At 54.8% G+C, this 56,451-nt stretch carries 59 protein-coding genes, 3 tRNA genes and 1 pseudogene (2 of these 63 cut by a window edge); 15 read left to right on the top strand and 48 right to left on the bottom strand.

Features of this window, described 5'->3' with window-relative positions; genetic code table 11:
• The 6 genes from cydD to sohB all read right to left on the bottom strand — a co-directional run.
• Nucleotides 1–531 carry the start of a thiol reductant ABC exporter subunit CydD gene (gene cydD, locus ABIE61_RS01875; protein WP_354406235.1) on the bottom strand. 1,200 nt of this gene lie to the left of the window's left edge, so only the first 531 of its 1,731 coding nucleotides appear in the window; the start codon lies at nt 529–531; the stop codon falls past the left edge of the window.
• Nucleotides 528–1,679, bottom strand: a complete 1,152-nt coding sequence (locus ABIE61_RS01880; protein ID WP_354406237.1) for a mechanosensitive ion channel family protein — start codon at nt 1,677–1,679, stop codon at nt 528–530. The genes cydD and ABIE61_RS01880 overlap by 4 nt, the downstream gene beginning before the upstream one ends.
• Nucleotides 1,679–2,689, bottom strand: coding sequence for a beta-N-acetylhexosaminidase (nagZ, locus tag ABIE61_RS01885; protein ID WP_354406239.1), 1,011 nt, complete (start codon nt 2,687–2,689; stop codon nt 1,679–1,681). The genes ABIE61_RS01880 and nagZ overlap by 1 nt, the downstream gene beginning before the upstream one ends.
• A gap of 3 nt (nt 2,690–2,692) precedes the next feature.
• Complete coding sequence (locus ABIE61_RS01890) at nt 2,693–3,172, bottom strand: L,D-transpeptidase (protein WP_091824401.1); 480 nt, start codon at nt 3,170–3,172, stop codon at nt 2,693–2,695.
• Entirely contained in the window at nt 3,172–3,843 is a 672-nt protein-coding gene (locus ABIE61_RS01895) for a TetR/AcrR family transcriptional regulator (protein WP_354406241.1), read from the bottom strand. Before ABIE61_RS01895 ends, ABIE61_RS01890 begins: the two co-directional genes overlap by 1 nt.
• A gap of 66 nt (nt 3,844–3,909) precedes the next feature.
• The gene (gene sohB, locus ABIE61_RS01900; protein ID WP_354406243.1) at nt 3,910–4,974 is read right to left on the bottom strand and encodes a protease SohB; all 1,065 of its coding nucleotides are present in this window, start codon (nt 4,972–4,974) and stop codon (nt 3,910–3,912) included.
• Between the two features lie 106 nt (nt 4,975–5,080).
• Between sohB and ABIE61_RS01905 the strand changes: the two genes are divergently transcribed.
• A complete protein-coding gene (locus ABIE61_RS01905; protein ID WP_354406245.1) occupies nt 5,081–5,404 on the top strand; it encodes an SCP2 sterol-binding domain-containing protein in 324 nt (107 codons plus the stop codon).
• Here ABIE61_RS01905 and nudC read toward each other — a convergent pair.
• The 4 genes from nudC to ABIE61_RS01925 are packed head-to-tail and all read right to left on the bottom strand — an operon-like array spanning nt 5,390 to nt 8,079.
• Nucleotides 5,390–6,157: an NAD(+) diphosphatase gene (gene nudC / locus ABIE61_RS01910; protein WP_354406247.1), complete on the bottom strand. Its 768-nt coding sequence runs from the start codon at nt 6,155–6,157 to the stop codon at nt 5,390–5,392. The two genes, ABIE61_RS01905 and nudC, sit on opposite strands and share 15 nt — an antisense overlap.
• 10 nt (nt 6,158–6,167) lie before the next feature.
• A complete protein-coding gene (gene dnaQ, locus ABIE61_RS01915; protein ID WP_091824413.1) occupies nt 6,168–6,878 on the bottom strand; it encodes a DNA polymerase III subunit epsilon in 711 nt (236 codons plus the stop codon).
• Nucleotides 6,875–7,315, bottom strand: coding sequence for a ribonuclease HI (gene rnhA, locus ABIE61_RS01920; RefSeq protein ID WP_091824416.1), 441 nt, complete (start codon nt 7,313–7,315; stop codon nt 6,875–6,877). Before rnhA ends, dnaQ begins: the two co-directional genes overlap by 4 nt.
• Nucleotides 7,312–8,079: a class I SAM-dependent methyltransferase gene (locus ABIE61_RS01925; protein WP_091824419.1), complete on the bottom strand. Its 768-nt coding sequence runs from the start codon at nt 8,077–8,079 to the stop codon at nt 7,312–7,314. The genes rnhA and ABIE61_RS01925 overlap by 4 nt, the downstream gene beginning before the upstream one ends.
• Nucleotides 8,080–8,214: 135 nt before the next feature.
• On the opposite strand from ABIE61_RS01925, the gene gloB reads away from it, so the two are divergent.
• The 7 genes from gloB to ABIE61_RS01960 all read left to right on the top strand — a co-directional run bounded on the left by gloB (nt 8,215) and on the right by ABIE61_RS01960 (nt 16,136).
• Complete coding sequence (gene gloB / locus ABIE61_RS01930; protein ID WP_354406249.1) at nt 8,215–8,991, top strand: hydroxyacylglutathione hydrolase; 777 nt, start codon at nt 8,215–8,217, stop codon at nt 8,989–8,991.
• 63 nt (nt 8,992–9,054) lie between these two features.
• A complete protein-coding gene (locus ABIE61_RS01935) occupies nt 9,055–10,425 on the top strand; it encodes a LysM peptidoglycan-binding domain-containing protein (RefSeq protein WP_091824424.1) in 1,371 nt (456 codons plus the stop codon).
• A 2-nt stretch (nt 10,426–10,427) separates the two neighbouring features.
• Nucleotides 10,428–10,568: a hypothetical protein gene (locus ABIE61_RS01940; RefSeq protein ID WP_175527595.1), complete on the top strand. Its 141-nt coding sequence runs from the start codon at nt 10,428–10,430 to the stop codon at nt 10,566–10,568.
• 69 nt (nt 10,569–10,637) lie between these two features.
• Entirely contained in the window at nt 10,638–12,437 is a 1,800-nt protein-coding gene (locus ABIE61_RS01945) for an extracellular solute-binding protein (protein ID WP_354406252.1), read from the top strand.
• On the top strand, nt 12,437–13,522 hold the full coding sequence (locus ABIE61_RS01950; protein WP_354406253.1) for a microcin C ABC transporter permease YejB: 1,086 nt from the start codon (nt 12,437–12,439) through the stop codon (nt 13,520–13,522). Before ABIE61_RS01945 ends, ABIE61_RS01950 begins: the two co-directional genes overlap by 1 nt.
• A 4-nt stretch (nt 13,523–13,526) precedes the next feature.
• On the top strand, nt 13,527–14,549 hold the full coding sequence (locus ABIE61_RS01955) for an ABC transporter permease (protein ID WP_354406255.1): 1,023 nt from the start codon (nt 13,527–13,529) through the stop codon (nt 14,547–14,549).
• Entirely contained in the window at nt 14,550–16,136 is a 1,587-nt protein-coding gene (locus tag ABIE61_RS01960) for an ABC transporter ATP-binding protein (protein WP_354406257.1), read from the top strand.
• Between the two features lie 72 nt (nt 16,137–16,208).
• Here ABIE61_RS01960 and ABIE61_RS01965 read toward each other — a convergent pair whose 3' ends face one another.
• The 6 genes and pseudogenes from ABIE61_RS01965 to ABIE61_RS01990 all read right to left on the bottom strand — a co-directional run bounded on the left by ABIE61_RS01965 (nt 16,209) and on the right by ABIE61_RS01990 (nt 22,979).
• Nucleotides 16,209–18,077 carry a SurA N-terminal domain-containing protein gene (locus ABIE61_RS01965; protein ID WP_091824434.1) on the bottom strand — a complete coding sequence of 623 codons (1,869 nt, stop codon included), beginning with the start codon at nt 18,075–18,077 and terminating at the stop codon, nt 16,209–16,211.
• A 107-nt stretch (nt 18,078–18,184) separates the two neighbouring features.
• Nucleotides 18,185–18,261 (bottom strand) — tRNA-Asp (locus ABIE61_RS01970).
• A 23-nt stretch (nt 18,262–18,284) separates the two neighbouring features.
• Nucleotides 18,285–18,563 (bottom strand): annotated as a pseudogene (locus ABIE61_RS01975) (HU family DNA-binding protein); the annotation flags it as partial.
• Nucleotides 18,564–18,693: 130 nt separating this feature from the next.
• Complete coding sequence (gene lon, locus ABIE61_RS01980) at nt 18,694–21,120, bottom strand: endopeptidase La (protein WP_091824439.1); 2,427 nt, start codon at nt 21,118–21,120, stop codon at nt 18,694–18,696.
• 191 nt (nt 21,121–21,311) lie between these two features.
• Nucleotides 21,312–21,905, bottom strand: coding sequence for a Fe-S biogenesis protein NfuA (nfuA, locus tag ABIE61_RS01985; protein WP_206841376.1), 594 nt, complete (start codon nt 21,903–21,905; stop codon nt 21,312–21,314).
• An 81-nt stretch (nt 21,906–21,986) separates the two neighbouring features.
• The gene (locus ABIE61_RS01990) at nt 21,987–22,979 is read right to left on the bottom strand and encodes a glycosyl transferase family protein (protein WP_354406260.1); all 993 of its coding nucleotides are present in this window, start codon (nt 22,977–22,979) and stop codon (nt 21,987–21,989) included.
• Between the two features lie 85 nt (nt 22,980–23,064).
• On the opposite strand from ABIE61_RS01990, the gene rlmD reads away from it, so the two are divergent.
• Both rlmD and ABIE61_RS02000 read left to right on the top strand, forming a co-directional pair.
• Nucleotides 23,065–24,417 carry a 23S rRNA (uracil(1939)-C(5))-methyltransferase RlmD gene (rlmD, locus tag ABIE61_RS01995; protein ID WP_354406262.1) on the top strand — a complete coding sequence of 451 codons (1,353 nt, stop codon included), beginning with the start codon at nt 23,065–23,067 and terminating at the stop codon, nt 24,415–24,417.
• Entirely contained in the window at nt 24,414–25,034 is a 621-nt protein-coding gene (locus ABIE61_RS02000; protein ID WP_354406264.1) for a pseudouridine synthase, read from the top strand. The genes rlmD and ABIE61_RS02000 overlap by 4 nt, the downstream gene beginning before the upstream one ends.
• A 54-nt stretch (nt 25,035–25,088) precedes the next feature.
• On the opposite strand, the gene bamC is transcribed toward ABIE61_RS02000, so the two are convergent.
• Nucleotides 25,089–26,486, bottom strand: a complete 1,398-nt coding sequence (gene bamC, locus ABIE61_RS02005; protein WP_354406266.1) for an NlpB/DapX family lipoprotein — start codon at nt 26,484–26,486, stop codon at nt 25,089–25,091.
• A gap of 11 nt (nt 26,487–26,497) precedes the next feature.
• The gene (dapA, locus tag ABIE61_RS02010; RefSeq protein WP_354406268.1) at nt 26,498–27,373 is read right to left on the bottom strand and encodes a 4-hydroxy-tetrahydrodipicolinate synthase; all 876 of its coding nucleotides are present in this window, start codon (nt 27,371–27,373) and stop codon (nt 26,498–26,500) included.
• A 180-nt stretch (nt 27,374–27,553) separates the two neighbouring features.
• On the opposite strand from dapA, the gene ABIE61_RS02015 reads away from it, so the two are divergent.
• Nucleotides 27,554–28,021: a peroxiredoxin gene (locus ABIE61_RS02015; RefSeq protein WP_354406269.1), complete on the top strand. Its 468-nt coding sequence runs from the start codon at nt 27,554–27,556 to the stop codon at nt 28,019–28,021.
• A 6-nt stretch (nt 28,022–28,027) separates the two neighbouring features.
• Here ABIE61_RS02015 and ABIE61_RS02020 read toward each other — a convergent pair whose 3' ends face one another.
• Nucleotides 28,028–29,113: an AI-2E family transporter gene (locus ABIE61_RS02020; RefSeq protein ID WP_206841360.1), complete on the bottom strand. Its 1,086-nt coding sequence runs from the start codon at nt 29,111–29,113 to the stop codon at nt 28,028–28,030.
• A gap of 9 nt (nt 29,114–29,122) precedes the next feature.
• Nucleotides 29,123–29,368 (bottom strand): sulfurtransferase TusA family protein, encoded by a 246-nt coding sequence (locus tag ABIE61_RS02025; RefSeq protein WP_091824460.1) that lies wholly within the window; start codon nt 29,366–29,368, stop codon nt 29,123–29,125.
• A 100-nt stretch (nt 29,369–29,468) separates the two neighbouring features.
• On the opposite strand from ABIE61_RS02025, the gene ABIE61_RS02030 reads away from it, so the two are divergent.
• Nucleotides 29,469–30,905: a M48 family metalloprotease gene (locus ABIE61_RS02030; protein WP_354406271.1), complete on the top strand. Its 1,437-nt coding sequence runs from the start codon at nt 29,469–29,471 to the stop codon at nt 30,903–30,905.
• A 62-nt stretch (nt 30,906–30,967) separates the two neighbouring features.
• Here ABIE61_RS02030 and nadA read toward each other — a convergent pair whose 3' ends face one another.
• The 18 genes from nadA to ABIE61_RS02120 all read right to left on the bottom strand — a co-directional run bounded on the left by nadA (nt 30,968) and on the right by ABIE61_RS02120 (nt 44,266).
• Nucleotides 30,968–32,011 carry a quinolinate synthase NadA gene (gene nadA / locus ABIE61_RS02035; protein WP_354406273.1) on the bottom strand — a complete coding sequence of 348 codons (1,044 nt, stop codon included), beginning with the start codon at nt 32,009–32,011 and terminating at the stop codon, nt 30,968–30,970.
• Between the two features lie 167 nt (nt 32,012–32,178).
• Nucleotides 32,179–32,254, bottom strand: a tRNA-Lys gene (locus ABIE61_RS02040).
• A gap of 37 nt (nt 32,255–32,291) precedes the next feature.
• Nucleotides 32,292–32,367, bottom strand: a tRNA-Lys gene (locus ABIE61_RS02045).
• 63 nt (nt 32,368–32,430) lie between these two features.
• Complete coding sequence (queC, locus tag ABIE61_RS02050) at nt 32,431–33,111, bottom strand: 7-cyano-7-deazaguanine synthase QueC (RefSeq protein WP_354406275.1); 681 nt, start codon at nt 33,109–33,111, stop codon at nt 32,431–32,433.
• A 14-nt stretch (nt 33,112–33,125) separates the two neighbouring features.
• The gene (gene ybgF / locus ABIE61_RS02055; RefSeq protein WP_354406277.1) at nt 33,126–33,941 is read right to left on the bottom strand and encodes a tol-pal system protein YbgF; all 816 of its coding nucleotides are present in this window, start codon (nt 33,939–33,941) and stop codon (nt 33,126–33,128) included.
• Nucleotides 33,941–34,471 (bottom strand): peptidoglycan-associated lipoprotein Pal, encoded by a 531-nt coding sequence (gene pal, locus ABIE61_RS02060; RefSeq protein WP_091824473.1) that lies wholly within the window; start codon nt 34,469–34,471, stop codon nt 33,941–33,943. Before pal ends, ybgF begins: the two co-directional genes overlap by 1 nt.
• A gap of 69 nt (nt 34,472–34,540) precedes the next feature.
• Nucleotides 34,541–35,845 (bottom strand): Tol-Pal system beta propeller repeat protein TolB, encoded by a 1,305-nt coding sequence (gene tolB / locus ABIE61_RS02065; protein ID WP_354406279.1) that lies wholly within the window; start codon nt 35,843–35,845, stop codon nt 34,541–34,543.
• Nucleotides 35,839–36,738 carry a cell envelope integrity protein TolA gene (tolA, locus tag ABIE61_RS02070; RefSeq protein WP_354406281.1) on the bottom strand — a complete coding sequence of 300 codons (900 nt, stop codon included), beginning with the start codon at nt 36,736–36,738 and terminating at the stop codon, nt 35,839–35,841. Before tolA ends, tolB begins: the two co-directional genes overlap by 7 nt.
• A 10-nt stretch (nt 36,739–36,748) precedes the next feature.
• Complete coding sequence (gene tolR / locus ABIE61_RS02075; RefSeq protein WP_091824478.1) at nt 36,749–37,165, bottom strand: protein TolR; 417 nt, start codon at nt 37,163–37,165, stop codon at nt 36,749–36,751.
• A gap of 11 nt (nt 37,166–37,176) precedes the next feature.
• Nucleotides 37,177–37,854, bottom strand: coding sequence for a protein TolQ (gene tolQ / locus ABIE61_RS02080; protein ID WP_354406283.1), 678 nt, complete (start codon nt 37,852–37,854; stop codon nt 37,177–37,179).
• Entirely contained in the window at nt 37,854–38,285 is a 432-nt protein-coding gene (gene ybgC / locus ABIE61_RS02085; RefSeq protein WP_206842053.1) for a tol-pal system-associated acyl-CoA thioesterase, read from the bottom strand. The genes tolQ and ybgC overlap by 1 nt, the downstream gene beginning before the upstream one ends.
• Before the next feature lie 72 nt (nt 38,286–38,357).
• A complete protein-coding gene (locus ABIE61_RS02090; protein ID WP_354406285.1) occupies nt 38,358–38,765 on the bottom strand; it encodes a TraR/DksA family transcriptional regulator in 408 nt (135 codons plus the stop codon).
• A 63-nt stretch (nt 38,766–38,828) separates the two neighbouring features.
• Entirely contained in the window at nt 38,829–39,836 is a 1,008-nt protein-coding gene (gene ruvB / locus ABIE61_RS02095; protein ID WP_206841346.1) for a Holliday junction branch migration DNA helicase RuvB, read from the bottom strand.
• Between the two features lie 10 nt (nt 39,837–39,846).
• Entirely contained in the window at nt 39,847–40,476 is a 630-nt protein-coding gene (ruvA, locus tag ABIE61_RS02100) for a Holliday junction branch migration protein RuvA (protein WP_206841344.1), read from the bottom strand.
• Between the two features lie 23 nt (nt 40,477–40,499).
• Nucleotides 40,500–41,012 (bottom strand): crossover junction endodeoxyribonuclease RuvC, encoded by a 513-nt coding sequence (gene ruvC / locus ABIE61_RS02105; RefSeq protein ID WP_091824495.1) that lies wholly within the window; start codon nt 41,010–41,012, stop codon nt 40,500–40,502.
• A 129-nt stretch (nt 41,013–41,141) separates the two neighbouring features.
• Entirely contained in the window at nt 41,142–41,879 is a 738-nt protein-coding gene (locus tag ABIE61_RS02110; protein WP_206841340.1) for a YebC/PmpR family DNA-binding transcriptional regulator, read from the bottom strand.
• Between the two features lie 67 nt (nt 41,880–41,946).
• Complete coding sequence (gene aspS / locus ABIE61_RS02115) at nt 41,947–43,710, bottom strand: aspartate--tRNA ligase (RefSeq protein WP_354406288.1); 1,764 nt, start codon at nt 43,708–43,710, stop codon at nt 41,947–41,949.
• Between the two features lie 109 nt (nt 43,711–43,819).
• Nucleotides 43,820–44,266, bottom strand: coding sequence for an HIT domain-containing protein (locus ABIE61_RS02120; protein ID WP_206841337.1), 447 nt, complete (start codon nt 44,264–44,266; stop codon nt 43,820–43,822).
• Nucleotides 44,267–44,334: 68 nt separating this feature from the next.
• Here ABIE61_RS02120 and ABIE61_RS02125 point away from each other — a divergent pair, with 68 nt between their 5' ends.
• A complete protein-coding gene (locus ABIE61_RS02125; protein ID WP_354406289.1) occupies nt 44,335–45,480 on the top strand; it encodes a GNAT family N-acetyltransferase in 1,146 nt (381 codons plus the stop codon).
• Nucleotides 45,481–45,483: 3 nt separating this feature from the next.
• Here ABIE61_RS02125 and ABIE61_RS02130 read toward each other — a convergent pair whose 3' ends face one another.
• Both ABIE61_RS02130 and ABIE61_RS02135 read right to left on the bottom strand, forming a co-directional pair.
• Nucleotides 45,484–46,797, bottom strand: coding sequence for a Na+/H+ antiporter family protein (locus tag ABIE61_RS02130; RefSeq protein WP_206841331.1), 1,314 nt, complete (start codon nt 46,795–46,797; stop codon nt 45,484–45,486).
• A gap of 85 nt (nt 46,798–46,882) precedes the next feature.
• Nucleotides 46,883–47,500 carry a flavin reductase family protein gene (locus ABIE61_RS02135; protein WP_354406291.1) on the bottom strand — a complete coding sequence of 206 codons (618 nt, stop codon included), beginning with the start codon at nt 47,498–47,500 and terminating at the stop codon, nt 46,883–46,885.
• Between the two features lie 222 nt (nt 47,501–47,722).
• Between ABIE61_RS02135 and ABIE61_RS02140 the strand changes: the two genes are divergently transcribed.
• The gene (locus ABIE61_RS02140; RefSeq protein WP_091824514.1) at nt 47,723–48,007 is read left to right on the top strand and encodes a hypothetical protein; all 285 of its coding nucleotides are present in this window, start codon (nt 47,723–47,725) and stop codon (nt 48,005–48,007) included.
• A 59-nt stretch (nt 48,008–48,066) separates the two neighbouring features.
• Here ABIE61_RS02140 and ABIE61_RS02145 read toward each other — a convergent pair whose 3' ends face one another.
• The 4 genes from ABIE61_RS02145 to ABIE61_RS02160 form a co-directional block, all read right to left on the bottom strand.
• A complete protein-coding gene (locus ABIE61_RS02145) occupies nt 48,067–48,870 on the bottom strand; it encodes an ABC transporter permease (RefSeq protein WP_354406293.1) in 804 nt (267 codons plus the stop codon).
• Nucleotides 48,857–49,474, bottom strand: coding sequence for an ABC transporter ATP-binding protein (locus ABIE61_RS02150; protein WP_354406294.1), 618 nt, complete (start codon nt 49,472–49,474; stop codon nt 48,857–48,859). The genes ABIE61_RS02145 and ABIE61_RS02150 overlap by 14 nt, the downstream gene beginning before the upstream one ends.
• Nucleotides 49,475–49,558: 84 nt before the next feature.
• On the bottom strand, nt 49,559–50,488 hold the full coding sequence (locus ABIE61_RS02155) for an electron transfer flavoprotein subunit alpha/FixB family protein (protein WP_354406296.1): 930 nt from the start codon (nt 50,486–50,488) through the stop codon (nt 49,559–49,561).
• The gene (locus ABIE61_RS02160) at nt 50,488–51,237 is read right to left on the bottom strand and encodes an electron transfer flavoprotein subunit beta/FixA family protein (RefSeq protein ID WP_354406298.1); all 750 of its coding nucleotides are present in this window, start codon (nt 51,235–51,237) and stop codon (nt 50,488–50,490) included. The genes ABIE61_RS02155 and ABIE61_RS02160 overlap by 1 nt, the downstream gene beginning before the upstream one ends.
• A gap of 265 nt (nt 51,238–51,502) precedes the next feature.
• On the opposite strand from ABIE61_RS02160, the gene ABIE61_RS02165 reads away from it, so the two are divergent.
• The gene (locus ABIE61_RS02165; RefSeq protein WP_354406468.1) at nt 51,503–53,137 is read left to right on the top strand and encodes an electron transfer flavoprotein-ubiquinone oxidoreductase; all 1,635 of its coding nucleotides are present in this window, start codon (nt 51,503–51,505) and stop codon (nt 53,135–53,137) included.
• A gap of 108 nt (nt 53,138–53,245) precedes the next feature.
• Here the strand turns inward: ABIE61_RS02165 and ABIE61_RS02170 are convergent, their stop codons facing one another.
• The 4 genes from ABIE61_RS02170 to ABIE61_RS02185 form a co-directional block, all read right to left on the bottom strand.
• Nucleotides 53,246–54,082, bottom strand: coding sequence for an ion transporter (locus ABIE61_RS02170; RefSeq protein WP_206841312.1), 837 nt, complete (start codon nt 54,080–54,082; stop codon nt 53,246–53,248).
• 60 nt (nt 54,083–54,142) lie between these two features.
• On the bottom strand, nt 54,143–56,083 hold the full coding sequence (locus ABIE61_RS02175) for an alkaline phosphatase D family protein (RefSeq protein WP_354406300.1): 1,941 nt from the start codon (nt 56,081–56,083) through the stop codon (nt 54,143–54,145).
• A gap of 59 nt (nt 56,084–56,142) precedes the next feature.
• Entirely contained in the window at nt 56,143–56,328 is a 186-nt protein-coding gene (locus ABIE61_RS02180) for a hypothetical protein (protein ID WP_354406301.1), read from the bottom strand.
• Nucleotides 56,329–56,445: 117 nt separating this feature from the next.
• On the bottom strand, nt 56,446–56,451 hold the 3' portion of the coding sequence (locus tag ABIE61_RS02185) for a malate dehydrogenase (protein ID WP_354406303.1). Its footprint extends 1,095 nt past the window's final position; the window shows 6 of its 1,101 coding nt (coding positions 1,096–1,101); its start codon lies off the right edge, out of view; it ends in the stop codon at nt 56,446–56,448.

The following is a 56,451-nucleotide window of genomic DNA, read 5'->3' on the forward strand; positions in this document are numbered from 1 at the left end:
CGGCACCAAGGGTGCCGTAATCAGGAAAATCAGCCCTGCCGCCCAGTTTACCGGGAATATGAAGGCAAGTATGACCAGCGGCAACATTGCCGCCAACGCCATTTGTGGCAAATAGCGGGCAAAAAAACCATCCAGCGCTTCAACCTGCTCAAGCAGAATGCTGCTCAGTTCGCCGCTGCGCTGATCACCCGTATAGGCGGGTCCCAGCCGATTGATATGATTAAGCAGCAATCCTCGCAGGCTTCGCCTGATCCGAATCGATGCCTGCTGTCCAGCCCACTCCTTTACAACACCCAGCAGAGCTCTCAGCAACAGTGCCGCCAACAACATCAACAGCAATGGCGTGTGTTGTGCCAGAGACTGCCCGCTGAACAGGGTGCCATCGACAACTCTGGCCAGCAGGTGGGCCTGAACAACCAGCATCAGACCGATACCAATCCCTGCTGCCACACTCAGCCAGACCCAGCGTTTTTCCTGTTTGCCAAGCTGCTGTAACCAGCGCTTTTGCTCCCGCTCCTGCAAGCGGCTCATGCCTGCTGCCCCGCTTCGGTCGGCCGTTGAGATACAGGTTCCGGCAACTCCGGCTCGCCTGCCGCGAGATGGATGGTCTGAGTCGGGAAGGCAAACTCAGCTCCGTGACTGAAAATAATATCCGCTATTTTCAACATCACATCCTGTTTGATTTCGTGATACTTAACCCATTGTGTGGTTTTGGTGAAGGTATACACCATAAAGTCGAGAGAGGATGGCCCAAAGCGATTCAACTGAACAATGATCGTCTGACGCGTATCGATTTCCGGATGATTGCGAATCATCTCGCGTACGTCATCAATGATTGCCCTGACCTTGTCTGCATCATCATAGCGGACCCCCACATGCTCAAAAATACGTCTGTTGCGCATCCGTGAGGGGTTTTCTACCGAGATGCTGGTAAAGGTTGCGTTTGGGACGTACAGGGGCCTTTGATCAAAGGTCCGGATGCGAGTCAGGCGCCAGCCGATGTACTCGACGGTCCCTTCTATCTCCTTATCGGGGGAGCGCACCCAGTCACCTACTCGAAACGGGCGATCCATATAAATCATCAGGCCACCGAAAAAGTTGGCCAGTAGATCCTTGGCAGCGAAGCCTACCGCGATACCGCCGATACCGCCAAATGCCAGGATGCCGGAAATACTGACACCTGAAGATTGCAGTACCGTTAGCCCAGCAAGAATGAACACAACCAGTCGCAGCAGCTTGGCAACAGCATCGGCGGTTGTGCGATCCACCTGTTTACGGCCGGCAACGGGCGTTGTCAGGTACTTTTCCCCTGCCTTGATAAAACGAATCACTCCCCAGGCCAGGAGAATGATAACCCCAAGTCGACGCAGGTCACCGCCTACTTCGGTGCTGACCGGCAGACCGTTTCGGCTGAAAATTTCCAGCAACAGGGATACACCAATGACCCAAATCAGAATACGCAGCGGTGTTCTGATCGACTTCAAGAGCAAATCATCCCAGGCAGGGGCTTTCTGACTCAAATGGTGAATCAAGCGCCCCATCACCCAGTTGAATACGATGGTTAACAGCCAGACCAGAACCACAACTGTTGCAGCAGCCACCTGCCAGCCGTAGTCCTCCAGTACGGGCCACTGTTTGAACAGAGGAGCCAGCAGCGGTTTCAGCAGCTGTTCAAGCATCAGATCTCCTTGAGTAACTCTGCCGCCAACTGGCGGCTTTCATTCAGCCGATCAGAATCTGGAATCCGCGCAGGGCGTGCGCGCATCCTGGCCAGGCGATGTGAAGCAGCAACCGAACCAGCCTGCAGATGTTCCAGAACCTGTCCTGCACCGTCAGGATGATTACAGACCAGTACCATGTCACAACCGGCTGCCAGTGCACGATCACAGCGTTCTGCATAGCTGCCGGCTTGGCTGGCCCCCTCCATACTAAGATCGTCACTGAAAATCACACCATCAAAGTGCAACCGCTGGCGCAGAACCTGCTGCAGCCAATAACTGGAAAAGCCCGCCGGAGCCGAGCAAACCTGACTGTACACAACGTGTGCCGGCATTACGCCATCAAGCCCGCGTCGGATCAATGCGTCAAATGGCCGCAGATCCTGCTCTTCGATTTCGGCCATGCTGCGTTCATCAATCGGCAGCTCAAGGTGCGAGTCGGCCTGTACCCAGCCATGGCCCGGAAAATGCTTGCCGGTCGCGGCCATCCCGGCTTCATGCATACCGGCCATAACACCACCGGCCAGCTGGATAACCACCTCAGGATCAGCACCGAAGGCGCGGTCTCCAATAACACTGCTCTGACCCCAGTCCAGATCCAGCACCGGGGCAAAGCTGATATCGATATCAAACCGGCGAAGCTCTGTCGCCATCAACCAGCCAAGTTCATGGGCACAGGCGATCGCATGATGCGGGTTCTGTAGCCAGCGACGGCCCAAGGCAGCCATGGGCGGCAAACGAGTAAAGCCTTCACGGAAACGCTGGACACGCCCCCCCTCCTGATCAACCGCCACCAGCAGGTCTGCCCGCAAGGCACGAATGGATGTCATCAGTGATTTGAGCTGGTCGGGATTTTCATAGTTGCGGCTGAACAGAATCAGTCCGCCTACCTGGGGACTCTTGATCTGTTCGGTTTCAACTGCATTCAGTGCAGTCCCCTCAATATCAAGCATCAGAACGCCAGTGGTCATGATCTACTCTTCTATCAGAATATCAGTGCCGGGAGAGACCTGTTCAAACAGCTCCAGCAGGTCCGTGTTTCGCATCCGTATACAACCATGAGACAAGGGCGTGCCCATGGGTTCCGTATCCGGGGTGCCATGAATATAGATATACCGCCGCTGGGTATCGACCTCTCCCCCTCTGTTAAAGCCGGGTTCACGGCCACAAAGCCAAAGAATTCGGGTCAATATCCAATCGCGTTCGGGATGAGAAGCTGCCAGATTGTCAGAATAGATCTCGCCCGTTGGTCGGCGACCGACAAATACAGCCCCCAGGGGTTGGTCAGAGCCGATGCAGGCACGAATGAAGTGCCTGCCACGCGGCGTACAGCCACTGCCGTTGCGCTCACCGGCTCCGGCTTTCGCCGTTGACACCGGGTAGCTGTACTCACCCTTTTCGGTAAGCACAAACAGCTGCTGCCGCTTCAGTGAAACCCGCAGCCTAACCTGCATCAGTGGGTTCCGTTGCGGACAGGCGCCTTCATTCCGGCTGAAATTACCGGAATCATTCGAGCCAGAATCTGCTCCAGCTTCACTTCAGTGGCTTCCCCCTGCTGCTCAAGCGCACTCAGTGTGTGCATGTTGGACAGGGTAAAAATCACCGAACCAAGCAGAAAATGGAGACGCCAGAAGAATTCACGCTCGTCCAGCGGCGCTGCGTCCGCCTTGAAATACTGCAGATAACGATCAAAACGCGCCCCGTAGCGCTCACGCAGGAAAGCCTGAAGATCATGTTGACTGGGCAGATAGGCCTGATCCAGCAATCGCATCAGTACCGAAAGGGCATTCTGGTTTTGACCATGCACATGCACCAGAGCCTGAGCCATCAACTGAAGCAACTGATCAAGACCTGGGGTGGCATCTGCCACATTAAGCTGCACCAGCCCTTTATCGACTTGTTCGCACAATGGTGACAGCGAGCGTTCGGCAACAGAGCGAATCAGTCCGAACTTGGAGCCAAAGTGATAATTGACCGCTGCAAGATTGACTTCAGCAAGCCCCGTAATCTGACGCATGGTGGTTTCCTTGAAGCCCTGTTCGGAGAACAGTTTCTCTGCGGCCTGAATGATCCGCCCAGCCGTATCAGAGGTGTCATACATTTGCAGATCCTCCGGCCGATCCATTAACGATCTCCATCTCATCTCAACTCACGATCCCATACAACATCAAGTATTCAAAAATCGATTCTGTCAGCGTGACAGCAGACGGCTGGTATTCAGGCGTTGCCACCAGCGCAGCAATAGGCTGTCAGATGTCGATACCGCCAGTTGCCCTAGCCGTTCCTGTAAACCACGCCTGACCTCATAGTGCAACTCATACACGTCGCAATCCTGACACAGTTTAAACAGATAGTCGTCGCTTGTGCTGATTGCGTCAACGAGCTTTTCATCCAGTGCCCTGCGACCAAACCACACTTCACCCGTCGCAACCTTGTCCAGATCCAGCTGCGGACGGTATTCACGAACAAATGACTTGAACAGAGAGTGGGTATCTTCCAGCTCCTCGATGAATTTCTCACGACCTTTTTCGGTGTTTTCGCCGAAAACAGTGAGCGTCCGCTTGTACTCACCCGCGGTCAGCACTTCATAGTCCACTTCATGTTTTTTCAGCAGGCGATGGAAGTTGGGCAGCTGCGCAACCACCCCAATTGAGCCAATAACCGCAAAAGGCGCAGCCACAAGATGGTCGGCAATACAGGCCATCATATAGCCACCACTGGCCGCCACACGGTCAACGCATACCGTCAGACGAATATTGCCAGCCCGGAACCGCTCCAACTGTGAGCTGGCCAGACCATAAGCATGTACAAGCCCGCCCGGGCTCTCAAGCCGGACGACCACTTCGTCATCAGCATCGGCGATTGTCAGGACAGCCGTCACCTCTTCCCTCAAACGATCGACATCAGAGGCATGCATGTCACCATCGAAATCAAGCACAAACACACGGTTACGCGGTTTTTCGGGCTCTTCACCCTTTTTCAGGGCTTTCTTCAGCGCCTTGGCTTCAGCCTTTTCCTGCTTGCGGCGCGCTTTCTCATGCTGGCGCGCCAGGGCTTCGTCTACCACTGCCGCTTCGATATCGGTTTTCATGTCTTCGAGATGATCATTCAGGCTTTTGATCTCGATATGACCTTCACGCTGTTCCTTTCTTCGCTCAACCAATGCGGCAAGGCCGCCCAGAAACAACAGAAGCCCGATAATCAGGGTCAGGGTTTTGGCCAGAAACAGGCCATACTCGGCTAAAAACGCTGTCAATCTATCTCTCCGGTCAGGGCTAACGGGTTCACTTCAAAGCCGGGGCTACTGTACCATAAACAAAGCTTTTATCATGCCCGTATCACCGCCAAGGACAACCCTAAACATGACCCAGCCACTCACGCTTGAACGCATTGTCAACAAGTTGCCTCAGAAATTTAATCCCGATCAGGCAACAGGCCTCAATGCCATATTTCAGTTCCGGCTTACCGATGCCAAGCCTTTCTATATTGATATCCGTGACGGTGAGTGCGCCAGCGAATATGGCCTGCATGAAGACCCCAACCTGGTACTGCATCTCGATGAGGCAACCTTGATCCGCATCATCAGCGGCGAACAGGATGGCATGGGGGCATTCATGAAAGGGCAATTGAGGGCTGAAGGCAACGTAATGCTCGCCACTCGACTGGGCAAATTATTCAGTCGATGAGTCATGTTTGACAGCGAAGAAATGGTCGATCAACTGGCGCGCGATACTGAATGGCGGCGGCAGGTCCGGCAGGTCGTCTACTCCAAACCAGCCAGCTTCCAGAATCTCTTCACCATCCGGCACCAGCTCACCACTTAGATGGTCCGCAAAAAAACCAAGCATCAACTGATGGGGGAAAGGCCATGACTGGCTGGCAAAAAAGCGGATGTTATGTACCTTGATCCCCACCTCTTCATACACTTCTCGCTTTAGCGCCGCTTCTGCGGTTTCGCCGGCCTCAATAAAACCGGCAAGAGTGCTGTAGCGGCCGGGAGGGAAACGTGCAGAATGAGCCAGCAGACAGCGATCACCCCGGGTGACCAGAACAATGATACAGGGCGAGATGCGCGGATACTGAACAAGACTACAGACTGGACACTGCCGGGCCATATCTTGCGGGTGTGCTTGAAGAGTGCCGCCACAGCGGCCACAGAAACGGTGCTGATCGTGCCATGTAGCCAGCTGGGATGCGCGCGCCAGACGTGCGTACTCTACCTCATCAACCGACCGCGCCAGCAATCCACGTAACCCGTCAACCGCCGTCAGGCCCACTGGACGCTGAGCCAGAACAGCAAGCCCGAAACCATCATCAACACCATAACGAACGTCCGTATCACCCACGTCTGCCGCCGTGAAAATAATCTGATCATCGCGTTGTAACAGCCGCCCCTCATGAGCAAGAAACCAGTGCTCGGCGGTTATGGAATCTGCCATTACGCCCCCCTCAGCTCAGATTGCGCCAGACAGCCCCATCACTTTTCTTGTCCAACAGATCAAGAAACGCTTCATGGAGTGCAATTTCATCGGTGTTGGCCCGGACAATGGGTAACACCAAGGCACTGGCATCAATACGCCGAATTGGCTCTTCACCCTCACCGTCCTCGCTGTCACCCTGCCCCAGTTGCAGGCTGGTTTGCCCACCCGTCAGGACCAGATAGACATCGGCCAAAATCTCGGAGTCAAGCAACGCCCCGTGCAGTTCACGGTGGGAGTTATCGATGCCATAGCGACGACAGAGTGCATCCAGACTGTTGCGCTGCCCAGGATGTTTCTTGCGCGCCAGCATAAGGGTATCGATAACGGTGCAGATCTCATCCACTCGCTCATTGATACCGTTTCTGGCCAATTCAGTATTCAAGAAGCCGATATCAAAGGCTGCATTATGGATGATCAATTCAGCCCCGCGCACAAACTCAAGGAACTCGTGCGCAAGCTCGGCAAACCGTGGCTTGTCAGCCAGAAATTCATTGGTTATGCCATGCACCTCAATCGCTTCGGCTTCCACCTCACGATCAGGTTTGATGTATTGGTGCCAGGTATTTCCGGTCAGCTTTCGTCGCACCATCTCGACACAGCCGATTTCGATAACGTTGTGCCCTGCCTCCGGGTCGATACCGGTTGTTTCGGTATCCAGAATGATCTGCCGTACGCTCACGCCCTGCCAACCTCCTCTACACCACGATTTGCCAGCTGGTCGGCTCTTTCATTTTCAGGATGACCACTGTGCCCTTTGACCCAGCGCCATTCAATATCATGACGCGCCACTTGCTCATCAAGTGCTTGCCAAAGGTCAATGTTTTTCACTGGCTGTTTCGACGCCGTTTTCCAGCCATTGCGCTTCCAACCGGCCATCCAGCTGGTAATGCCCTGGCGCACATACTGTGAGTCAGTAGTCAGCACCACCTTGCAGGGGCGTTTAAGGCTTGCCAGCGCTTCGATGGCAGCCTGCAGCTCCATTCTGTTGTTGGTGGTATCCCTGGCACCGCCAAACAACTCCTTTTCCTGCTCACCATAACGCAGCAGAGCGCCCCAGCCACCAGGACCAGGGTTGCCCTTGCAGGCACCATCTGTAAATACTTCTACTTCTTTCAAAAACTTTTTCCTCTGGCAGTCGGCTTGGGTTCAGCTACGGGCAGACTGAGCAAACGTCTGCGTTTCCAGCCCGGTCGGATCGGAGTCATACCTGCCACATCCTTGCGCGCCAGCACCATCAATACAGCACCACTGCACCCAGGTACACGCCGACTCAAGCGCTCGAACAGGCTGAGGCGACATCGCCACAGCCGATTTTCCAACGGCAGGTGGTGGCAGGCGGTTTGCGCCCTGACTTCAGTCATTTCAAGCAGACTAAGCCAATCATGCAGGCGACCATGACTGATTAGATGGCCACCCCATGGGGGCAGATTACGTCGTTTCAGCCTCGACCAAAGCCCCCAGTAGCTGGCCGGATTAAAACTGAAGCTGAGCATAAAACCACCGGGACGCAGTACACGAGCGGCTTCTCGCAGCACCTGGTGCGGGTTGGCGGCATAATCCAGTGCATGGTGCAAAATCACGACATCCAGCTCATTGCTGCACACCGGCAGCTCATCATGGTCGGCAATGATGGTGAGCGGTTGAGCGCCCAGTTGCATCTGTGGCATCAGCATCACCTTGCGCGATACCGGACTGGCATCAAATAACACTTGCCGATGATCCAACCCCACCTGCAGCAGGTGATAACCGAACAGGGTCGGCAACACCGATTCTGCCAAGGCCTGCTCTGCCTGAACCACCTCTTGCCCCAGCGGGGTGTCAAACCACTGGCACAGCGGGGGAATTAACTGCTCGACGGGTAGCTGCTCATTGAACTTCATACCGCTGGAGCCCCATGCCGGACTAAGATTTCATCGCATTCAAGTATACAGTACCCTAGTTGTCATCTATACCCTAAGTGCCCTGCACCCATTGGGCATTGTGTATCTTCACAACTAAAAGCAGGAATCCCTAACATGTTTGACGTTCATCCAATCCCTGCCTTCAATGACAACTATATTTGGGCGCTTCGCAGCCCTCAGCAGCCGGCCGAGGTTGCCGTGGTCGATCCCGGTGATGCCGCTCCGGTTCTTGCATGGCTTGAAGCGAACAATTACAGCCTTGCAGCAATCCTGATCACCCATCATCATGCCGATCACACCGGCGGGGTTGAGACACTGCTCAACCATGCTTCTGTACCGGTTTACGGCCCCCGAAATTCGCCTTTTGAAGGTATCACCCATCCACTACAGGATGGTGAGACGCTGAAACTGATGCAGCACTCTCTTCAGGTCAAGGGCGTACCCGCTCACACCAAGGACCACATCAGTTATTTTGTGGGCGGCGACCAGCCGCAGCTGTTCTGCGGTGACACCCTGTTTCTTGCCGGCTGCGGTCGGCTGTTTGAGGGCACTGCACGTCAGATGCTGGCCGCCATGCACTACTTTGCTTCACTGCCCGACAATACTGAGGTCTACTGCACCCATGAGTACTCACTGTCCAATCTTGCCTTTGCAGCCAGCGTAGAACCCGCCAACGCCGAGATTACCCGAGTGCATGAACGCTGCCACCATCTGCGCCACGAAGGACTGCCAACCCTGCCCTCCAGTATTGAACAGGAAAAACAGATAAACCCTTTCATGCGTACAGCTGAGCCCGATGTAATCAGCTCTGCTGAACATTACAGCGGCAACCCACTTAAAACCGAGGTAGAGGTTCTGGCAGCACTGCGAGAATGGAAGAACCGTTTCTGATTGACCGCAAACCTATTCCCCTCATAAAATCAGGCCTTTGCGATTTTTCGGGAACAGGGACTGATGCGACAACTGCCTGCTTTGCTTCTGGCAACCACCTTGGGTCTGGCGCTTACTGGCTGCCAGACCCAAACCGTACAAAAACAGCCACTCAAGGCATCCAGCCTGGTCAAACCCGTACAAACAGCAGCGCCCAGAGCGATCCAACCCGAGGAGAGCGACCTTTGGCAGCTTACCCGCCAGCATCTGCAGCTGCCGTTGGACTATCAGCACCCTCGGCTTGAAAGCCAGCTCAACTGGTATTTGCGCCACCCCAGCCATATGCCCCGCGTAACCGAACGCGCGAAACCCTACTACCATCACATCCTGCATGAAGTGCTCAAGCGCGACATGCCGGCCGAAATAGCTCTGCTACCCATCATCGAAAGTGCCTACGACCCCTTTGCCTACTCACACGGCAGTGCGGCTGGTCCCTGGCAATTCATTCCCGGCACGGCACGGCACTTTGGCCTTCGCTCCAGCTGGTGGTACGACGGCCGCCGCGACATTCTTGCATCCACTGATGCCGCTCTCACATACCTGGAACAGTTACATCGCCGTTTTGATGGTGACTGGTTGTTGGCACTGGCGGCCTACAATGCCGGAGGTGGAACCGTCAGTCGCGCCATGCGTCGCAACCGCGAGCAAAACAAACCGACCGATTTCTGGTCTCTGGACTTGCCTGCCGAAACCAAGGCCTATGTTCCCAAACTGCTGGCTGTGGCCCGGACAGTACGTGATGCCGACACCCTTGGAATCACATTAACTCACATCGACAACACCCCCTACTTTGAGGCTGTAGAAACCGGCGGCCAGATCGATCTGGCTCAGGCGGCTTCTATGGCCGGTCTTGATCTGGACACTCTGTACCAACTCAACCCCGGCTTTAATCGCTGGGCCACCGATCCTGATGGCCCTCACTTGTTGCTGGTACCAACTGAGAACGCCGCCCCCCTGCGCCAAGCTCTTCAAACACTGCCACCCGAAAAGCGGGTTAATTGGCACCGCTATACCGTACGTCCCGGTGACACCCTCAGCACCATCGCCCAGCGGTTTAGCAGCTCGGTCAGTGTGATAAGACAGGGCAACAAACTGAACAGCCACCTGATTCGTGCAGGCCAGGCATTACTGGTGCCAAAACCGAGTGCCTCGTCTGAAAGTTACAGCCTTAGTCTGGAACAGCGTATCCAGGCCGAACGCCAACAGCTTGAGCAACGTGCAAAGCGCAAGCACTACCACCGCGTCGATTCGGGCGAGAGCTTCTGGAGTATTGCACGCCGCTATGGTGTCGGCGTACGTGATCTGGCACGCTGGAATCAGATGGCGCCCAGCGATACGCTCAAGATTGGCCAGACGCTCCTGCTGCTCAACGTGGATATTGCCGATGCAAGCTGATCATGGATAACCTGAGTCTATTCATCATAGCGGTTTCAGTGTTGCTGGCCGTTCTATTCAAGTGGGTACTGTTTCGCAAGATTCGAGGCTGGATGGAGCGGGACCAGGAGCGAGAGCGTTCCAACGACTCCGAACCGGATTGACCCGGCGTTGTCACAGGACTACAGCACGGGTTAAATTCGCACAAAAACAATACTTCCAAGGAGAAAACAGTGCCTGTACAGCTGCGTTCAGTATGCCTTTATCTTTCTGCCGTTTTCTCGCTTCTGCTTTTCGGCCTTCCGTTGCATGCGGCCCCGGACAGCCAGCACGGCATTGCCATGCATGGCGACCTCAAATATCCGCCCGATTTCAGCCATTTCGACTATGTTAACCCGGACGCTCCCAAAGGCGGACATTTCAAGGAATCCTCCATTGGTACCTTCGACAGCCTCAACCCGTTCATAGTCAAGGGTACCGCCGCCGAAGGGACCGGGTTACTGTACGACTCTTTGATGGCTCGCGCACTGGATGAGCCCTTTTCCCAATACGGCCTCTTGGCCCAACAGCTGCGGGTTGCCGTGGATCGCAGCTGGATTGAGTTCGACCTTCATCCTGACGCTCGATTCAGTGATGGGCACAGCGTATCGGCAGACGATGTCGTGTTCACGTTCGACATACTGCGCGAGAAAGGTAGCCCCTTCTTCAAAAGCTACTATGCAGGGATTCAAAGCGTAACGGCACTGAGCCCTCAGACAGTACGTTTCGAGTTTGGTGACAGCACCAACCGAGAACTCCCACTGATAGTAGGCGAGGTTCCGATCCTGCCACAGCACTTCTGGGCCGAGCGTGATTTCGAAACACCATCACTGGAACCACCGCTTGGTTCGGGCCCCTACCTGATTGAAAAGATCGATCCAGGCAGAACCATCGTTTACACACGCAACCCCAACTACTGGGGGCGCGACTTGCCAGTAAACCGCGGCCGTCACAACTTTGATCAACGCCAGTATGACTATTATCGCGACAGTACGGTAGCACTGGAGGCCTTCAAGGCCGGTGAGTACGATTTCCGCAGTGAACATGCCTCCAAGGCCTGGGCAACCGGTTATACCGGCGCCCCCTTCGCTGATGGTCGTATCATCAAGGAAGAGATTGCACACGAAAACCCGCGTGGCATGCAAGGTTTCATCATGAACACCCGCCGGAGCATGTTCAGCCAGCCTGAAGTGCGCAAGGCACTTGCGCTTGCATTCGACTTTGAATGGACCAACAGCAACCTGTTTTATGGCGCTTACACCCGCAGCCACAGTTATTTTTCCAACTCTGAGATGGCTGCAGAAGAGCTGCCAACCCCAGCTGAACTGGAGATTCTCGAAGCCGTGCGTGACCAGGTACCACCTGAAGTATTTACTCAGGTTTACCGAGCCCCAACCACGGATGGCAGTGGTCGCAACCGTGCGCAGTTGCGTGAAGCTCTGGGGCTTCTCAAACAGGCTGGCTGGCAACTTGAGTCAGGCAAGCTGGTTGACGGCAACAGCTCTCCATTTACATTTGAAATATTGCTGGTGCAGAAGGAATTCGAGCGAGTGGTTTCTCCGTTCATTCGCAATCTGGAAAGGCTGGGTATCAGCGCCAGTATCCGCATCGTCGACGTATCCCAATATATAAACCGGTTGCGTCAGTTCGACTTTGACATGGTGGTGTATGGCTTTGGCCAGTCCAGCTCCCCTGGCAATGAGCAGCGTGACTATTGGCATTCCAGCTCAGCTGACATGCCCGGAAGTCGCAACCTGATTGGCATTAAGAATCCAGCCGTCGACTACCTGGTTGAACAGCTGATCGCCGCACCAGACCGGGAGCAACTGGTTTTGCGTGCCCGTGCGCTGGATCGAGTGCTGCAGTGGAATCATTATGTGATTCCCCACTACCATATCAGTGCCTATCGCATCGCGTACTGGAACAGGTTCGCCCACCCTGAGGTAAGTCCTGCCTATGACCTCGGCCTTGATACCTGGTGGACCAAGCCCTGATGGCCGCGTACATTGTCCGTCGCCTGTTGCTGATCATACCCACGCTGCTGGGGATACTGCTGCTCAACTTCATACTGGTTCAATTCGCTCCCGGCGGCCCGGTTGAACAGACTATTGCGAACCTTGAGGGGCTCGGGATTGATGCTGGCAACCGCATCGGCAGCGGCGCACAGTCCGACATCGCTGCTGGCAGTGAAAACAGCGGCTACCGCGGAGCCCAAGGGCTGGATCCTGCTTTGATAGCTGAAATAGAGCGCATGTATGGCTTTGACAAGCCAGCACACGAACGCTTCTTCCAGATGCTGCAGAACTATCTAATGTTCGATTTTGGCAAGAGCTTCTACAGCGACAAAAGCGTTATCGACCTGATCATCGAAAAACTCCCGGTTTCAATATCCCTGGGCCTTTGGACCACACTCATCACTTATTTAATCTCGGTCCCGCTTGGCATCCGCAAGGCCGTACGTGATGGCTCATCGTTCGATGTCTGGACCAGCAGCGCCATCATTGTGGGGTACGCAATTCCCAACTTCCTGTTTGCCATTTTATTGATCGTTCTGTTTGCAGGCGGCACCTGGCTGGAATGGTTTCCGCTACGCGGACTGACTTCGCCCGGCTTTGAACAGATGACCTGGTGGCAACAAGTGGCAGACTACTTCTGGCACATCACTCTGCCGGTACTGGCTTCGGTGGTCTCCAGTTTTGCCACACTGACCATGCTGACCAAAAACTCATTTCTGGATGAAATACACAAGCAGTATGTATTGACTGCCCGCGCCAAGGGACTGGATGAAAACGCGGTGCTGTACCGTCATGTATTCCGCAATGCCATGCTGTTGATCATTGCCGGCATGCCCGCCGCCCTCATCGGCATTTTCTTCACCGGATCGATGTTGATCGAAGTGATTTTCTCTCTCGATGGGCTCGGACTGCTGGGCTACGAAGCTGTCATCAATCGAGACTACCCAGTGATCTTCGGTACACTCTACATTTTCACGCTGGTGGGTTTGCTGCTGAAACTGGTCAGTGATATCACCTACACGCTGGTAGACCCCCGTATCGACTTTGCCAGCAGGGAGGTATAGGCCGGTGCAGCTCTCCCCTTTGCAACGTCGTCGTATTGACAGCTTCAAGCGCAACCGCCGAGGCTATTGGTCACTCTGGATCTTTCTAATCCTGTTTGGACTGAGCCTGGTCGCCGAACTGATTGCCAACGACAAACCACTGCTGATCAGTCACGGGCAGCAGCTCTACTGGCCACTGGTCCAGGAATACACCGAGGCTGACTTTGGTGGCGACTTTGCCCTGCCCGTGGACTACCGAGACCCCTTCATTCAAGAGTTGATTACAGAGTCCGGGGGTTGGACCGTTTGGCCACTGATCCGCTTCAGCTACAGCACCATCAATTACGATCTTGAACAACCTGCTCCTTCGCCACCAACGGCAACCAATTGGTTGGGGACGGATGATCAGGGCCGGGATGTACTGGCACGTGTCATTTACGGTTTCCGTATTTCGGTTCTGTTTGCACTGGCGCTGACACTGGCAAGCTCGGTTATCGGCGTCTGCGCCGGTGCTGTTCAGGGTTACTACGGCGGCCGCATCGATCTGTTTTTTCAGCGTTTTATCGAAATCTGGTCTGGCTTGCCCGTACTCTTCCTGCTGATCATACTGGCTTCACTGGTACAGCCCGGATTCTGGTGGCTGCTCGGCATCATGCTGCTGTTTTCATGGATGAGCCTGGTCGATGTCGTCCGGGCCGAGTTCCTTCGCGGACGCAACCTTGAATATGTGCGTGCCGCACGCGCGCTAGGCCTTAGTGATACCCGCATCATGTACCGCCATGTACTGCCCAACGCCATGATCGCGACCCTGACGTTCATGCCCTTTGTGTTTAACAGCGCCATCGTTACACTGACCGCCCTCGATTTTCTGGGCTTTGGTCTACCCCCGGGTTCGCCATCCCTGGGCGAGCTGGTCGCTCAGGGCAAGGAAAACCTTCACGCCCCCTGGCTGGGCCTGACCGCATTCATCTCGCTGTCGGTCATGCTGACGCTGCTGATCTTCATCGGTGAAGCAGTCCGTGACGCCTTCGATCCGAGGAAAGTCTGAGTGAGTACACCGCTGATCTCTGTCCGGAATCTCAGTGTCCGTTTTGGCTCTTCACGCGAGGCGGTTGTGCGCGATATCAGTTTTGATATCGAGCCGGGCAAAACGCTTGCCATCGTTGGGGAATCGGGCTCTGGCAAATCGGTTACGGCTCTTTCACTGCTGCGACTTTTGCCCCAGGCACAGACGGAAGGCGCCGTGTTGTATCAAGGTGAGAACCTGCTTCAGGCACCTGAGAAGCGATTGCTGCAACTGCGTGGCAACAGGGTGGGCATGATTTTTCAGGAACCGATGACATCGCTTAACCCACTGCACACGTTGGAGAAGCAGATCGGTGAAACTCTGCATCTGCATCGCGGCCTGAGCCTGCCCTCATGTCGCACTCGTGCGCTTGAACTGCTCGACCTGGTAGGGATTGATCACCCTCAGGAGCGGCTGGGTCAATACCCGCACCAGCTTTCAGGCGGGCAACGTCAGCGCGTCATGATCGCAATGGCCCTGGCCAATGAACCTGAACTGCTGATTGCCGACGAGCCGACAACCGCTCTCGATGTCACCATACAACACCAGATCCTCGAACTGCTCAGACGTGTTCAGAAACAGCTTGGCATGGCGATCGTACTGATCTCTCATGACTTGAATATTGTACGCAGGGTAGCGGACTCGGTGTGTGTCATGCATAAGGGAGAATTGCTTGAGCAACAGCCCTGTGCCGAGCTGTTTCGCGCTCCCCGCCATGCGTACACACGTAATCTCCTGGCTGCCGAACCGGAAGGCCAGCCAGCTGCAATTGCCGATCCTGATGATATTATCCTTCAGACCCGTGCGTTGAAAGTCTGGTTTGCCGAGCGCAAGGGAATACTGCAACGAGTCAGCCGCCATCACAAAGCGGTGGACGAAATAGATCTGCAACTCGCTCGCGGTGAAACACTGGGCGTTGTCGGCGAGTCCGGCTCAGGCAAAACTACGCTGGCACTGGCCATATTGCGACTGATCAGCAGCAAGGGCGAAGTGGTATTCAATGGTGCAGAGCTTTCAAACCTGAAACAGAAACAGCTCAGACCCTTGCGCAAGCAGTTGCAAGTGGTGTTTCAGGACCCCTTCGGCAGCCTGAGCCCACGCATGAGTATTGCCGAAATCATCGCTGAAGGCCTGGAGGTTCAAGGTATCACCAAGCGTAGTCAGCAGGATGAGCAAGTATGCCTCGCCCTGCGCGATGTTGGGTTGGACCCCGAAGTACGACACCGATATCCGCATGAGTTCTCGGGCGGACAGAGGCAGCGCATCGCCATCGCACGGGCACTGGTGCTGCGCCCCAGGCTGATCATTCTCGACGAACCCACGTCCGCACTGGATCGCACCGTACAGAAACAGATCATTCAGCTGCTGCGTGATCTGCAACGGCAGTATCAGCTCAGCTATCTCTTCATCAGTCACGATCTGGCCGTGGTCAGGGCCATGAGCCATCGGGTCATGGTGATGCAGGCAGGCAAAGTCGTTGAGCAGGCCTCGACAGAACGGCTCTTCAGCCGCCCGGAGCACCCCTACACTCAACGCCTGCTTGAAGCCGCTGCCGTGCCATCTGGCTGAGTTTAAAACCCGGCAAAACTGAAAAGGGCCGCATGTGCGGCCCTTTTCAGTTTCCATCAGCAGATCTGCAACCTAGTTGCGCTCAATTTCGGCAGCCTCGGTTAATGCCTCTACATGCAGCTGATAGTCCAGCTGGCCATTACGGCTGGCCAGGAAGGCAGCCATCTGGCGCTTCAGGTCAGCGTCAACATCAGCAAGGTCTGGGTCCTGAACTGCATTGACTCGAACCAGTGCGCGGTCTCCGTTCGGCAAACGTACAGTTCCAAATGATGCCGCATCTTCCGCCGGACGAGGCAGCTCAAATGCCTTACGATTGACAGCAGACGGCATGTCTGCCTGCTCACGCTCTGCAGAAGCCACTTCACTCCAGCTCAGCTCAGAAGCAACAGTGTTCAGGGAATTGCCAGACTCGAAGTCCGCCAGCAACTGTTGCAGGCGAGCCTCTAGTGCCGCTTCCGCCTGTTCACGTCGCAACTCGCCTTCAAGCTCATCACGCACTTCATCCAGCGACAGCTGGCGTTCTGGAATCTGCTCTTTAACCCGTACAACTACTGTTGTTTCACGATCCAGCTCGATGGGGTCACTGTTAAGACCTTCACGTGTCAACTCTTCACTGAACGCAGCCTTGACCACGCGAGGGTTGGAGGCCAACCCGCTCTCACTGCCAGCCTGCCCAAAAGGCTCGGTCTGATGAATTTCCAGCCCCAGTTCCTCTGCCGGGACATCAAGATCACCCGCCGAAAAGCTCAAGTCAGCCAAGCGTTCAAGCGCAGCCACATATTCAGCCTCAGCACGGGACTGGGCCAATTCACGCTGCAATTCAGCAGCCATCTCGTCAAACGCCGGCGGCTCAGTGTTGCGCACATCGTTCAGCTGTATCAGATGATAGCCAAACTCGGTGCGAACAGGCTCTGATATTTCACCCGGCTGCATGGCGAACAGCGTATCCTCAAACGGGCCCGTTAGTACACCACGGCTATTGTAACCCAGATCACCGCCCTGCTCGGCAGATCCGGCGTCTGCCGAAAACTCCTGTGCCGCTTCGGCAAAGCTCAGCTCACCATCCAGAATGCGCTGACGAACAGCCTCAGCCTGTTCCTGTGCATCCTCTTCAAACAGAATGTGAGCTGCCGCACGCTCTTCAGATGCCTGGAACCTTGCCAATTCCTGCTGATACGCACTTTCCAGCTCTGCATCGGTGATTGCGTCGAGCTTAACAAAATCAGCCTGATTCAGTTCCACATAGTCAAGCACGACCTGCGGCTGGGTCATGAAGCGTTCCAGCTGCTCCTGATAACGCGACTCAAGTTCTGCATCAGTTACTTCAGCAGTCTGCATGAACTGGTCAAGTGACAGCTCTGCCCAGGCAATATCACGGGTTTGTCGATCCAGCCTCAGCAAACGCTCAACCTGCTGCTCAGTCGCGAAGGCGGACAGCTGGAAAGCGTTGCGTTCCTGCGCAATCAACTGCTCCTTGCGCAATAAGTCACGATACATAAGCGGGGTAAAACCGGCACCACGCAGTACCGCTTCAAACTGGTTACGGTCAAAGCGACCATCAACCTGGAAATCCGGTGTGCCTACGATCATCTGATCAATCATCGCTTCGGACAGATACAGACCCTGCGACTCGGCGGATTGCAGACGCACCTCCTGATCAATCAGGGCCTGCAACACCATACGACGCAGCTGATTTTCATCGATATCCGCAGGATTGCCGTTTGCACCCATCTGGGCCAGCAACTGGCGCCGCTGCAGCTCGATACCACGCTGCAAATCCTGGTTACTGATCTCTTCACCATTCACTTCAGCCGGCGCCTTTTCACTGTTGGCAAGCCCGACAAGCGACTCAACGCCGAACAGAGCAAAGGTGACGATGATCAGGCCAACGATGACCTTGGCGATGATCCCTTTGGAATTTTCCCTAATGGATTGCAGCATGGTTTGGGTTCACTCTGACTCTTTTATAAAAAAAGCGCATTCAGCCCTGAATGCGCTTTCTTGGACTACGAAGACAGTTCTCTGCTTCCAGTGAACGTGCCCGAATCTGGCGGAACGGACGGGACTCGAACCCGCGACCCCCTGCGTGACAGGCAGGTATTCTAACCAACTGAACTACCGCTCCAGTATCAGGACTTCAGATCCCGTTTACTTGTTGACCGCGTCTTTCAGCGCTTTGCCCGGCTTGAAAGTCGGCAGGGTTGCAGCAGCAATTTCAATCGGGTTGCCAGTCTGCGGGTTGCGGCCGGTACGTGCGGCACGCTCTTTGGTGGAGAAAGTACCAAAACCTACCAGAGCAACGGATTCACCGCGCTGCAGAGCTTCAGTGACCGCATCCAGGGTGGCATCCAGTGCACGGCCTGCAGCTGCTTTCGGAATATCAGCAGATGCAGCAATAGCGTCAATCAGTTCAGACTTGTTCACATTGTTCCCCTTATCGAATCGTTATCGTGTTCTATCCGTTGTTGTCGTTGCCCAGCGCATAGTCTGCAACTTTATACCAACTGCCTGAAACCGGTGTCAACTGGCCGCAGCCCTTTTCTGCCGCGGCCTCCAGTTAATGTGTACTCAGTTGACCCGGCTCAGCATGTCCTTTTTTGGCCTCGGCAGCAGCAGGTTCTTCAACCTCTTCCGGCAAAGGTGTCGGGTGGTATGCCAAGGCAACGTCCAGCACTTCATCAATCCACTTCACTGGCCGAATATCGAGATCTGCCTTGATATTGTCGGGTATTTCCTTCAAATCGCGGGTATTTTCCTCCGGAATGATCACCGTACGAATCCCGCCACGGTGCGCTGCAAGCAGCTTTTCCTTCAGCCCACCAATGGCCAGAACCTGTCCACGCAGGGTAATTTCGCCCGTCATGGCGACCTCTGAGCGCACCGGAATTCCGGTCAAGGCAGACACCATCGCCGTGCACATACCAATGCCGGCACTGGGGCCATCTTTCGGGGTTGCACCTTCAGGAACATGGATATGAATATCGTTTTTCTCGTGGAAGTCAGCCTTGATTCCCAGTGATCGAGCCCGGTTGCGCACCACGGTCATGGCTGCCTGGATCGATTCTTTCATTACATCACCCAACGATCCGGTGTGGATCTGACGCCCCTTGCCGGGCACGACAGCTGACTCAATGGTGAGAATATCGCCCCCAACTGAGGTCCAGGCCAGACCCGTTACCTGCCCGACCTGATCCTGCTCTTCAGCCATGCCAAACTTGTATTTCTTGACACCGTTATACTGCTCCAGCTCTTCAGCCGTAACCTTGACCACATCACCCTTGCGCTCAAGGGCAAGCTCACGCACAACCTTGCGTGCAATCTTGGCGATCTCGCGTTCAAGGCCACGTACGCCTGCCTCACGGGTGTAATATCGAATCAGACCCAGTACGGCATCGTCGGTGATCTCCAGCTCTTTGGCCTTGATTCCGTTGTTTTTAAGCTGTTTCGGCAACAAGTACTTGCGCGCAATATTAAGTTTTTCGTCCTCGGTATACCCCGGAATCCGAATGATCTCCATACGGTCCAGCAAAGGCCCCGGGATGTTCATCGAGTTCGATGTGCACACGAACATCACGTCAGACAGATCGTAATCCACTTCGAGGTAATGATCGTTGAAACTGCTGTTCTGTTCGGGATCAAGCACCTCCAGCAATGCCGATGAAGGATCACCACGATGGTCCATGCCCATCTTGTCGATCTCATCCAGCAGGAACAGCGGGTTCTTGACACCGATGCGTGACATCTTCTGAATCAGTTTACCCGGCATGGAGCCGATGTAGGTACGGCGATGACCGCGAATCTCGGCCTCATCACGTACACCACCCAGCGCCATGCGTACATACTTGCGGTTTGTCGCACGTGCTATGGAGCGGCCCAAAGAGGTCTTGCCGACACCCGGAGGCCCAACCAGACACAGAATCGGCCCCTTCAGCTTCTTCACTCGCTTCTGTACGGCGAGATACTCGAGAATGCGATCCTTGACTTCTTCAAGACCGTGATGATCCTCATTGAGGATCTTCTCGGCATGTTTCATGTCCAGGCGCACACGAGAGCGCTTGACCCAAGGGATTTGCAGCATCCAGTCAATGTAGCCACGCACCACCGTTGCTTCGGCACTCATGGGCGACATCATTTTCAGCTTGTTGTATTCGTTGAGCGTCTTGTCCAGCGCTTCCTGAGGCATGCCGGCGCTTTCGATACGGTTTTTCAGCTCTTCCATATCGGTAGAGCCGGTTTCATCCATATCACCCAGTTCCTTCTGGATCGCCTTCATCTGCTCATTGAGGTAATACTCACGCTGACTCTTCTCCATCTGTTTTTTTACACGGCCCCGGATGCGCTTTTCGACCTCAACCAGGTCGATTTCCGCTTCCATCAGTGACATCAGATGTTCAAGACGTTGACGTGTACCCAGAATTTCCAGAATGGCCTGCTTCTCATCCAGCTTGAGGGCCATATGTGCAGCGATGGTGTCGGCCAGACGGCCAATGTCGTCAATATTCTGAAGCGAGCTGAGCACCTCGGACGGGATTTTCTTGTTGACCTGTACAAAGCGCTCAAACTGATCAAGAGCCGTTTTTTTGTAGACCTCAGCCTCCGCCGCACTTACATCTTCTACCGGCAACACCGTCACCTGTGCGTGGAAGCATTTTTCAGACTCAGACAGGGCTCTGATCTGCGCACGGTAATCACCTTCAACCAACACCTTCACGGTGCCATCAGGCAATTTCAGCATCTGAAGTACGTTCGCAACGCAGCCGACAGAGAACAGAGCTTCAGAATCCGGTTCGTCCTCAGACGCACTCTTCTGGGCCACCAACAGAATCTGCTTATCACTGGCCATTGCCAGTTCAAGGGCATGGATGGATTTTTCACGCCCGACAAACAGCGGGATCACCATGTTGGGATAAACCACCACATCACGCAGTGGCAGTACCGGAAGCTCGACGGTCACAGCGTCATCTTTTGCTTCAAATTGATCCATGATGGAGTGCCTCTTTACAGGGCGCCTGTGCATTAGGGCCGGCGCATCTTCGGATAAGTGTCAGGTTAGTCTTTCAATGGGGCTCGTTCCAGCAATTACAACCGGAGCGGTGGCTTTTTTCGCAACTGCACAGAAGACAGCGATTCAACCAAGGGCGAGGCGGTCGGATATGACCGCCTGCAGAGGAGATATTACTTGAAATAGGCGTTCTCACGTACTGTGTGGTCGGTGGCATCACGCACACCGATCAGTCCCGGAACCCGCTCTATCAGTGTTTTCTCAACCCCATCCTTGAGGGTCATGTCAACGGCACTGCAGCCTTGGCAGCCACCGCCAAAACGCAGTACGGCAATGGTACCGCCCTCCTCTTCGATCAAGTCTTCCAGTTTGACTTCGCCACCGTGAGACGCGAGTCCGGGGTTGATCTCCGAATACAGAATATAATTGATCTGCTCATTCATTGGACTGTCGGGCGACACCTTGGGCACCTTGGCGTTAGGCGCCTTAATAGTCAGCTGACCACCCATGCGATCGGTGGCGAAGTCAATGTAGGCTTCTTCCAGATACGGCAGACTGTTACGCTCCAGGTAAAAGCGCAGCAGTTCATAGTCGATGATTTCATCTTCCGGATTGACCTCATCCGGACGGCAGTAGGCCAGGCAGGTTTCTGCATAGGCAGTACCCGGCTGGGTCACGAAAAGACGTACCGCAATACCTTCAACATTCTGCTTTTCGAGCAGCTCTGCCAGATAACGCTCGGCAGATTCAGTTACCGTAATAGTCATGGCTAAACCTTGTGGATCTGATGTTTCGAATACATTGAGGATACACTCAAATTAAACCCGAGTAAATTGATCGGATATTAATCAATAAGCCGAACGGTCACGCTGCTGCCAAGCTGAACGTGCCATTTCAAGCCAGTGCGCCTGCGATTGCATCACGCCCTGTGACAGCAACCGCAGGATCACAGCCAAGGTGCTGATAACGGCCCCTTCACCATAGGCATGACTGATTTCACCACGCCAAAGCCGCAACAGATCTTCAGGATCGAGGTGCTCGTCACGAACCAGCCGCTGCTGCTCGATGCGGGGCCATGTTTCCTGGTGCAACTCGCCGGCCGTAACCCAGTGAAGTTCGGTATCCGAATCAGGCTTCACCTCGGCCTCACCACCATCACCGCGGATGGTCAGGCTGTGAGGGGTGCCCAGCAGCTGTGCCGTTCGCTGGTGCATTGGCGCATAGGGCGGATGAAAAACGCCATCTGCGCTACAGGGGGCATCCAGCGGGTTAAGCAGTCTACACAAGGTGTGGACCGGGGAACGAAGCCCCAGTATCGGTCGCAGCTGAATCAACTCACCCAGTACAGGCACCATTTGATCGATAGAGTAAAAGGCCAGCCTGCTCCGCTCCAGTGATGCATGTACCTCAGGCCAGCTTTCGGCAGCTTTCATACCGAACATGCTCAGCAGATCTTCAGTGTAAATACGCCCGGGCGTATGCCCCCTTGCGCCGTGCATGAATACACTCACCCCCTGCCCGGCCAACACCAAGGCCGCCAAAAAAAACCATGGCAGCCGGCGTTTCTTGCCGGCATATGTGGGCCAATCAAGATCAGCTACCAGCGACTGAGGCCGGTTCAGGCGCAGTCGTACAGCTTGGGCGAACCCCTGCAACTCTTCAGGGGTTTCTTCTTTCATCCGGATCAGCATGAGAAAGGCACCCAACTGCTCCGGCCTGACCTGCCCATCCAGGATCATGCCCATTGCATCCCGGGCTTCCTCCATGGTTAACGAACGGCTTCCTTTTTTACCCTTGCCGAGTATGCGCACATAGACTGCAAATGGATGTTCCTGTTGCATGAGCCCTCTACTCCAATGAGCCTGTGCATTCCAGCTACTGCCTGCAGTTGCTAGAATGTCTGCCTTACAAAGCGGAAATTATGACATGAGTCGGAAACAAATTCAGTTTGGCGCTCCCCGGCGCAGTAAAAAAGCCGTCGTGAGTGATACGCCACTTGAGCTGACGGTGGATCGGTTGAGCCATGAAGGTCGCGGCATTGCCAGCCACAACGGCAAGACCACTTTCATAGCAGGGGTACTGCCTGGAGAGCGGGTCCAGGTTCGTCTGACACAGGTACACAAACGCTACGACGAGGCAGAATTGCTCCAGGTTACACACCCGAGCCTTGATCGCCGTGAACCCGCCTGCGCACATTTCAATCAGTGTGGTGGTTGTGATCTGCAGCATCTTGATATTGATGCGCAACGACTTCACAAACAGCAGCAGGTACTGGACCAGCTCAAACGTTATGCCGGTGTAGATATACAGCCAGAACAGCTGTTCCCGACCCTTACAGCTGCTCCGCTTGGCTATCGCCGAGCGGCCCGCATAGGCCTGAACCAGCGCCAGCGTGATGGTGAACTTTTGGTTGGGTTTCGCCGCCGCGGCAGCAACAAGCTGCTGAATATCGACCAGTGCCCGATACTTGAGCCTCGCCTGCAACCCGTGTTCGATGTAGTGCGACAACATCTTTCAGACGCCACTGATGTTCGTCAGCTGACTCATATTGATCTCAGCCATGGTGATCAAAGCGGATTCATTTGCTTTCGTGCCACTCGCTCACCTTCGGCAGAATTGATGCAGCGCCTGCAGGCTATTGCTGATGCATTACAACTGCAGCTTATCGTCGCGCTCAATGATGCCATGATTCCAGCTGACCCAACCCCCTGTCATTACAGTTTGCCGGAGTTCGAGCTTGAACTTGCGTTTGGCAGCAGCGACTTCATTCAGGTTAATGCCGACCTGAACCGGCTGATGGTCCGGCAGGCTGTTGACTGGATGGATCCCGGCCCCGAAGAGCGTGTATTGGACCTGTTCTGCGGGCTCGGCAACTTCACCCTGCCTCTGGCACAGAAAGCTGCGCAGGTGGTTGGTATTGAAGGATCTTCCGATATGGTTACTCAGGCTCAGCGTAATGCCGCCAGCGCCGGACTCGATAACGCTCAATTCTATCGCGCCAACCTGAGTGAAAGTTTTGTCCACGCCCCCTGGTACCGCAGCGGTTTTGACCTGATCCTGCTGGACCCGCCCCGCACAGGTGCGCGCGAGGCTGTGCAGCAATTGGCTGGCTATGGTGCCCGCAAAGTACTCTATATCTCCTGCAACCCATCGGCACTGGTCGCGGACCTGCCCCTGCTGTTGCAGGCAGGATACCGTGTCGCCCGGTTTGGAATTATGGATATATTCCCCCAAACCTCTCATGTCGAATCCATGCTGCTGCTTGAGCGTACACCGTGATCGAATACCTCTATCAGGATCAACAGATGGTGGTTGTGAGCAAGCCGGCAGGGATTCTTTCCGTGCCGGGCCGCGGTCCCGACAAGCAAGACTGCGTTTGGTATCGTGTACAACAGAAACATCCGACTGCGCGCATCGTACACCGCCTGGACCAGGCCACATCAGGCTTGATGGTACTGGCCCTGACGGCAGACAGCCACAGAGCGCTGAGCATCCAGTTTCAGGAACGCATACCGAAGAAGCGTTATCAGGCGATAATCGCAGGAGAGCCCGTGCAAAATGAAGGCACGGTTGAACTGCCTCTGCGCTGTGACTGGGAGCGACGCCCGAAGCAGATGGTCGACATGATTGAAGGCAAGGCCGCCCTCACTCTCTGGCGGTGTATTGAACGCTGCGGTGATCGCAGCCGGGTACTGCTGTTCCCACATACCGGTCGTTCGCACCAACTGCGGGTACATATGCTGGCTTTGGGTCACCCTATCCTAGGTGATGAATTTTATGCGCCTGATGAGATTGTTATGCTCTCACCTCGCCTGCTACTGCATGCCGAACATCTGGCCTTGAACCATCCCGCAAGTGGGAACTGGCTCGAATTCGACTCTGACTGCCCATTCTGATTAAAAAAAATGGAGGCACAAGCCTCCATTTTTGTTTCCGCAGTCATACCTGACTCAGTTCTGTGGCAGCTGATCCTTCACTGTCCAGAGAATCTCTTCAGCCACAACCGGAGCAGCTTCCAGACCCTGGTCGTTCAGTACCGACAAGAATACACCTGTCCGGGTACGGTTGAGTCGCAACTGGTAACGTCCGGTATGCTCGTAGTTGCCGGTTTCAGCATTGTAGTTTCCACTGTCACCGTTACCGAACACATAGACAACCTTACCGGCAAACCAGATTTTATAACCTTGCTGGTTAGCGGGGTTGTTCGGATCGGAGAGGTCATTGTCCATAGGTGCTTCGTCTTCAGTATCACTGCTGGGGCTCGCACCCGTCGAACTGTAACTGATACCGTCCTCACCTTCCTCACTGCCACCCAGGGCCGCACTGATCATGCTGGTATCCAGCTTGATATCGCCTCGATCGGAGTGCAGCCATTCGAAAAAGCCCATCTTCTCGGTGTCATCAAAGGGGGTAGTTGTAGTGTAGGTAAGATAGAACAGGCCAGCAGACTGATCACGAGTACCCACATCCACTTCTGCCTCATCCAGGGCATCACTGACTTGCTGCCATGCTTGGTCAATGTCTGAGTTGATCCGCAATACAGGGTTGCCACGGGAGTCACGCCCAAGCAGAGGTCGCTGCGCACGTTGCTGTTGCATTGCCGTGTAGGTGTTGGCTGTCTGCTGTCCGGTAGACTTGCTCAGGTAACGCAGCAGCTCGAACATCATGTCCGACTTGTACTCTACATCACGTGCCTGTTGTTCCCAGTTGATATTGGCTACATCGGCTCCATCCGGATATTGTACATGCTTCAGCCGTACAGACGTACGGCCGTAATCATCCGGATCGGGACGCAGACTCATGCGCAGCTTGTTTTGGGTTGGGCCTTCAACAGTCTGCAACGTTAGCCGCTTGACCCAACGGTCAACAAAACTGTACTCACGACCATCCAAACGAATCCAGTCGGTTTCCATTACCCCCTGGCGAGGATCGGCACGACTGATGTCAATGTTGTTGAACGCCCAGAAGTCCTGCGCCTTTAGCCAGACATCCGCGATCGGCTCATCCACAACAATCAACTTCTCACCGTCTTCACGTCGGAAGTTGACCGTGTCGCTGCCTGATTCCGCGTAAAAGAATTCCGGGCGAGGCACCCTAAAGTCGCTGTCACTGCGAGTTGCGGTTAGACCCACGTCAGGCACTACCAGCTGTTCCTGCATCTGTTTGGCACGCAGGTGAGGCGGCAACTGCAAACGCTCATTGCCGCTGGCAAGTTCGTAATCCTGGCTGCGGTCACGGATCACACCGTTTTCACCATATACAGGGTTGTTCTTGACCATGCCACAACCTGAGAGCGCTAACAGCGCAATCAGGCCTGCCGGAAAACAAATGGTTCGGAAATTATGCATGACGATTCCTGTCAAATGATGCCGGATTCACGCAGGGAATTGCGGACCAGTTCGTGGTACTGCTCAGACAGAATTGTCAAAGGCAGACGGATACCGGAGTCGATCAGTTTCATTTCAGTCATGGCCCATTTGACGGGAATCGGGTTGGCCTCAACGAACAGATTCTTGTGCAGCGGCATCAATTTCGCCTGCAGCTCACGAGCCGCTTCCGTATCACCCTGCAGACCGAAACGACACAACTCTGCCATTTCGGTAGGCGCCACGTTGGCTGTAACGGAGATATTGCCCTGACCACCCATCAGGATCAGCTCGATTGCAGTCGCATCGTCACCGGAGTAGACAGCAAAGTCGGTCGGCACCTTATTGATCAATTCACGAGCGCGATCCAGATCACCGGTTGCTTCCTTTATACCCACGATATTATCGATCTGGCTCAACCGCAGCACGGTATCCGGCAGCATGTCGCAGGCTGTGCGGCCCGGAACATTATAAAGGATCTGGGGAATATCAACGGCCTCGGCTATCGCCTTGAAGTGCTGGTACAGGCCTTCCTGGGTTGGCTTGTTATAGTAAGGGGTTACCAGCAAGCAGGCGTCAGCACCCGCTTTGGCAGCTCGTTCGGTCAACTCAATCGCTTCCTGAGTGGAGTTGGCACCAGTGCCAGCGATGACCGGAATACGGCCTCCGACCCGATTGATGATCGCACGGATCACATCCAGGTGCTCATCGTAGTCCAGCGTAGGAGACTCGCCTGTGGTACCGACTGCCACGATGGCATCGGTACCCTTGTCGAGATGAAAATCCACGATTTTGTCCAGCGCTGGCCAGTCGATATCACCATTGGCTGTCATAGGGGTCACGAGCGCTACAATACTGCCGCGAATCATCTCTGTCTCCATCTTGAATTTGAGAACTCTCAGGTTGCCGCTTCATGCTACCGGTCCAGACAAACAGCCTCAACCAGCCAGCACTTTTTTGCTATCGTAATAGACCGATCATTCTAAACGAATTATGCCCGGCTAGCGTAGTAGTGAGGGTGACTTTTTCATTTTCGAGGACAGAACAGCATGACAGCACCGGTTATCGACCAAGCAGTACCCGATTTTACCGCCAACGCAACCAGTGACACCGAAGTCAAACTGAGCGCACTGCGCGGTAAAAACGTCGTACTCTATTTCTATCCAAAAGACAGTACACCGGGTTGCACCACTGAGGGTCAGGATTTTCGCGACCTGTATGAAGCCTTTCAGGCGCTGGATACGGAAATCTTTGGCGTATCCCGTGATGGCATTAAAAGCCACGAGAATTTCAAGGCGAAGCAATCCTTCCCCTTCGAGCTGATCAGCGACAAGGACGAAACCCTGTGTCAGCTGTTTGATGTCATAAAGTTGAAGAAAATGTATGGCCGTGAGTCACTGGGGGTTGAACGCAGCACCTTTCTGATCGACAAGGAAGGGATACTGCGCCAGGAATGGCGCAAGGTTAAGGTCAAAGGGCATGCAGCAGAAGTAATGCAGGCTGTGCAGGCACTCTGAATCGACTCAGCCTCTGCCCTCTTCGGCAGGGGCATCCAGCTCTTCTGCCACTCTTGGCCAAGCGTTTACAATCGCCTTGACCAGCGTTGCCAACGGGATGGCAAAGAAAATACCCCAAAAACCCCACAGGCTGCCAAAAATCAGCACCGCCACAATAATCGAGACGGGATGCAGGTTAACCGCCTCCGAGAACAGCAACGGCACCAACACATTGCCATCCAACGCCTGAATGACGGCATAGGCAATCATCAGATACATCAAATCATTGCCCCAGCCCCACTGGAAAAGGCCAATCAGAAATACCGGCAGCGTTGCCAGCGTTGCCCCTATATAGGGAATCACAACCGAGAAGCCGACCAGCAGAGCCAGAAGAGCCGCGTAGTTGAGGCCGAACAGCGCAAAGGTAATGTAGCTCACCCCACCCACAATCAATATCTCGATCGATTTGCCCCGCACATAATTGGCAATCTGCACATCCATCTCATGCCATACACTGGTCATCATTTGACGCTTTTCAGGCAGAAAAGCGGTCCAGCCAGAAATCAACTTTCGACCATCCTTCAAAAAGAAAAATACCAGTATCGGCACCAAAATCAGATAGATCAGAAGGGTTATGATACTGGTGATCGAATTAAGCGAAAAGGTCAGTACCCATTGGCCCAGCCGGCTCAGCTCAGTGGCGGCAGCCGAAATAATTTCCCTGACCTGGGTTTCGGAAATCAGTTCTGGATAGCGTTCTGGCAAGACCAGAAGCAGGTTCTGCACCTCGCTGACCATACGTGGGGCTTCATTGAACAGGTTAACCATCTGCTGCCAGATGATCGGCAGCACGAAAACCAGAAAGGCACTGAGAAACCCGATAAACAGCACAAATACCGCGCTGACGGCAAGCAGGTGAGCTACTCCACGCCGTTGCAGCCAGTCAACCACCCCCTGCATCAGAAATGCCAGGATAACACTCGCAATCACCGGGGCCAGTGGCTGTCCCAGAAACAAAATAACAAGCAGCCCGCCTGCGAGAAGCAGGAACAGGAACAAAGCCTCTTCATCGGAAAAGTATCGATCTATCCATTTACTGAAAATCTTGCGCATTGATACTCCTCAGGTGCCGGCTCCACGCCGGATCCAATAGATATAACACTGCTCATCGCTGAACGTCTGCAGTAACTCATGGTCAGAAACCCGAGCATAGGCAGGAAAATCCCGCAGCGAACCAGCATCAGTGGCAATCACTTTCAAAACCTGCCCCGGCTCAAGCTGATGCAAGGCAAGCTTGGCCTTGAGCAGCGGCATGGGGCAACTGAGGCCACTGGTATCCAGTTCGTGATCAAATGGCGGCGATGACATGCAGAAAACTCCCGTAAATCACTGGCCTTGGGTGGCAAGCACTATATACCATAATACCCGGCAAGATAATTCTGACAGCGGTAGAATGATGCGAAGACTGATGCAAACACTATTGGTGGCAGCAACCTGCTTTTCCACCGCCCTCCTGCCCGCTACCGGCACTGCCAGTACCGATTTGCCGGTATTGAATGATGCCAGCTCCGCAACCGTCAGCCTGGATGCCGAATACCGCTTGGGCCGCAACTGGGCGCGCATTCTTCGTGCTCAGGCTCCACTGCTGGACGACCCGATCAGCTATCAGTACCTTGAAGACCTGTTGTGGCGCTTGCTACCGAAAAGTCAGGTGCAGGATCGCCGGCTTGAACTGTTTTTGCTTGATAACCCAACCTTTAACGCCTTTGCCGTTCCCGGCGGCATCATTGGCATCCACAGCGGACTGCTGCTGGCTGCTGAAACCGAAGGCGAACTGGCTTCGGTGATTGCACACGAGTTGGCCCACCTGAGTCAGCGCCATTATGCTCAGAGGCTTGAGGAGGAGCGACGCAACCGCCCGCTGATGCTGGCAGGCCTGCTTGCCAGTATTCTGGTAGCGGCAGCCGATACCCAAGGCGGCATGGCCGTCCTGTCTTCAACCATGGGCGCCAATGCACAGGGGCAGTTGGCATTCAGTCGTCGCAATGAGCAGGAAGCGGACCGTGTTGGCATGCAGACGCTGGTCGAGGCCGGCATCGACCCACACACCATGCCACAGATGTTTTCGCGCCTGCAGCGCAACTATCGCTTCTATGGGCAGCGTCCGCCCGAATTTTTGCTGACACACCCCGTGACTGAGTCACGCATAGCCGACTCGCTCAACCGTGCAAGCCAGTTACCGGAAGTACAGTCACATGCCGACAACAGCGACTTCAATTTAATTCGTGCCCGCATGCAGGTTCATCACAGCGAATCCCCGCAGAAGGCACTTGCCACTTTCCGCGCTGCAACTCAAGATTCTGACCAGCTGCATAATCGTTATGGTCTGATGTTGGCCGCCATTGCGGCTGCCGACTTTGCTCTTGCCGATAAAACCTGGAACACACTGGACGCCTCTGCACGTCGACACCCATGGCTGCTGTTGAGCCGAGTCGAGCGATTTCTGGCAGCGGCCGATTCAGCCAGTGCGTTGGAGATTTCCAGCGAGTTGATTGCACTTTACCCCGACAGCCGCCCGGTACGTACCCTGCATGCACGAGCACTTCGTGAGACAGGCCAGTTACAGCAGGCCATACGCATCTACAAGCAACTGACTCGTGACTACCCAACCGACACGCTGATCTGGTTTGAACTGGCTGAAGCGGAAGGGCTTGCCGGTAATATTCTTGCCGTACATGAAGCACGAATAGAGCATTTCCTGCTGACGGCACAGTTTGATCTGGCACTGAAACAGCTTGAGTACGCCGCACGGGAAAAGGATCTGACCGCTTCAGACAGGGCCAGATTGGAACAACGCGAACAGGAAGCAAAAGCGCTGCGGCAGGAAATGAAGGAACAGTTTTAAAAGCAGACTTGAGATCAGGAGGCGCTGCTCATTTGATCAGCAGCGCCTCCTGATACGTGATATCAGCTGGCTGAAAAATCCAGCATCCGCTGCAGCGGCTTTAGCGCCCTGCGCGCGAGTTCTGCATCAACGTGGATTTCATCAACTCCATGCTCCAGAGCGGCAACGATATTATCCAGTCCGTTCATCGCCATCCAGGGGCAGTGCGCACAGCTGCGGCAGGTAGCGCCAGAGCCACCTGTAGGAGCTTCAAGGAAACGCTTGCCGGGAGCAGCCTGTTGCATCTTGTAGAAGATGCCTCGGTCAGTCGCAACGATGAAAGTCTCATTTGGCAGGTCATGCGCAGCCTTGATCAACTGACTGGTTGATCCAACGGCATCAGCAATCTGGACCACAGCGTCCGGTGACTCGGGATGAACCAGAACCGCCGCATCCGGGTAGACCTGTTTCAGATCCAAAATCCCCTTTGCCTTGAACTCTTCATGGACAATGCAACTGCCATCCCAAAGAATCATCTCGGCACCAGTTTCCTTGCGGACGTATTCACCCAGATGCTTATCCGGCGCCCAGATGATTTTCTTGCCTTGATCGGCCAGATATTCCACCACCTTAAGCGCAATACTCGAGGTTACCACCCAGTCAGCGCGCGCCTTAACGGCTGCAGAGGTGTTGGCATAGACGACCACTTCATGATCGGGATACTGATCACAGAACGCCGAAAACTCATCGGCAGGACAGCCTATATCCAGAGAGCATGTTGCTTCAAGCGTCGGCATCAAAATGCGTTTTTCCGGGTTCAGGATTTTGGCCGTTTCACCCATGAAACGCACACCAGCCACAATCAGAGTTGAGGCCGGGTGACGTGAGCCAAAACGCGCCATCTCCAGAGAGTCGGAAACACAGCCACCGGTTTCATCTGCAAGCTGCTGAATCAGGTCATCGGTATAATAATGTGCCACCAGACAGGCATCCTTTTCTTTCAGGAGCTGACGGATCCTGCTCTTGTACTGCTCAATCTCGGCAGATCCCATCTGCTGCGGCAGGTGCTCCTGAGCAAAATGCTCCTGCACCAGAATGCGATCGTCGATGTCCTGCTTGCTCAACATAGTCAGATTCTTATCATCACGCTGGTTGGATGCCTTGGACGGCAAAATCTTGGGGCGCCGATTATACCATAGTTGCACTGCAGTAAGTGAAGCACTGACACAACGACCAGGCACAAAAGCATCAGACTTGAGTATCAGCTGTATCAAATGAAAAAGGCCGGATAAAATGGTGGGTCGTATAGGACTCGAACCTATGACCAATTGGTTAAAAGCCAACTGCTCTACCAACTGAGCTAACGACCCAAAGACTGATGCCCAAAAGCATACAGTGAAGAAGGGATGGTGGGTCGTATAGGACTCGAACCTATGACCAATTGGTTAAAAGCCAACTGCTCTACCAACTGAGCTAACGACCCTCCCGATGGGCTGCGCATTTTACCTGCCGAGGCGTGAAAGGCAACCCTTGAGCGGAATTTTATTCAAACATAACGGGTCGGATCCACAACACCTGCATCCTCAAACCCCTTGGCACGCAGACGGCAGCTATCACACCGACCACAGGCACGCCCTTCCATATCGGCCTGATAGCATGAAACCGTGAGCGCATAATCAATACCCAACGCAGTGCCGCGGCGGATAATGTCCGCCTTGGTGAGATGCATCAGCGGTGTTTCGATATGTACGGGATCGCCATTGATGCCACGTCGCGTCGCTAGGTTGGCCATGCGCTCAAACGCTTCTATAAACTCCGGACGACAATCAGGGTAGCCGGAATAATCGACAGCATTTACACCGATAAAGATGGCATCGGCATCCAGCACCTCTGCCCACCCCAGCGCCAGAGACAAAAAAACCGTGTTGCGTGCAGGCACATAAGTAACCGGAACGCCTTCGGCCTGATCTTCGGGTACATCGATACTGGTATCGGTCAGTGCCGAGCCACCAAAATCCTCCAGATGCAACCGCAACACTCTGTGTTCGCTGACACCAGCCTGGGCTGCAATCGCGCGTGCCGCGTTCAACTCAGTCACCGAACGCTGACCATAGTCGAAGCTGAGCACATGACAGCTATAGTCCTGTTCCATGGCCATCGCCAATGCAGTTGCCGAATCAAGACCACCCGAAAGCAGTACAACTGCACGTTTTTCACCTTGTTTCATTTCGATTGAGCCAGTCACTGTTGATTGGAGAGGAAACTTCGAGCCAAACCAGCCGCAGACGTTTGCGGATAATCATCCTGCACCCGCTTCATCAGCGCTCTGGCCGCAGCACCATCACCACCACGCTCAGCCAACACACCCAGCTTATAGAGCGCATCGGCAGCCTTGGCGTGACCTGGATAGCCCGTAACCACCTGGTTGAAGGCGTTCGTTGCCGCTTCTACCTTACCCTGAGCCAGCTTTACTTCGCCAAGCCAGTACCAGGCATTAGGCACAAGCGAACTGTTCGGATAGTCGTTCAAAAACAGCTCAAACGCCTTTTCCGCCTGATCAAACTCACGCTGGCGCACATGACTGTAGGCCTTGTCGTAGGCTGCCGCATCACCTGCAGCAACACCTTCTACAGAGGCATTCAATTCAGTATTTTCAGCTACATTGGGCAGACCTGCTGTCGGTTCAGGCTGCTCCGGATTACCTTGGGCTGCCAACAGCGCGTCATCCGGCACCGCTGACATCAGCAAACTGATGCGACGATCCATATCTCTGTAACGCTCACGCTGCTGCTGCTCAAGTCGTTCGACCTTATGCTGCTGCTCTTCCAGCGCTCCGCGCAGCATCCTGACTTCATCCTGAAGTTGCTGCAGGCTGAACAGCAGCTCATTCTGGACCGAATAGCCAGCCGCACTCTGCACCTGTAATGGCTGCGTTCCTCCTGTACGTGGAGCCACCGGTGTCTCGGTGATTTCTATCACCGGCACCGGGGCCGCATACGACCAGGATGACGCCAGCACCAGCAGGACGGTAGCCTTGGCTGTTGCGGCACTTTTCATCACTTGCTCTGGTAAATCAGTTCAACACGACGGTTTTTGCCCCAAGCGTCAGCGGAGTGACCGACAACAGCCGGTTTTTCTTCACCAAAGCTGATGCTTTCTACCTGTGAATTGCCTGCACCATTCACAACCAGCAGACGCTCAACGGCCTTCGCACGACGCTCACCCAATGCCATGTTGTATTCACGGGTACCGCGCTCATCAGCGTGACCTTCCAGACGTACGGATGCAGAAGGGTTCTGGGACAGGTAGCGGGCATGAGCTTCAAGATCAGAGAATCCTTCCTGACGCACTACAGCCTGGTCGAAGTCGAAATAGAACACGGTGCGCAGCTGCTGCAGATCTTCGGCTGTCACAATGGCACCGCTGACACGACTACCTGAGGTGCCATAAGTATTGGCACCAGAAGCAGAAGTACCATCACCTGCCGCACCACCCGCGTCAGTAGAAGTACTGGTGGTGCTACAGCCTGCAGCCCACACCATGGCTGCCGTCAGGGCAACCGCTTTGCTCAGATTGACTACCCGCATGATAAATCCTCGATTTGACTGTTTAAATGAGTGTATTGCCATTGTGTTGCAATTTGCTGCCGCGCCGACCTACTGCAAGTAGGGTGACCAGGCAGGTTCTCGTACATCACCCCTGTCAACCGGCATTCTGAATTGAACCCGACCATCCAGTGATGCGGCCGCCAGCACTCCGCGCGTTCCTTCCTGTGTGGCATAAATGACCACACTGCCGTTCGGCGCGATACTGGGTGATTCGGCCATGCCGGAGCGAGTGAGTATATCCAGTCGCCCCGTTTTCAAATCCTGTACCGCTATATTAAAGCCATTGCCACCGCCACTGCTGCGATGAACCATGGTCAGGAAGCGCCCATCCTGAGTCAGGCGCCCCCTGGCATTGTAGTTACCGTCAAATGTGAGCCTCTCCAGCTTGCGATCCTCAAGCCCCAGGCGGTAGATCTGTGGCTGACCGCCCCGATCAGAGGTGAAAATCAACGAGCGCCCATCTGGAGACCATGCCGGTTCGGTATCAATACCGTAATGCTGAGTCAGACGCTGCAGCTGGCGACTGCGCAGATCCAGAAGATAGATTTCCGGGTTGCCATCACGCGACAACACCAGCGCCAAACGGTTGCCATCAGGCGACCAGGCGGGTGCACCATTCAGACCCGGGAAGGACTGAATGCGCTCGCGTTTGCCGGTTGCAAGGTATTGTACGTAAATGGCAGGACGCCCTGTTTCAAAGGACACATATGCCAGCTTGCTGCCATCCATTGACCATGCCGGTGACATGATTGGCTGGGCAGACTCCAGTATGGTTTGCGATCGAGCGCCATCCCAGTCCGCCAGCTGCAGGCGATAACGCTGCTTCTGATCACCCAACTGCTCCGCCGTGACGTACACCACCTTAGTCGCAAAGGCGCCTTTAAGGCCTGTAAGCTGTTCAAAAATCCTGTCTGCCATATAGTGGGCGGCATCCCGCAAGCTTGAGGCGGTTGCACTGACCTGTTCAGCCAGCACCTGCTGCTCACGCAGCACATCGTACAACTCAAAACGCAAGCTGAGCTGATCACCCACTGAGTCAATACGCCCGATCACCACGTAATCCATTTTGGACACGCGCCAATCTCTGAAGTACACATCATCACGGCGAGTCGGAAAGCTCAGCATATTGTCACGCGGCATGGCACTGAAGAAGCCACTGCGCTCCAGATTTTGACCGACCACTTGTGCCACATCTTCCGCCAGCGCTGAGCCAGTATTATTCCCAAACGGCACAACAGCAATGGAGGTCGGCGCCTCAACCCCCTGAGTTACCTCTACCATGAGCTCAGCCTGCACCAGCTGCGCGACGAGCAGCAATGTAAACGCTGCAAACAGTTGCTTGATCCTTACCACCTCAGCCCCTCCGGCCTGAATTTGACTAAAAGTTTACGTAATCGACGCTCAAACAGCAGTGGATCGACATCCGCAACCCTTGGAAAGCTGTGTGCTCTCAGCACGGCCTGCACCGCAGAGCTGTCGAACTGTGCATTGCCACTGCTGGTATGAATATAGGCCTGATCCACCTCACCGCTTGGCAGAAAGTGTATCGCCACTACTGCTTCCATTCCGTTGCGAGCGGTTGACGGAATACGCCAGCTGTCCTGCAATACAGCCTGAATATAGGACTGTATATCTCCAATTACTGCCTGAGAAGCCTGCTCAGCGCGAGCCTGTGCTTCCGCGCGCTCGGCAGCCAGCTTACGCTGCAGATCTGCCTCAGCCTGTTGCTGCTGCTTGCGGCGCTCTGCTTCAGCTCTGGCAGTTGCTTCGGCCTTGCGCCTGGCCTCTTCGGCTTCACGCTTAGCCTGTTCCTGCGCCTTGCGTTTCGCCGCTTCTGCCTCCGCTTTCTTGCGAGCAGCCAGCTCAGCCTGACGCTTTTGTTCTTCCGCTTTTTGTCGCGCCTGCTCTTGCTGTCGTTTCTGTTCGGCCTGCTGCTCCGCACGCTTACGTGCGTCGGCTTCTGCCTGCTTGCGTGCAAGTTCTTGCTGGCGCTGTTCAACCGCCTCACGTTCGCGACGCTGACGGGCCTCTTCCGCCTTGCGCTTTTGCTCAGCCTGCTGGCGAGCAATCTGCTCCTGTGCCGCCTGCTGCTGAGCCAGAGCCTTGAGGTCTATCATCTCCGCCTGGATATGACGGGGAGCTGAACGTACCGACTCAGCCGGCCGATCCCAGTTCATGCTGATCAGTGAAAATGCTGCCGCATGCACAACAAAAGCCAGCATAAAGGGCAAAATATAGCTTCGCATCTCCACCGCGCTATTCCGTCACCAGGCCAACACTGGTTGCACCTTCCTGCTGCAGCAATACCATCAGTTGCACTACCTGATCATAGCTTGCGTCCCGATCACCTCTTACCAGCAACAGCTTTCGTGGCGCGCTGGCCAGTACTTTTCCGACACGACTGGCCACCTCCTCACGGCTAATTGGGACGCGGTCATCACCTCCCACGTTGATGTAATACTGTCCTTCACGATCGACCGTCAGCACCAGAGGCTCTTCGTCTTCCGTTTCCACTGGCTCGGCACCGGCCTGAGGCAGATTCACGTCTACCCCTTGAGTCAACATTGGCGAAGTCAGCATGAAAATGACCAGTAGTACGGTCATCACCTCAATATAGGGGACAACATTGATTTCCGCGTTGATTTTGCGTTGCTTGCGTGGACGCCAATCCATAGATTAAAACCTCAGACGGAGTGCACACGCCGGTAGAGAATGCTGGAAAACTCATCGGCAAAGGTTTCATAGTTACTCAACAGAGACTCGGCTTGAGAGGCAAAACGGTTATAGGCCACCACTGCAGGTATTGCGGCAAACAGACCGATTGCAGTCGTGATAAGAGCCTCAGCAATACCCGGCGCCACTACCGAGATGGCAGCATGTTGAACGGTTGCCAGTCCACGGAAAGCGTTCATGACCCCCCAAACGGTACCGAACAGCCCCATATACGGAGCGGTTGAACCCACGGTGGCCAAAAACGGCAAATGACGCTCCAGCTTTTCTTCTTCACGCGCCATGGCAACACGCATGGCGCGCTGAACACCGTTCATCACTACATCCGGCTCACGGTTGGTTTTCTGGGTCAGTCGGGTGAACTCCTGCAGGCCTGCACGAAAAATATTCTCTGCTCCGCAAATTGTATTGGGAGACTGGTTCACATCACGGAACAGCTGGGCCAGATCAACACCCGACCAGAAACGATCCTCAAACTGGCGCATGGAGCGGCGTGCCTTGCGCAGCACTTGGTGGCGCTGAAAAATCATCACCCATGAAATAAACGAGGCCAGGAACAGCAGCACCATAATGAATTGAACGGTGAGGCTCGCATTTTCAACGAGACTCCAGATTGGCAGTTTGCCTTCCATTATTTCTCCTCGACAGCAGGCAGTGACTTGGTAACAGTTTTCATGGATTGAAGCAGGTTATCAGGCCATCGTGTCGGCTTCATGTCTGAAGCGCGCACACAGGCAACATCCACATCAGCCTCACACAGCAGACGATTATCCGCCTGGCAGACAATACGCTGCTGAAAGGATACCCTCACCCTGCTCGCCCGTTCGATACTCACTTCGACCAGAAGTTCATCATCCAGACGTGCAGGGGCCAAGTAACGGCACTCGGTTCGTGTTACGACAAAAATGATATCGTCAGCCATCAGCGCCTGCTGAGAGCCACCACATTGCCGCAGCAGCTCAGTGCGCGCACGCTCCATGAACTTCAGGTAATTAACGTAGTAGACAATACCACCGAGATCGGTATCTTCGATGTAGACACGTAGCGGCCACTGAAACGGCATGCCGTCGACCTGATCAGGTTGCAGATGGCACACAACAATAGCAGCCGCAGATTTTAATACAAGGGGGAGGCGCTACTCCTGACAAGTCAGGCAGCACTCCGTGAGTGGATCAGCCCTGAGACGGTTCAGCTCGATTGTTTCGCCACAGCGACAGCAGCTGCCGTAGCGACCTCGATTGATACGCTCCAGTGCTTCGTTGCAGCGCCCAATGACATCGAGATGATGGCGCAGATGCTCCAAGTCCAATCGCCTGGCGACTTCAAGTGTAGCCTGCAGCTCGGTCTGCCCGGGAGGGATCGATCTAAGAAGCTGACGCACATGCTCGATATCATGCAACTCATCACGGACCTCTTCCTGCATGGACGTAAGCAGCTCATGCAACTCCTCAGAGAAGCTTTCCAGCTCATGATGATTCAGTACGGCCGACATGATGATGATCTCCGCTAGTGGACTGTCATCATCGTAGACGGACAGGCACATTGCCGACTTGACCTTTATCAGTCAGTTGTTTGAGAGACCTAACACATCAATAAACTATTGATATCAGTCAGGCCTTTCAATCCCGAAGTGGACATAGGCATGGTCAGTGACTACGCGCCCACGCGGGGTGCGCATCATGAACCCCTGCTGGATCAGATAGGGCTCCAGCACATCCTCGATAGTATCGCGTTCTTCACTGATTGCGGCTGCAAGACTGTCGATCCCCACCGGACCACCACCGAACTTTTCGATCATCGCCAGTAAAAGACGACGATCCATATGGTCAAAGCCACGCTCATCCACATTCAGCATGTTCAGCGCCAGATCGGCAATATCCTTGGTAATGCGGCCATCACCCTTCACCTCGGCAAAGTCGCGTGCCCGGCGCAACAGTCGGTTGGCGATACGCGGCGTGCCGCGTGATCGTCTTGCCACCTCTCGAGCTCCGTCTTCATCGATATGGGTCCCCGACAACTGCCCCGAGCGCATTACGATACCGGTCAGATCCTGAATCGAGTAGTACTCAAGCCGTTGTACTATCCCAAAACGGTCCCGCAAGGGAGAAGTGAGCAAACCCGCCCGAGTGGTGGCACCCACCAGGGTAAAAGGCGGCAGATCCAGCTTGATTGAACGCGCCGCCGGCCCTTCACCGATCATGATATCCAGTTGGTAGTCTTCCATCGCCGGATAGAGTACTTCTTCAACATTGGGGCTTAGTCGGTGTATTTCGTCAATAAACAGCACGTCACCAGCTTCAAGGTTGGTCAACAAGGCTGCCAGATCACCGGCCTTCTCCAGCACCGGGCCGGAAGTGGTGCGGATCTGCGCGCCCATCTCATGAGCGATGATATTGGCCAGTGTAGTTTTACCAAGCCCGGGCGGGCCGAAAATCAGCGTATGATCCAGCGCTTCGTTCCGGTTGCGTGCCGCATGGATAAAGATTTCCATCTGCTCACGTACCACAGGCTGCCCTTCATAATCCTTGAGCAGCTTGGGGCGTATGGCACGATCCTGAACCTCTTCGGCAGGCGCCGCCATGGGCGTAATAAAACGGTCGGCTTCAATTCTCATAGCATTTGTCTCAACCCACCATAGTACGCAGGGCATGGCGTATCAGCGTTTCGGTGACCGCATCTTCTCCCAGTGCCTGTACTGCCTGTTCAATCGCGCGTGTGGCTTGCTGCGGCTTGTAACCCAGTGCGATCAGCGCGCTTTCGGCTTCCGCACGGTGGTCCGCTTCCGGAACCAAAACCGTCTCGGACTGGTTGCCACTGCTCAGCTCCAGCTCGGTCAAGGTCGGCAGCTGCAGCTGACTGAGGCGGTCTTTCATTTCAACAATCAAACGTTCCGCCGTCTTTTTGCCCACTCCCGGCACCCGCACCAGCGCCGTTGTGTCTTCGTTGTGCACACTGCGGATAAAGTCATTGGCACTGATACCGGACAGTATAGAAAGCGCCAGTTTAGGGCCTACACCGTTCACCTTGATCAATGAGCGGAACAGAAGTTTCTCCTGCTGATCGGCAAAGCCGTACAACAGCTGGGCGTCTTCGCGCACCACAAAGTGGGTGTGCAGTGACACTTCGGCTCCCACTTCCGGCAATTTGTAAAAGGTGTTCATCGAGGCTTCGACCTCGTAGCCCACACCGTTAACATCCAGCAGCATCCAGGGCGGCTGTTTTTCCAGAATTCGACCTCTGAGGTGTCCGATCACGCGCTTTGCATCTCCAAGATAAATCAGTAACGCCAGCGCCCGGCCGTTTTGCCGCGCGCTTGCTGAATTTGCCCCGCACAGGTATGAGCATGGCAGAGCGCGATGGCCAGCGCATCTGCCGCATCCGCCTGGGGCAGCCCCGGCAACTTCAGCAGATGCATCACCATGTGCTGCACCTGCGCCTTGTCGGCACCACCATTGCCTACCACCGATTGTTTGACGCGACGGGCCGCATACTCGGATACCGGCAGCAGGCGGTTGGCACCGGCCACGATCGCCACCCCCCTCGCCTGGCCCAGCTTAAGCGCCGAATCCGCATTGCGCGACATGAACACCTGCTCAATGGCCATTTCCTGAGGCTGATAGCGCTCAATGACTTCAGTCACGCCGGCATACACCTGCTGCAGTCGATCTGCAAGAACGTCACCACTGATGCGGATGCAGCCACTGGCAACGTACTCGGTACGAGGACCCGCCACGCGAATGACACCATAGCCGGTAATTCTTGAGCCGGGATCGATCCCCAATATCAGCATGGACCTGCCTCGAAACTCCAGTAAAGGTTTAAGCGGACTATATCTGTATATTTATACACCAAAGCAAGGTGTTTTGCTCAAAAAAAACCGGGGTTGCCCCCGGTTTCCATCAGCCATCATGCTGCGCGTTTATTCCATCGCTTCTTCGGGGATTTCGGCATTGTGATACACGTTCTGGGTATCATCGAGATCCTCCAGCGCGTCGATCAACTTCAGCGCTTTCTGACCGCTTTCCACATCCAGCTCAACCGTAGTGGACGGAATCATGCCAACCTCGGCATAAACCGGCTCGAACCCGGCATCTACCAGCGACTGTTTCACGTCCATGAACTCCTGCCAAGGCGCAAACACGTCGATGGAGCCGTCTTCGTTGGTGACGACGTCATCAGCCCCCGATTCCAGCGCCGCTTCCATGATCGCGTCTTCATCAGCGCCTTCACCGAAGCTGATCTGACCTTTTTTCTCGAACAGATAGGCAACCGAACCGTTGGTACCCAGGTTGCCACCCGCCTTGTTGAAGGCAGCCCGCACCTGAGACACGGTACGGTTGACGTTGTCGGTCATGCACTCGACCAGAATGGCCACGCCGTTGGGGCCGTAGCCTTCGTAGGTCAGCTCATCGTAGTTGTCACCCTCGCCACCGCCTGCGCCACGCTGAATCGCCTTTTCGATGGTGTCCTTCTTCATGTTGGCACCCAGCGCCTTGTCCATCGCCGCACGCAGACGCGGGTTGTCTTCCGGAGTGCCACCACCCTCTTTGGCGGCGACGGTCAACTCACGAATCAGCTTGGTGAAGATCTTGCCGCGCTTGGCGTCCTGAGCCGCCTTGCGGTGCTTGATGTTAGCCCACTTGGAATGACCTGCCATACAACATCCTCAAATATCGGTCGTGTAAACAAATGGGGCGACACTGATGGTCGCCCCGGGTGCGCAATCAGGGAGTTTTGCGCAGCTTGATATTCAGTTCGCGCAGCTGCGCGGCACTCACCTCACCCGGTGCATCGGTCAGCAGACAGGCAGCACTCTGGGTTTTCGGGAAGGCAATCACTTCACGAATTGAAGTGGAACCGGTCATCAGCATCACCAGACGATCAAGACCAAACGCCAGACCACCATGAGGCGGTGCGCCGTGCTTGAGTGCATTCAACAGGAAGCCGAATTTCTCGTCCGCTTCCTCATCGGAGATACCCAGCACCTTGAATACGGCTTTCTGCATGGTCTGATCATGGATACGGATGGAACCGCCACCCAATTCGGTGCCGTTCAGTACCATGTCGTAGGCACGGGAAAGCTTGCCTTCGGGCTCGGCGATCAGTTCTTCCGGGCTGCAGCTCGGTGAGGTGAACGGATGGTGCAGCGCGGTCAGGGAGCCATCGCTGTTCTCTTCGAACATCGGGAAGTCGACCACCCACAGCGGCGCCCACTCGCGCTCGATCAGGTTCATGTCTTCGCCGACCTTGATGCGCAGCGCACCCAAGGCTTCGTTGACAACAGTCGCCTTGTCGGCACCGAAGAACACGATGTCGCCGTTTTTGGCTTCCAGGCGCTCCATGACCTTCATGGCCACGTCTTCACCCAGAAATTTCACGATCGGAGATTGCAGGCCTTCGGCGCCCTTCTCCAGCTCGTTAACCTTGATCCAGGCCAGACCCTTAGCACCGTAGATACCGACAAAATTGGTGTACTCATCGATGATCTTGCGGGTCAGCTCAGCACCACCCGGTACTTTCAGTGCCGCTACGCGACCTTTCGGGTCCTTGGCAGGACCGGCAAATACCTTGAATTCAATATCCTGAAGCAGGTCAGCAACGTCCACCAGCTCCAGTGGAATACGCAGATCCGGCTTGTCGGAGCCGTAGCGGCGCATCGCTTCTGAGTATGGCATGCGCGGGAAGTCGCCCAGATCCACCTCCAGCAGTTCGATAAACAGCTTACGGATCATGCCTTCGGTCAGGCCCATGATCCCTTCCTCGTCCATGAACGAGGTTTCGATATCGATCTGGGTGAATTCAGGCTGACGGTCGGCACGCAGATCTTCATCACGGAAGCACTTGGCGATCTGATAGTAGCGGTCGAAACCGGACACCATCAGCAGCTGCTTGAACAACTGGGGCGACTGCGGCAGGGCAAAAAAGCTGCCTTCGTGAGTACGGCTTGGCACCAGATAGTCACGCGCACCTTCAGGGGTTGCACGGGTCAGAATCGGGGTCTCGATATCGAGAAAACCGTTGTCTTCCAGATAGTTGCGGATGTTATGCGTGATTTTGGAGCGAAACCGCAGCTTGCGCTGAATTTCCGGACGACGCAGGTCGATATAGCGGTGACGCAGGCGCACATCCTCACCCACTTGCTGGTGCTCGTCCAGCTGGAACGGAGGGGTTTCAGACTTGTTCAGAATGACCAGTTCCTTGCCCAGCACTTCGATCTCGCCGGTGCCCATCTCCTTGTTGATTGTGCCTTCCGGACGCCCACGCACGGTACCGCGCACTTCAACCACGTATTCGTTGCGGACGCTGTCAGCCAGATTGAAGCTTTCTTCACGATCCGGGTCAAACACCACCTGAGTGATGCCTTCACGGTCACGCAGGTCGAGAAAAATCACTCCACCATGGTCACGGCGACGGTGTACCCAGCCGCAGAGTGTGACATCTTCACCGATATGTTCTGATCTGAGATCGCCGCAATAATGGCTACGCATACTGTCCTGTTCCTGTATCCGGGTGCATCAAGGAAAATGAAAGGCGGGAATTATAACCGATTTAGCCGGGCCTGACAGGCCCGGCGACAGGGATAAGACCGGTAAAAGCTCAGTTATGTGGTTCGAATGCCATTTCTCCGTCAAGCAAAGCTTCCAGCTTGCCTCGGACCCGATCAAGCTGTTCCTGCGTATAGGCAACAGCAGGGACCTTACCCCAGACGGGGCCGGGCCAGGCTGCATCGCTCTCCTTTCGGACAATCACATGCATGTGCAGCTGTGGCACCATATTGCCCAGGCAGGCGACATTCATCTTGCGTGCCTGAAACATATCCGCCAGTGTTTCAGCCAAGTCGCTGGCCTCATGCATGAGCTGTTGCTGCTCATTGGCCGGCAGATGGTACAGTTCCGTGACACCGGCCCGGCGGGGCACCAGAATGAACCAGGGGTACTGGCTGTCATTCATCAGCAGCAAGCGACAGAGAGGATAGTCACCAATGGCAATCGTATCGGTGATCAGACGGGGATCAAGCTCAAACTCCAGCTCCAGTTCATCCATTGCCCTGCTCCTTGAATCGTTAAATATGCTTTTTAATCCAACAGTTACACTGATTAGTATAGGTCGACATGGCTAAAGTCAATCTGCATCAAAGTATAGAGTCGATCGGTCAGCCGCGCTGGAATGCACTCTGCGGCATCCAATATCCGTTTCTGCGTTACGAGTTCCTGCATGCACTGGAAGCCTCCGGCAGCGTCAGCACAGCTACCGGCTGGCAGCCCATGCATGCAGAACTGCTCGATGACGATGGTAATCCGCTGATGCTGATGCCGCTGTATCTGAAAACCCACTCCTGGGGCGAATATGTGTTCGATTGGGCATGGGCCGACGCCTATGAACACCACGGACTCAACTACTACCCGAAGCTGCTGACTGCAGTACCCTTCACGCCCGCCACCGGACCACGTTTTGGCACCCATCTCAGCCCCGCTGAAGTAATGCAGCAATTGCCCGCGCTGGTACAGTCGGTGTGCAGCCAGACACACGCCTCTTCATGGCATGGCCTGTTCTTGCCACAACCGGAGCTGCGGTGCGCACCGCAACCATTACTTCACCGTCTGGGTGTGCAGTACCACTGGTTCAACCGGGATTATCGTAATTTTGATGATTTTCTCGATCGTTTCAGCTCACGCAAGCGCAAGGCGGTTCGACGGGAGCGCAAGAAAGTCGAACAACAGGGCATCAGTCTGCGGCGAATCCGGGGCAAGGCGATCACTCGCGAGCAACTGGATCTGTTTTACCGCTTTTACCAGATGACCTACCTCAAGCGTGGTCGACAGGGGTATCTGGCACCGGACTTTTTTCACCGCTTGCATCAGAGCATGCCCGAACAACTGCTGTTGATACTGGCCGAGCTTGAAGGCAATGCCATCGCCGCTGCACTCTGCTTCATTGGTGAAGATACGCTTTATGGCCGTTACTGGGGCTGCATGGAGGAATATGACTGCCTGCATTTCGAGGCCTGCTACTATCAGGGTATCGAATTTTGCATTGAGCAGGGCCTTGCTCGCTTTGACCCGGGCGCCCAGGGGGAGCACAAAATCCAGCGCGGCTTTGAGCCGATTGCGACCGGGTCATTGCACTGGATCGCACACCCGGGGTTTGAAGCGGCGATTCGTAACTTCCTGCAGCAGGAGTCTCCCGCCATGCAGGAACAGATGGAGGCATTGCACGGCTGGCTGCCATTCAAACAGCCTGACGTGCAAGCTCAGTAAGGCTCAGAGAATCATTGCTGCGGCCCAGCCCGCCGCCAGCAGCGGAAGGTTGTAATGCAAGAAGGTGGGCACCACCGTATCCCAGATATGGTGATGCTGACCGTCCACATTCAGCCCCGCAGTGGGTCCCAGCGTGGAGTCTGAAGCCGGTGAACCTGCATCACCCAATGCCGCAGCAGTACCGACCAGCGCCACAATGGCAAGCGGACTGAAACCCAACGACAACGCCAGCGGCACATAGATCGCCGCAATGATCGGAATGGTCGAAAAAGACGAACCAATGCCCAGCGTGATCAGCAGCCCCACCACCAGCATCAACAGCGCAGCCAGCGCTTTATTCTGGCCAATCAGCTCGGCGCTGCTGCTCACCAGCGTGGTAATTTCACCGGTTTGGCGCAGTACTTCGGCAAAACCCGCCGCCGTGATCATGATAAAGCCGATCATCGCCATCATTTTCATGCCGTCGATCAGTACTCCATCGGCTTGTTTCCAGCGCACGATACCGGTGACGGTACAGATCATATAGCCTGCCAACGCGCCCAATACCATTGAGCCTGTCCAGAGTTGAATACCAAATGCCGCCAGCATCGCGACAATGACCGCTACCAGGCGAGTGGAACTGTATTCAACCTTTACTCGCTCCACCTGCTCCAGTGGTGCCAGGTCATAATGACGCTTGCGACCATAACTGACCATCGCCAGCAGCAGCCCCGCTACCATACCGGCTGCCGGGATCCACATGGCGGACATCACATTGATGCCTTCCATTGTGAGGCCATTATCGGCAATGTTTTTCAGCAGAATATTGTTGAGAAAAATGCCGCCAAACCCCACCGGCAGGAACATGTAAGGTGTCACAAGGCCGAAAGTCAGCACGCAGGCAATCAGACGGCGGTCCAGCTGCATTTTGCTCATCACCAGCAACAATGGTGGAATCAACAGGGGAATAAATGCGATATGAATCGGTATCAGGTTCTGAGAGGAGATGGCTATCGCCAGAATCACCAGTACCAGTGCATATTTTATAACTCGCGTATTGCCATTATCTTGCCCCAGCTTGCGCTGCACCAGATCAGCCATGGCATGAGGCAAGCCCGACTGGGCAATGGCAACGGCAAAACCACCCAGCATGGCATAGCTCAGGGCCACTTCGGCGCCACCACCAATACCTCCGCTGAACGCTGCCAATGTCTGCTCCAGCCCCATCCCCGCCAACAGGCCCGCACTCAAAGCCCCCAGAATCAGCGCCACCACCACGGGTGTACGCACCAGACTCAGCACCAGCATCACCAGCACTGCGGCCACTACGGCATTCATCAGTCAGTTTCTCCTGCAGCGTTTACTGCTCAAGGTAGACGAAAAAAGCGCGCACTCTGCAGCAGTGACGGATTGATGTCAAACCTCAGCTGCGGCGGATGCTGAACAGCTCACCCAGTGTTGCATACTCGGAACCGCCCAATCGTGCCAGCGGCTTGATTCTGTCTGCCTCAAATCTCATCCGCCCTTTCGCATCCCGTCCGCATACAGCGTCATCGATCCAGATTCGCTCCACTTCCACCAGCAACAGATTCTGGGGTCGATTGCCCACCTCAATGTGTTGATGCAGCCGACAGGCAAGCGCAACCGGCGCATCCGGCAATCGCATCAATCCGGTGCCATCGAAAGGCATTAGCGTCTGCCCCGTCAACGTCAGTTCCGACTCGCCCCGGGCCAGTTCAGCCGCGCTGTCGCTGACCATCTGCGCCCGATGATTGGCTGCGATATGAATCACACAACGCTTGTATTCCAACAGGTTATGACAGGTATCTTTCATACTGCCGTCACTTTTGCTGCCGATGGAAAGCATCAGGATGGGTGGATCACTGCACACCACATTGAAAAACGAAAACGGCGCAAGATTATGACTGCTGCCTGCCTCATCATTAGGGCTCAGCACCCAGGCGATAGGGCGCGGAATAATGACTTGGGTCAAGGTGTGATAGATCTCGGTTGAACTCACCTGATTTGCTTCGATGATCATTATTGCTCCTGCTCAAGCCGTTAAAGGGCCACAGCATACCATTCAGCGCCATTGGCACCCATTTTGATGCGCAGGTGCAACATGAACAACAGTGCAGAAATCGGCTTGAAGGATGAAAATCTTGCAGCCAGACACCCTCGTAAACCTGTGCCAAAAGCCTAAACTGAAACTCCCGCTATCGGGTGACCCCTTCATAAAACCTCAAATGCGAGGAGGATTGGTATGCTGACGTACGAAGAATGCCTGGAGATGAGTGACCTCTCGGCTGACGAAATCGCCGCCATCGCCGAACATGAACATATGGACCCGATGATAGCTGTTGCCCTTGGGCATTATCTCGTAACACATGATGGCGAAAAGCGTATTCAGAGTTTCATTCTGGATGATATTGAACGTGCACGCCGCTGTGGTGACCACCAAAAGCAGGCACTTCTGGCGGGCGCTTTGCGTCACTTCATCGCCAGCCACCCGGTAAAAAAGGCACAAGAGCAGATGCTGGCTTCCTGATCAGGTGATGCCAGAGCCTAAGTATTTCCTGCTGTGCAGGGCCACTTACCCACGAAGGGTTACTCGGCCCGCTTCACCAGTCGATCCATTCGCAAGCGCTGGCGCTGATCAAACAGGCGCCAGCTGCCTGCCACCACGGCCAACATCACTCCGAAGCCACTGCCCAGCGTTATGATCAGCATGATCAAAATCTGGTATTTGACCGCCAGTGCCGGTGCCGTACCTGCGAGAATCTGCCCCGTCATCATGCCCGGCAAGCTTATGATGCCCGCTGCCGCCATCGCATTGATGCTGGGCATCATGCCTGCACGCATTGCATCACGCTGAATGGGACCCAAGGCCTGCTTCCAGTTTTGCCCCAGCATCAGGCGGTTTTCAATCTGCGCACGTTGCTGCCACGCTGTTTCAGTGAGCCGATCCAGACTGAGCGCCACACCGGTCATGGTATTGCCCAGCAGCATACCCAACAGCGGGATGGCATATTGTGGCCGATACCAGGGATCTGGCCCCACCAGCACCAGAAGTGTGATCACCGCAACACTGAAGGATGATACAAACATTGACGCGGTGCCGATGCAATAAGCCCAGCCGCCGCTGAAGCGGCGCTGCTGCCTAGCCATTACCTCGCGCCCGGCCAACAACAGCATCACCAACGCCATCAAACTCACCCACAACAGTGTCCCAACAGAAAAAAGCAACTCCAGCACAAGGCCGATCAAAAACAGTTGCGCTACAGTACGTGCGCTTGCGACCAGCAAACTGCGACTGATCCCCAAGCGGGCCTGCCAGGCCAGTAATGCCAGCACCAGTACCAGCCCTGCGGCCAGTGACAGTTGCCACCAGCTGATATCAATCACGCTCATCGGTCACCTCAACCAACTGCTCATGCCTGATTTGGAACCGGTAATCCGCCACGCGTTGCATCTGGGCAGCATCGTGTGCGACCCAAAGTACTGGCCAGCCCTCTGTTTGAATGCGATCCAGCAGCATTGCCTCCACTCGCAGGGTGGTTTCAGGATCCAAGTTGGCGCAGGGCTCATCCAACAGTAGCACCTGCAAGGGAAAAGCCAGTGCGCGCAGCAAGCCCAATCGCTGTTTCTCACCGGATGATAGTCGCATTACTTCCCATTCCTGGGCTTCAACCGGCAGGCCCAAGGTTTCAAGACCCTCGCCATTAAACTCTGCAGGAAAGTGGTCCCCCACTCGCTCACTCCACCACTGGCTTTCGGCTGGAGCCAGACGTACTCGTTGCCGCCACAGATGTGCTGGCAGCTGCTGCTGTTCCAAGCCATCCAGCGACACCTCGCCTGAGTGTGGCTCCAAATCAGCAACGGCACGCAGCAGGCGGCTTTTGCCGCTGCCGGACTGTCCACTGATACAACATATTTCTCCGGGCCCGATCGAAAGATCGAACGGCTGAATCAGTTCATTTGAAAGTCGTTTGAGGTGTAGCGTAACGGGCGACAAAATCGACCCCCTGAAAGCAGAAAACCGGAGCCAGCTTAGCAGCTGGGCTCCGGTTTGGGCATTCTGAACTACGCTTTTCGTGGATTAAAGTGCACTGTCCAATTCAGGTAACGCGGTGAACAGATCAGCCACCAGACCATAATCGGCTACCTGGAAAATCGGTGCCTCTTCATCCTTGTTAATAGCGACAATTACTTTGGAATCTTTCATGCCTGCAAGATGCTGGATTGCACCGGAGATACCTACAGCTATGTAGAGCTCTGGCGCAACGATCTTGCCAGTCTGCCCTACCTGCATATCGTTGGGTGCAAAACCAGCATCGACAGCCGCACGAGAAGCGCCAACAGCGGCACCCAACTTGTCGGCAACCTTTTCCAGCAGGTGGAAATGCTCGCTGTCCGCCATGCCGCGTCCCCCGGCAATAACGACACGCGCCGACGTCAGTTCAGGACGATCAGACTTCGCCATTTCTTCACCGATAAACTGGCTAAGTCCGGTATCTTCAACCTGGCTCAGAGTTTCAACGGCTGCACTGCCACCTTCTGCCGCCACCGCGTCAAATGCGGTACCGCGAACAGTGATCACCTTGACCGCATCCAATGACTGAACGGTTGCAATGGCGTTACCGGCGTAAATTGGACGGGCAAAGGTATCGGCGGACTCCACCTTGATGATATCCGAGATCTGACCCACATCCAGCAATGCAGCAACCCGTGGCATAAAGTTTTTACCGTTGGCGGTCGCCGGTGCCAGAATATGCGTGAATCCTTCAGCCATGGATACGATCAGGGCTGCCATGTTTTCAGCAATTTCATGGTCATACGCCGGATTGTCCGCCAGCAGCACCTTACTGACGCCTGACGCCTGGGCTGCGGCATCAGCGGCAGCGGCACAACCGTTGCCAGCGACCAGCAGGGTAACGTCACCACCAATCTGTGCGGCAGCAGCCAAAGTGCTTAGAGTGGAAGGCTTCAGCACCTGATTGTCATGTTCAGCAATTACCAGAATACTCATCAGATCACCTTCGCCTCGTTCTTGAGTTTATCGATCAGCTCAGCCACATCAGCCACTTTGATACCGGCTGAGCGTTCAGCTGGCGGCTCTACCTTAAGCAGTTTCGTGTGAGCCTTGATCGCGACCCCCAGATCTGCCGGCGTAAGCGTTTCCAGCGGCTTGCGCTTGGCTTTCATGATATTTGGCAACGAAGCATAACGCGGTTCATTCAACCGAAGGTCTACCGTCACCACTGCAGGTGTATTAACTACAACGGTCTGCAGACCACCATCCACTTCGCGCGTGACAGTAACCTTGTTGCCATCAATTTTAACTTCGGACGCAAAGGTTCCCTGTCCCATACCCGTCAGTGCCGCCAGCATCTGACCGGTCTGATTATTGTCGGAGTCGATTGCCTGCTTGCCCATCAATATCAGATCAGGCTTCTCATTTTCGACTACCTTGGCCAGCAGTTTTGCCACCGAGAGAGACTCCAGCGGATCATCGCTCTGAACCAGAATGGCCCGATCGGCACCAAGAGCCAGCGCCGTGCGCAGCTGTTCCTGAGCGGCCTGAGGCCCCAGAGAGACCACGACTACCTCGCTGGCTTGACCGGACTCTTTCAGGCGAACCGCTTCCTCGACTGCGATTTCGCAGAAGGGGTTAATTGCCATTTTTACATTATTCAGATCAACGTCGGACTGGTCGGATTTAACCCGGACCTTGACGTTGTAGTCGATAACTCGCTTAACCGTTACCAGCACCTTCATTGTCATATCCTTTGCTTGTTGTTATGGGTCACCGGAGGCGACTTCACCTCTTTTGGGCATTGTCACGCATGATAACCAGCCACACAGAATAAGCAATAACCCCTATCCAAAAGCCTCGCCAGACCAGATCAATATCGATAATTTCAGAAATAAGGGTTTTCACTTATACTAATTTACATACAATAGAGTCAGTCATAATGACTTACAATAAATAGAAGAATAAACCATCTGCACCGATGGAGGAGCAACCGTGAATCGCGAATCGATGGAATTTGATGTAGTAATCGTAGGCGCCGGGCCTGCCGGGCTCTCGGCAGCGTGCCGTCTGATGCAACAGGCCAAGTCAGCCGAGCAGGAACTGACCGTTTGTGTAGTTGAAAAAGGATCTGAGGTCGGCGCCCATATTCTTTCCGGTGCCGTGATGGAAACCCGCGCACTGGATGAGCTCTTCCCCGACTGGAAAGAGAATGGTGCCCCACTGAAAACGCCTGTGACAGAAGATCAGGTGTTTCTGCTCAAGAATGAAACCGGTGCCATCAAACTGCCCAACGCCTTTGTGCCCAAGACCATGCACAACGACGGCAACTATGTTGTCAGCCTCGCCAATGTCACCCGCTGGCTGGGTGAACAGGCAGAACAGCTGGGTGTAGAAGTGTTCCCGGGCTTTGCCGCCGCCGAAGTACTGTACAACGAGGACGGCAGTGTTAAAGGGATCGCAACCGGTAATATGGGTGTGACCGCCAGCGGTGAACAGGGCCCCAACTACATGCCCGGCATGGAACTGCATGCCAAATACACGATTTTCTCCGAGGGCTGTCGTGGCCACTTGGGCAAACAATTGATCGAGAAGTTTGCGCTCGACAAGGATGCCGACCCTCAACACTACGGCATCGGTATCAAGGAGCTGTGGGATATTGACCCTTCCAAACACAAGCCCGGCCTGGTCGTACACGGCTCCGGCTGGCCGCTGAGCGACGGCGCCAGTGGCGGTTTTTTCCTCTACCATGCCGAAGACAACCAGGTCGTTGTGGGTCTGATTATCGACCTGAACTATTCCAACCCATATCTAAGCCCGTTCGACGAGTTCCAGCGCATGAAACATCACCCCGAGATCAAGCAGTATCTCGAAGGTGGCAAGCGCGTGGCCTACGGCGCCCGAGCCATCACCAAAGGAGGCTTCAACACCCTGCCGAAGATGACCATGCCAGGTGCCCTGCTGATCGGCTGTGATGCCGGCACGCTGAACTTTTCCAAGATCAAGGGCATTCATACTGCCATGAAATCCGGCATGCTGGCGGCAGAGTCGATTGCAGCGGCACTGGTTAATGGCGATGCAGGCGGCAAGGACCTGACCGGCTTTACCGATGCCTACCAGGCCTCATGGCTGTATGACGAGCTGTATCGTGGACGCAACTTCGGCCCGGCGATGCACAAATTCGGCCCTTATCTGGGCGGTGCGTTCAACTATATCGACCAGAACTGGTTCGGCGGCAAAATCCCGGTGACCCTGCATGACCTGCATAAGGATCATGAGCAGCTTAAGCTGGCCAGTGAGAGTACGGAAATTCAGTACCCGAAACCGGATGGCGTCCTGTCGTTCGACAAACTCTCATCCGTGTTTCTTTCCAACACCAACCACGAAGAGGATCAGCCCTGCCACCTGCAGCTGAAAGACCCGAGCATCCCCATCAACCAGAACCTGCCCAAATATGCCGAACCGGCTCAGCGATACTGCCCTGCCGGTGTGTATGAAGTGGTGGAAGGCGATAGTGGCCCGCAGTTCCAGATCAATGCGCAGAACTGCGTCCACTGCAAGACCTGTGATATCAAGGACCCGGCCCAAAACATCAACTGGGTGGTACCTGAAGGTGCCGGCGGGCCGAACTACCCCAATATGTAGGTGAAGTAACAAGGCCGGCTTTAAGCCGGCCTTGTTACTTCAGAATCAGAATATGGTCAGCAGCTTTGACAAGCACGCTCCAGCTGCAAAGCAGTGACTACAGTTAACTCACCGGTTACGCATCCGCTCCTGTTCAAGTGCTGTCTCAATGCGCTGTAGTTGCTCGCTCATGGCAACCATATGCTCACGCATCCAGTGAATTTCGGCGGCCTCCCCCTCCCCGGACTCCAACTGCTCCGCGGCGCTCTCCTTCTGCATCACATCCAGCACAATACCAATCATCATGTTCAGGAATATGAACGCCGTGAGGAAAATGAAGCTCAGATAGAAGATCCAACTCAGCGGATACTCTTCCATGGTGGCGTACATGACATCGGTCCAGTCCTCAAAGGTCGCCACACGGAACAGCGTCAGCATCGAAATGGTGATATTACCCCACAGGAAGGGGTCGATGTTTTCAAACAGAAAACTGCCAATGGCCGCATATATGTAGAATATGATGAACATAAGCAAAGCCACATAACCCATGCGCGGAATGGATTTCACCAGCGCCGCCAGCAACATACGCAGCTCAGGGATCATGGAGACCAGTCGCAGAACACGGAAGACCCTGAGCAGACGTGCAATCAGGACCATTTCGGAGTCATTGATCGGTACCAGACTGGCCACAACAATCACGAAATCAAAGATGTTCCAACCTTTCTTGAAAAAGTCGAAGAACCGCTTTTCCGCTGCCATCCTGACGATGATTTCAAACAGGAAAAACAGCGTGACACCCAGATCGAGCCAGTTGATCAGTTGGTCAAACCTTGACGTTTCTTCGTAAGTCTTGGCCCCGATCAGCAGCGCCGAGGTAACAATGACCAGAATGACAAAGGTCTCGAACAGCTTATTGGCACGCAGCCGCTCAAGCCTGTCCTGAAGTCGAGTCCAGTAAATCCTCATGCGACGTACTCTCCGCAGCAAAATGGTAGATAGGCGCGCGGATTATACGTCAGCGCCCCCTCAGCCCCAATGCTCCTCTTCGTCGGTCAGATCAAAACGTACATCTCGGCCATCAGCCCCCAGCTGCCAGACCTCTTCCGGCTCACCATCCGCGGCAAAGCGAACCAGCCCTATACCCGCCTTATTAACCAACCGACAGCCCTCTGCTGCACCTTCCGGGCGCCGGGGGGATACTTTCATCAGGCGACGTCGCGTAAACCAGTTTAACGGCGATGAAGGGGCGTAGAGCCAACGATTGAGCCGGTCGAATAAAGTCAGCAAACGAGGCGGGAACTCGTTTTTCAGACCGCTGCTGGTGATCTGCCAGATTTTTGGTCCACCCTTGCGGAAACGGATCTCGATGTCGTACACAAATGAGTAGTGCACATCCCCCGAGAGCACGACAAAATGCTCAGGTGTACGCGTATGGCGGAAAATGTTCAGGATCACGTTGGCTGCACCTGGGTGTGCCATCCAGTTTTCTGCATCCACCATCAGAGGCTGGCCGAAAGTGGTGAAAGTCTTTTGTACCGCCTCGATCAGTTTTACACCAAACACAGGGGCCGGGGAGACCAGAATCACGGCTTTTCGATCCAGCAGGTGCTGCTGTAACTCGGTGAGTGCCTCCCAGTCCATCAACCCTGAAGGGCTGTTCAGGTTGCGCTCGGCGCGCCAGCGGCGGGTACGCGTATCCAGCACCAGCACACCGGGATCAATGGGGATAAGGTAGTCCCAGCGCTGAAACGCTATCAGCTCATCAATCAGGCTGTGGTGATCTTCTTCATCGTGTGTTTTAAGCCAACGCTCCACATGCTCACTCAAATGTTTGCGGATCTTGCGTGGCGCGTTGCCACTGCCCTGACAAAGCAGATAACCGATCATCGCATTACCAATGATCTGTCGTGAGAAGGGATGACTATAGGCGGACAACTCCCATGCAGCCGACAAATTCCAGTCATCCGTAACATCATGGTCATCAAAGATCATGTACGTGGGTAAATGTGCCATCACCCGGCGAACCTGAGGCAACTGTGCACGAAACCCAAGAATGGCATCCAATTCGTGGTCATACAGCTCGGCATGACGGGGGGAAAGCGCTGGCGGGTTCAGATCAATCCCTTGCCAGGCCTTTGGCGACCAGATCAGACAATAGCTGGCGATCACCTCAGCAAAGGTAATCAGGTGATTATGTGCGGAGTCACTGGTGAAAATGGGCTTGCGTACCCCGGCAAAAAAGCGTTCCCGAACATTTTCACTCAGCTGATCCTTGGGCAAAAGCTGTTCACGTTGATAGTAGCAATACGGGCTTTGCCTCAGCTCAATGCCACTGTCAGCCCCCCCTCCCTCGAGTGTTTCATCCCACAGCCCCAGACGATCACTGAGCTGATGAGCCGCCCTTAGCATTGGCCCTGCCACATCATCCGCGTAGAGCTGGTCACCACTGAGCATCAACACGGCCGGCCAGTCAGCCGGTGCAGCAAGATGCAGCTCCAGCCAGGCGTCGGCACGCGCCAGCCCATCCCTTGATGGATAATGCGGCTTGCGGCAAGAGCCATGCAGCATTGAGCGCAGCTGAGGCTGGATCACAAACCCGGGCAAAAGCTCACCAGGATAGAGAAGGTCCGGACCCCACTCCTGTATGGAGCACCAACGAGTATCGCCCTGAGCACGAATCAGCAGATCGTAATCAATGCGCTCCCCGGTAGGCAGTGGATTTTCCGGCTGCAGATTCAGCAGGCAGATCCAGGCATGCTCGCCAACTTGAAGTGACCAGCATTCGTCTTTCGTAAGAACCCTGTCAAGCACTCCCCCCTGAGTGGTTTTCAGCCGCAGGGAAAAGTCCAGCACCTCAGTGGTCAGGCACCAGATTGTCAGTTCATCAGGCGTGATTCGGCGCAGAATGGGGCCAACCAAAACGGGAAAACGTGCGTCGGAACTGGAGGGAGGCAGAGATATCGACATTGTTCAGATTGAGGCCAAACTCACATCGTTTGGCCCGGGTCTCCTGAGGTGGAAGGTTATCAGTGCAGAGGTTCCTCGTATTTTTTACGGATCGCCATTAAAGCAGGCTGAATATCCAGAGGCGCATAGTTCATGGCCTGCTCAAACAGCTCCTTGTTCTCTTCCGAAAGACGCTCTTCCTCGCTCATGGCCGAGAGCTGCTTCATGGCTTCAATGAATTTGGGGTGTGGAGTGTTGTTGCTCATGGGATGCTCCTCCGCGCTGTTGGGGCAGAGATCAAGTGCTCTGCACGCCTATTGTGCCCGTCAAGGCGCATCAGAACCAGCCCGCAGGGTGGTAAAAACCTTGCGGGCCAAGTCAAGTTACAT

Origin of the sequence: Marinobacterium sp. MBR-111 (genome assembly GCF_040547585.1) — a bacterium.
In the GTDB taxonomy this organism is placed as follows: Bacteria; Pseudomonadota; Gammaproteobacteria; order Pseudomonadales; family Balneatricaceae; genus Marinobacterium; species Marinobacterium iners.

Excerpts from the sequence above, each read along its gene's own strand:
- ABIE61_RS01905 (WP_354406245.1), top strand. The coding sequence starts at position 5,081 with ATGACCCAGCCACTCACGCTTGAACGCATTGTCAACAAGTTGCCTCAG.
- bamC (WP_354406266.1), bottom strand. The coding sequence starts at position 26,486 with ATGCATAATTTCCGAACCATTTGTTTTCCGGCAGGCCTGATTGCGCTG.
- ABIE61_RS02145 (WP_354406293.1), bottom strand. The coding sequence starts at position 48,870 with ATGAGCGTGATTGATATCAGCTGGTGGCAACTGTCACTGGCCGCAGGG.
- ABIE61_RS02130 (WP_206841331.1), bottom strand. The coding sequence starts at position 46,797 with ATGAATGCCGTAGTGGCCGCAGTGCTGGTGATGCTGGTGCTGAGTCTG.
- ABIE61_RS01925 (WP_091824419.1), bottom strand. The coding sequence starts at position 8,079 with ATGAAGTTCAATGAGCAGCTACCCGTCGAGCAGTTAATTCCCCCGCTG.
- ABIE61_RS02170 (WP_206841312.1), bottom strand. The coding sequence starts at position 54,082 with ATGAGGATTTACTGGACTCGACTTCAGGACAGGCTTGAGCGGCTGCGT.
- nagZ (WP_354406239.1), bottom strand. The coding sequence starts at position 2,689 with ATGACCACTGGCGTTCTGATGCTTGATATTGAGGGGACTGCACTGAAT.
- rlmD (WP_354406262.1), top strand. The coding sequence starts at position 23,065 with ATGAGTCGGAAACAAATTCAGTTTGGCGCTCCCCGGCGCAGTAAAAAA.
- ABIE61_RS01965 (WP_091824434.1), bottom strand. The coding sequence starts at position 18,077 with ATGCTGCAATCCATTAGGGAAAATTCCAAAGGGATCATCGCCAAGGTC.
- gloB (WP_354406249.1), top strand. The coding sequence starts at position 8,215 with ATGTTTGACGTTCATCCAATCCCTGCCTTCAATGACAACTATATTTGG.
- ABIE61_RS02140 (WP_091824514.1), top strand. The coding sequence starts at position 47,723 with ATGCTGACGTACGAAGAATGCCTGGAGATGAGTGACCTCTCGGCTGAC.
- nudC (WP_354406247.1), bottom strand. The coding sequence starts at position 6,157 with ATGGCAGATTCCATAACCGCCGAGCACTGGTTTCTTGCTCATGAGGGG.
- ABIE61_RS02110 (WP_206841340.1), bottom strand. The coding sequence starts at position 41,879 with ATGGCAGGTCATTCCAAGTGGGCTAACATCAAGCACCGCAAGGCGGCT.
- ABIE61_RS01990 (WP_354406260.1), bottom strand. The coding sequence starts at position 22,979 with ATGCAACAGGAACATCCATTTGCAGTCTATGTGCGCATACTCGGCAAG.
- ABIE61_RS01895 (WP_354406241.1), bottom strand. The coding sequence starts at position 3,843 with ATGGATCGGCCGGAGGATCTGCAAATGTATGACACCTCTGATACGGCT.
- ABIE61_RS02120 (WP_206841337.1), bottom strand. The coding sequence starts at position 44,266 with ATGGATGAACTGGAGCTGGAGTTTGAGCTTGATCCCCGTCTGATCACC.
- ABIE61_RS02020 (WP_206841360.1), bottom strand. The coding sequence starts at position 29,113 with ATGCGCAAGATTTTCAGTAAATGGATAGATCGATACTTTTCCGATGAA.
- ABIE61_RS02160 (WP_354406298.1), bottom strand. The coding sequence starts at position 51,237 with ATGAAGGTGCTGGTAACGGTTAAGCGAGTTATCGACTACAACGTCAAG.
- ruvC (WP_091824495.1), bottom strand. The coding sequence starts at position 41,012 with ATGCTGATATTGGGGATCGATCCCGGCTCAAGAATTACCGGCTATGGT.
- ABIE61_RS02135 (WP_354406291.1), bottom strand. The coding sequence starts at position 47,500 with ATGATCATCGAAGCAAATCAGGTGAGTTCAACCGAGATCTATCACACC.
- nadA (WP_354406273.1), bottom strand. The coding sequence starts at position 32,011 with ATGTTGAGCAAGCAGGACATCGACGATCGCATTCTGGTGCAGGAGCAT.
- queC (WP_354406275.1), bottom strand. The coding sequence starts at position 33,111 with ATGAAACAAGGTGAAAAACGTGCAGTTGTACTGCTTTCGGGTGGTCTT.
- ABIE61_RS02125 (WP_354406289.1), top strand. The coding sequence starts at position 44,335 with ATGGCTAAAGTCAATCTGCATCAAAGTATAGAGTCGATCGGTCAGCCG.
- ABIE61_RS01935 (WP_091824424.1), top strand. The coding sequence starts at position 9,055 with ATGCGACAACTGCCTGCTTTGCTTCTGGCAACCACCTTGGGTCTGGCG.
- ABIE61_RS02175 (WP_354406300.1), bottom strand. The coding sequence starts at position 56,083 with ATGTCGATATCTCTGCCTCCCTCCAGTTCCGACGCACGTTTTCCCGTT.
- ABIE61_RS01950 (WP_354406253.1), top strand. The coding sequence starts at position 12,437 with ATGGCCGCGTACATTGTCCGTCGCCTGTTGCTGATCATACCCACGCTG.
- ybgC (WP_206842053.1), bottom strand. The coding sequence starts at position 38,285 with ATGCCGTTTCAGTGGCCGCTACGTGTCTACATCGAAGATACCGATCTC.
- pal (WP_091824473.1), bottom strand. The coding sequence starts at position 34,471 with ATGCGGGTAGTCAATCTGAGCAAAGCGGTTGCCCTGACGGCAGCCATG.
- lon (WP_091824439.1), bottom strand. The coding sequence starts at position 21,120 with ATGGATCAATTTGAAGCAAAAGATGACGCTGTGACCGTCGAGCTTCCG.
- dapA (WP_354406268.1), bottom strand. The coding sequence starts at position 27,373 with ATGATTCGCGGCAGTATTGTAGCGCTCGTGACCCCTATGACAGCCAAT.
- ABIE61_RS02090 (WP_354406285.1), bottom strand. The coding sequence starts at position 38,765 with ATGTGCCTGTCCGTCTACGATGATGACAGTCCACTAGCGGAGATCATC.
- aspS (WP_354406288.1), bottom strand. The coding sequence starts at position 43,710 with ATGCGTAGCCATTATTGCGGCGATCTCAGATCAGAACATATCGGTGAA.
- tolA (WP_354406281.1), bottom strand. The coding sequence starts at position 36,738 with ATGCGAAGCTATATTTTGCCCTTTATGCTGGCTTTTGTTGTGCATGCG.
- ybgF (WP_354406277.1), bottom strand. The coding sequence starts at position 33,941 with ATGAAAAGTGCCGCAACAGCCAAGGCTACCGTCCTGCTGGTGCTGGCG.
- ABIE61_RS02155 (WP_354406296.1), bottom strand. The coding sequence starts at position 50,488 with ATGAGTATTCTGGTAATTGCTGAACATGACAATCAGGTGCTGAAGCCT.
- tolQ (WP_354406283.1), bottom strand. The coding sequence starts at position 37,854 with ATGGAAGGCAAACTGCCAATCTGGAGTCTCGTTGAAAATGCGAGCCTC.
- ABIE61_RS01940 (WP_175527595.1), top strand. The coding sequence starts at position 10,428 with ATGGATAACCTGAGTCTATTCATCATAGCGGTTTCAGTGTTGCTGGCC.
- ABIE61_RS02165 (WP_354406468.1), top strand. The coding sequence starts at position 51,503 with ATGGAATTTGATGTAGTAATCGTAGGCGCCGGGCCTGCCGGGCTCTCG.
- ABIE61_RS02025 (WP_091824460.1), bottom strand. The coding sequence starts at position 29,368 with ATGTCATCGCCGCCATTTGATCACGAACTGGATACCAGTGGCCTCAGT.
- ABIE61_RS01880 (WP_354406237.1), bottom strand. The coding sequence starts at position 1,679 with ATGCTTGAACAGCTGCTGAAACCGCTGCTGGCTCCTCTGTTCAAACAG.
- ABIE61_RS01890 (WP_091824401.1), bottom strand. The coding sequence starts at position 3,172 with ATGCAGGTTAGGCTGCGGGTTTCACTGAAGCGGCAGCAGCTGTTTGTG.
- ABIE61_RS02180 (WP_354406301.1), bottom strand. The coding sequence starts at position 56,328 with ATGAGCAACAACACTCCACACCCCAAATTCATTGAAGCCATGAAGCAG.
- ABIE61_RS02015 (WP_354406269.1), top strand. The coding sequence starts at position 27,554 with ATGACAGCACCGGTTATCGACCAAGCAGTACCCGATTTTACCGCCAAC.
- ruvB (WP_206841346.1), bottom strand. The coding sequence starts at position 39,836 with ATGAGAATTGAAGCCGACCGTTTTATTACGCCCATGGCGGCGCCTGCC.
- ABIE61_RS02030 (WP_354406271.1), top strand. The coding sequence starts at position 29,469 with ATGCAAACACTATTGGTGGCAGCAACCTGCTTTTCCACCGCCCTCCTG.
- tolR (WP_091824478.1), bottom strand. The coding sequence starts at position 37,165 with ATGGATTGGCGTCCACGCAAGCAACGCAAAATCAACGCGGAAATCAAT.
- nfuA (WP_206841376.1), bottom strand. The coding sequence starts at position 21,905 with ATGACTATTACGGTAACTGAATCTGCCGAGCGTTATCTGGCAGAGCTG.